This is a genomic window from Streptomyces sp. NPDC058279, assembly GCF_042881255.1.
Taxonomy (GTDB): domain Bacteria; phylum Actinomycetota; class Actinomycetes; order Streptomycetales; family Streptomycetaceae; genus Streptomyces.
The window spans coordinates 42,005-98,294 of record NZ_JBHVYA010000005.1 but is presented as its reverse complement, the minus strand read 5'-3'; the positions used below and the strand labels follow the sequence as shown (position 1 = coordinate 98,294).

General features: G+C 72.4%; 51 protein-coding genes (1 of these 51 only partly in view). 12 read left to right on the top strand and 39 right to left on the bottom strand.

Annotated features, from left to right (window positions below):
- From ACFVXJ_RS12335 to ggt, 15 genes are all read right to left on the bottom strand, one after another.
- Window positions 1–58: the 5' end (the start) of a hydroxyacid-oxoacid transhydrogenase gene (locus ACFVXJ_RS12335; protein ID WP_389661656.1), read on the bottom strand. Its footprint begins 1,253 nt before the window's first position; 58 of the gene's 1,311 nt are visible here — the first part of the coding sequence; its start codon is at window positions 56–58; its stop codon lies off the left edge, out of view.
- 212 nt (window positions 59–270) lie between these two features.
- Window positions 271–1,509: an ATP-grasp domain-containing protein gene (locus ACFVXJ_RS12330; protein ID WP_389661655.1), complete on the bottom strand. Its 1,239-nt coding sequence runs from the start codon at window positions 1,507–1,509 to the stop codon at window positions 271–273.
- Window positions 1,510–1,546: 37 nt separating this feature from the next.
- Window positions 1,547–2,911, bottom strand: coding sequence for an MDR family MFS transporter (locus tag ACFVXJ_RS12325; RefSeq protein ID WP_389661654.1), 1,365 nt, complete (start codon window positions 2,909–2,911; stop codon window positions 1,547–1,549).
- Window positions 2,912–2,990: 79 nt separating this feature from the next.
- Window positions 2,991–4,097 carry a M14 family metallopeptidase gene (locus ACFVXJ_RS12320; RefSeq protein ID WP_389661653.1) on the bottom strand — a complete coding sequence of 369 codons (1,107 nt, stop codon included), beginning with the start codon at window positions 4,095–4,097 and terminating at the stop codon, window positions 2,991–2,993.
- Between the two features lie 99 nt (window positions 4,098–4,196).
- Window positions 4,197–4,964, bottom strand: a complete 768-nt coding sequence (locus tag ACFVXJ_RS12315) for a hypothetical protein (RefSeq protein WP_389661652.1) — start codon at window positions 4,962–4,964, stop codon at window positions 4,197–4,199.
- Between the two features lie 12 nt (window positions 4,965–4,976).
- Complete coding sequence (locus ACFVXJ_RS12310; RefSeq protein ID WP_389661651.1) at window positions 4,977–5,705, bottom strand: hypothetical protein; 729 nt, start codon at window positions 5,703–5,705, stop codon at window positions 4,977–4,979.
- 22 nt (window positions 5,706–5,727) lie between these two features.
- Window positions 5,728–6,816, bottom strand: coding sequence for a hypothetical protein (locus ACFVXJ_RS12305; protein WP_389661650.1), 1,089 nt, complete (start codon window positions 6,814–6,816; stop codon window positions 5,728–5,730).
- Between the two features lie 182 nt (window positions 6,817–6,998).
- Window positions 6,999–8,096: a hypothetical protein gene (locus tag ACFVXJ_RS12300; RefSeq protein WP_389661649.1), complete on the bottom strand. Its 1,098-nt coding sequence runs from the start codon at window positions 8,094–8,096 to the stop codon at window positions 6,999–7,001.
- Between the two features lie 193 nt (window positions 8,097–8,289).
- The gene (locus ACFVXJ_RS12295; protein WP_389661648.1) at window positions 8,290–9,291 is read right to left on the bottom strand and encodes a TIGR03842 family LLM class F420-dependent oxidoreductase; all 1,002 of its coding nucleotides are present in this window, start codon (window positions 9,289–9,291) and stop codon (window positions 8,290–8,292) included.
- A gap of 9 nt (window positions 9,292–9,300) precedes the next feature.
- The gene (hydA, locus tag ACFVXJ_RS12290; protein ID WP_389661647.1) at window positions 9,301–10,701 is read right to left on the bottom strand and encodes a dihydropyrimidinase; all 1,401 of its coding nucleotides are present in this window, start codon (window positions 10,699–10,701) and stop codon (window positions 9,301–9,303) included.
- A gap of 14 nt (window positions 10,702–10,715) precedes the next feature.
- On the bottom strand, window positions 10,716–12,014 hold the full coding sequence (locus ACFVXJ_RS12285) for an aspartate aminotransferase family protein (RefSeq protein ID WP_389661646.1): 1,299 nt from the start codon (window positions 12,012–12,014) through the stop codon (window positions 10,716–10,718).
- Window positions 12,011–12,853, bottom strand: a complete 843-nt coding sequence (locus ACFVXJ_RS12280) for a nitrilase-related carbon-nitrogen hydrolase (RefSeq protein ID WP_389661645.1) — start codon at window positions 12,851–12,853, stop codon at window positions 12,011–12,013. Before ACFVXJ_RS12280 ends, ACFVXJ_RS12285 begins: the two co-directional genes overlap by 4 nt.
- 167 nt (window positions 12,854–13,020) lie before the next feature.
- Entirely contained in the window at window positions 13,021–14,691 is a 1,671-nt protein-coding gene (locus ACFVXJ_RS12275; RefSeq protein WP_389661644.1) for a hypothetical protein, read from the bottom strand.
- Between the two features lie 45 nt (window positions 14,692–14,736).
- Window positions 14,737–15,117, bottom strand: coding sequence for a PPOX class F420-dependent oxidoreductase (locus ACFVXJ_RS12270; protein ID WP_389661643.1), 381 nt, complete (start codon window positions 15,115–15,117; stop codon window positions 14,737–14,739).
- Between the two features lie 28 nt (window positions 15,118–15,145).
- Window positions 15,146–16,948, bottom strand: coding sequence for a gamma-glutamyltransferase (gene ggt / locus ACFVXJ_RS12265; protein ID WP_389661642.1), 1,803 nt, complete (start codon window positions 16,946–16,948; stop codon window positions 15,146–15,148).
- A gap of 113 nt (window positions 16,949–17,061) precedes the next feature.
- Between ggt and ACFVXJ_RS12260 the strand changes: the two genes are divergently transcribed.
- Window positions 17,062–17,787: a hypothetical protein gene (locus tag ACFVXJ_RS12260; RefSeq protein ID WP_389661641.1), complete on the top strand. Its 726-nt coding sequence runs from the start codon at window positions 17,062–17,064 to the stop codon at window positions 17,785–17,787.
- Here the strand turns inward: ACFVXJ_RS12260 and ACFVXJ_RS12255 are convergent.
- Together ACFVXJ_RS12255 and murJ are read right to left on the bottom strand one after the other, a co-directional pair.
- Window positions 17,747–19,021: a cytochrome P450 gene (locus tag ACFVXJ_RS12255; protein WP_389661640.1), complete on the bottom strand. Its 1,275-nt coding sequence runs from the start codon at window positions 19,019–19,021 to the stop codon at window positions 17,747–17,749. The genes ACFVXJ_RS12260 and ACFVXJ_RS12255 overlap by 41 nt on opposite strands.
- A 45-nt stretch (window positions 19,022–19,066) precedes the next feature.
- Complete coding sequence (murJ, locus tag ACFVXJ_RS12250) at window positions 19,067–20,770, bottom strand: murein biosynthesis integral membrane protein MurJ (protein WP_389661639.1); 1,704 nt, start codon at window positions 20,768–20,770, stop codon at window positions 19,067–19,069.
- 194 nt (window positions 20,771–20,964) lie between these two features.
- On the opposite strand from murJ, the gene ACFVXJ_RS12245 reads away from it, so the two are divergent.
- Window positions 20,965–22,569 carry a CocE/NonD family hydrolase gene (locus ACFVXJ_RS12245; protein WP_389661638.1) on the top strand — a complete coding sequence of 535 codons (1,605 nt, stop codon included), beginning with the start codon at window positions 20,965–20,967 and terminating at the stop codon, window positions 22,567–22,569.
- Window positions 22,570–22,606: 37 nt separating this feature from the next.
- On the opposite strand, the gene ACFVXJ_RS12240 is transcribed toward ACFVXJ_RS12245, so the two are convergent.
- The 12 genes from ACFVXJ_RS12240 to ACFVXJ_RS12185 form a co-directional block, all read right to left on the bottom strand.
- A complete protein-coding gene (locus ACFVXJ_RS12240; RefSeq protein ID WP_389661637.1) occupies window positions 22,607–23,494 on the bottom strand; it encodes an amino acid ABC transporter permease in 888 nt (295 codons plus the stop codon).
- Window positions 23,491–24,135, bottom strand: coding sequence for an amino acid ABC transporter permease (locus ACFVXJ_RS12235; protein WP_389661636.1), 645 nt, complete (start codon window positions 24,133–24,135; stop codon window positions 23,491–23,493). Before ACFVXJ_RS12235 ends, ACFVXJ_RS12240 begins: the two co-directional genes overlap by 4 nt.
- Before the next feature lie 17 nt (window positions 24,136–24,152).
- Window positions 24,153–25,073, bottom strand: a complete 921-nt coding sequence (locus tag ACFVXJ_RS12230; RefSeq protein WP_389661635.1) for a glutamate ABC transporter substrate-binding protein — start codon at window positions 25,071–25,073, stop codon at window positions 24,153–24,155.
- 11 nt (window positions 25,074–25,084) lie between these two features.
- On the bottom strand, window positions 25,085–25,828 hold the full coding sequence (locus ACFVXJ_RS12225) for an amino acid ABC transporter ATP-binding protein (RefSeq protein WP_389661634.1): 744 nt from the start codon (window positions 25,826–25,828) through the stop codon (window positions 25,085–25,087).
- Window positions 25,829–25,933: 105 nt separating this feature from the next.
- Window positions 25,934–26,374, bottom strand: coding sequence for a DUF6278 family protein (locus ACFVXJ_RS12220; protein ID WP_389661633.1), 441 nt, complete (start codon window positions 26,372–26,374; stop codon window positions 25,934–25,936).
- Window positions 26,375–26,444: 70 nt separating this feature from the next.
- A complete protein-coding gene (locus ACFVXJ_RS12215; protein WP_389661632.1) occupies window positions 26,445–27,224 on the bottom strand; it encodes an exodeoxyribonuclease III in 780 nt (259 codons plus the stop codon).
- 30 nt (window positions 27,225–27,254) lie between these two features.
- The gene (locus ACFVXJ_RS12210) at window positions 27,255–27,887 is read right to left on the bottom strand and encodes an MBL fold metallo-hydrolase (RefSeq protein WP_389661631.1); all 633 of its coding nucleotides are present in this window, start codon (window positions 27,885–27,887) and stop codon (window positions 27,255–27,257) included.
- 48 nt (window positions 27,888–27,935) lie between these two features.
- Complete coding sequence (locus ACFVXJ_RS12205) at window positions 27,936–28,529, bottom strand: hypothetical protein (protein WP_389661630.1); 594 nt, start codon at window positions 28,527–28,529, stop codon at window positions 27,936–27,938.
- Window positions 28,526–29,698, bottom strand: a complete 1,173-nt coding sequence (locus tag ACFVXJ_RS12200) for an ROK family glucokinase (RefSeq protein ID WP_389661629.1) — start codon at window positions 29,696–29,698, stop codon at window positions 28,526–28,528. The genes ACFVXJ_RS12205 and ACFVXJ_RS12200 overlap by 4 nt, the downstream gene beginning before the upstream one ends.
- Window positions 29,695–30,564: an ATP-binding cassette domain-containing protein gene (locus ACFVXJ_RS12195; protein WP_389661628.1), complete on the bottom strand. Its 870-nt coding sequence runs from the start codon at window positions 30,562–30,564 to the stop codon at window positions 29,695–29,697. The genes ACFVXJ_RS12200 and ACFVXJ_RS12195 overlap by 4 nt, the downstream gene beginning before the upstream one ends.
- Window positions 30,534–31,565, bottom strand: a complete 1,032-nt coding sequence (locus ACFVXJ_RS12190; RefSeq protein ID WP_389661627.1) for an ABC transporter permease — start codon at window positions 31,563–31,565, stop codon at window positions 30,534–30,536. The genes ACFVXJ_RS12195 and ACFVXJ_RS12190 overlap by 31 nt, the downstream gene beginning before the upstream one ends.
- Window positions 31,562–32,551 (bottom strand): sugar ABC transporter substrate-binding protein, encoded by a 990-nt coding sequence (locus ACFVXJ_RS12185; RefSeq protein WP_389661626.1) that lies wholly within the window; start codon window positions 32,549–32,551, stop codon window positions 31,562–31,564. Before ACFVXJ_RS12185 ends, ACFVXJ_RS12190 begins: the two co-directional genes overlap by 4 nt.
- Window positions 32,552–32,776: 225 nt before the next feature.
- Here ACFVXJ_RS12185 and ACFVXJ_RS12180 point away from each other — a divergent pair, with 225 nt between their 5' ends.
- The gene (locus tag ACFVXJ_RS12180; protein WP_389661625.1) at window positions 32,777–33,781 is read left to right on the top strand and encodes a Gfo/Idh/MocA family oxidoreductase; all 1,005 of its coding nucleotides are present in this window, start codon (window positions 32,777–32,779) and stop codon (window positions 33,779–33,781) included.
- A 127-nt stretch (window positions 33,782–33,908) separates the two neighbouring features.
- On the opposite strand, the gene ACFVXJ_RS12175 is transcribed toward ACFVXJ_RS12180, so the two are convergent.
- Both ACFVXJ_RS12175 and ACFVXJ_RS12170 read right to left on the bottom strand, forming a co-directional pair.
- Entirely contained in the window at window positions 33,909–34,823 is a 915-nt protein-coding gene (locus ACFVXJ_RS12175) for a DMT family transporter (RefSeq protein WP_389661624.1), read from the bottom strand.
- A 119-nt stretch (window positions 34,824–34,942) separates the two neighbouring features.
- Entirely contained in the window at window positions 34,943–35,560 is a 618-nt protein-coding gene (locus ACFVXJ_RS12170; RefSeq protein ID WP_389661623.1) for a dihydrofolate reductase family protein, read from the bottom strand.
- A 180-nt stretch (window positions 35,561–35,740) separates the two neighbouring features.
- On the opposite strand from ACFVXJ_RS12170, the gene ACFVXJ_RS12165 reads away from it, so the two are divergent.
- Window positions 35,741–36,472 (top strand): SDR family oxidoreductase, encoded by a 732-nt coding sequence (locus tag ACFVXJ_RS12165; protein WP_389661622.1) that lies wholly within the window; start codon window positions 35,741–35,743, stop codon window positions 36,470–36,472.
- Between the two features lie 97 nt (window positions 36,473–36,569).
- Here ACFVXJ_RS12165 and alc read toward each other — a convergent pair whose 3' ends face one another.
- Both alc and allB read right to left on the bottom strand, forming a co-directional pair.
- On the bottom strand, window positions 36,570–37,685 hold the full coding sequence (gene alc / locus ACFVXJ_RS12160) for an allantoicase (RefSeq protein WP_389661621.1): 1,116 nt from the start codon (window positions 37,683–37,685) through the stop codon (window positions 36,570–36,572).
- 2 nt (window positions 37,686–37,687) lie between these two features.
- Complete coding sequence (allB, locus tag ACFVXJ_RS12155; RefSeq protein ID WP_389661620.1) at window positions 37,688–39,028, bottom strand: allantoinase AllB; 1,341 nt, start codon at window positions 39,026–39,028, stop codon at window positions 37,688–37,690.
- Between the two features lie 328 nt (window positions 39,029–39,356).
- Between allB and ACFVXJ_RS12150 the strand changes: the two genes are divergently transcribed.
- Window positions 39,357–40,160, top strand: coding sequence for an IclR family transcriptional regulator (locus ACFVXJ_RS12150; RefSeq protein ID WP_389661619.1), 804 nt, complete (start codon window positions 39,357–39,359; stop codon window positions 40,158–40,160).
- Window positions 40,161–40,259: 99 nt separating this feature from the next.
- Here ACFVXJ_RS12150 and ACFVXJ_RS12145 read toward each other — a convergent pair whose 3' ends face one another.
- Both ACFVXJ_RS12145 and ACFVXJ_RS12140 read right to left on the bottom strand, forming a co-directional pair.
- A complete protein-coding gene (locus tag ACFVXJ_RS12145) occupies window positions 40,260–40,943 on the bottom strand; it encodes an ABC transporter ATP-binding protein (protein ID WP_389661618.1) in 684 nt (227 codons plus the stop codon).
- Window positions 40,940–42,025, bottom strand: coding sequence for an ABC transporter permease (locus ACFVXJ_RS12140; protein ID WP_389661617.1), 1,086 nt, complete (start codon window positions 42,023–42,025; stop codon window positions 40,940–40,942). The genes ACFVXJ_RS12145 and ACFVXJ_RS12140 overlap by 4 nt, the downstream gene beginning before the upstream one ends.
- Before the next feature lie 134 nt (window positions 42,026–42,159).
- Here ACFVXJ_RS12140 and ACFVXJ_RS12135 point away from each other — a divergent pair, with 134 nt between their 5' ends.
- Together ACFVXJ_RS12135 and ACFVXJ_RS12130 are read left to right on the top strand one after the other, a co-directional pair.
- The gene (locus tag ACFVXJ_RS12135) at window positions 42,160–43,368 is read left to right on the top strand and encodes a histidine kinase (protein WP_389661616.1); all 1,209 of its coding nucleotides are present in this window, start codon (window positions 42,160–42,162) and stop codon (window positions 43,366–43,368) included.
- Window positions 43,368–43,997, top strand: coding sequence for a response regulator transcription factor (locus ACFVXJ_RS12130; RefSeq protein ID WP_361308104.1), 630 nt, complete (start codon window positions 43,368–43,370; stop codon window positions 43,995–43,997). Before ACFVXJ_RS12135 ends, ACFVXJ_RS12130 begins: the two co-directional genes overlap by 1 nt.
- 3 nt (window positions 43,998–44,000) lie before the next feature.
- On the opposite strand, the gene ACFVXJ_RS12125 is transcribed toward ACFVXJ_RS12130, so the two are convergent.
- Complete coding sequence (locus ACFVXJ_RS12125) at window positions 44,001–45,488, bottom strand: PLP-dependent aminotransferase family protein (RefSeq protein ID WP_389661615.1); 1,488 nt, start codon at window positions 45,486–45,488, stop codon at window positions 44,001–44,003.
- Window positions 45,489–45,578: 90 nt separating this feature from the next.
- On the opposite strand from ACFVXJ_RS12125, the gene ACFVXJ_RS12120 reads away from it, so the two are divergent.
- From ACFVXJ_RS12120 to ACFVXJ_RS12105, 4 genes are all read left to right on the top strand, one after another.
- Entirely contained in the window at window positions 45,579–45,872 is a 294-nt protein-coding gene (locus tag ACFVXJ_RS12120) for a hypothetical protein (RefSeq protein ID WP_389661614.1), read from the top strand.
- A complete protein-coding gene (locus tag ACFVXJ_RS12115; RefSeq protein ID WP_389661613.1) occupies window positions 45,791–46,450 on the top strand; it encodes an NTP transferase domain-containing protein in 660 nt (219 codons plus the stop codon). The genes ACFVXJ_RS12120 and ACFVXJ_RS12115 overlap by 82 nt, the downstream gene beginning before the upstream one ends.
- A 263-nt stretch (window positions 46,451–46,713) precedes the next feature.
- The gene (aceB, locus tag ACFVXJ_RS12110; protein WP_389661612.1) at window positions 46,714–48,342 is read left to right on the top strand and encodes a malate synthase A; all 1,629 of its coding nucleotides are present in this window, start codon (window positions 46,714–46,716) and stop codon (window positions 48,340–48,342) included.
- 200 nt (window positions 48,343–48,542) lie between these two features.
- Window positions 48,543–49,823 (top strand): GDSL-type esterase/lipase family protein, encoded by a 1,281-nt coding sequence (locus tag ACFVXJ_RS12105; protein WP_389661611.1) that lies wholly within the window; start codon window positions 48,543–48,545, stop codon window positions 49,821–49,823.
- A gap of 119 nt (window positions 49,824–49,942) precedes the next feature.
- Here the strand turns inward: ACFVXJ_RS12105 and ACFVXJ_RS12100 are convergent, their stop codons facing one another.
- On the bottom strand, window positions 49,943–51,064 hold the full coding sequence (locus ACFVXJ_RS12100; protein ID WP_389661610.1) for a saccharopine dehydrogenase: 1,122 nt from the start codon (window positions 51,062–51,064) through the stop codon (window positions 49,943–49,945).
- Window positions 51,065–51,186: 122 nt separating this feature from the next.
- Entirely contained in the window at window positions 51,187–53,166 is a 1,980-nt protein-coding gene (locus ACFVXJ_RS12095) for an ATP-binding protein (protein ID WP_389661609.1), read from the bottom strand.
- A 128-nt stretch (window positions 53,167–53,294) separates the two neighbouring features.
- On the opposite strand from ACFVXJ_RS12095, the gene ACFVXJ_RS12090 reads away from it, so the two are divergent.
- On the top strand, window positions 53,295–54,377 hold the full coding sequence (locus ACFVXJ_RS12090) for an Lrp/AsnC family transcriptional regulator (protein WP_389661608.1): 1,083 nt from the start codon (window positions 53,295–53,297) through the stop codon (window positions 54,375–54,377).
- A gap of 90 nt (window positions 54,378–54,467) precedes the next feature.
- Here ACFVXJ_RS12090 and ACFVXJ_RS12085 read toward each other — a convergent pair whose 3' ends face one another.
- On the bottom strand, window positions 54,468–55,859 hold the full coding sequence (locus ACFVXJ_RS12085; protein ID WP_389661607.1) for a nucleobase:cation symporter-2 family protein: 1,392 nt from the start codon (window positions 55,857–55,859) through the stop codon (window positions 54,468–54,470).
- Between the last annotated feature and the right edge of the window lie 431 nt (window positions 55,860–56,290).

Below are 56,290 nucleotides of genomic sequence, written 5' to 3'. Positions count from 1 at the left end.
AGCCGATGATTCTTTCCTGCTCGGGCGAATTCTCACCGACCCACGCAACCGGCTCCACCGTCTACCTCTCCCTCTCGATCGACCGACCCTCTTGATCATCCGGCAACGTTACTTTGCATATGCGTAGCGAATTTGATCGGGTGAAGGTCACACTAGTCGGGCGATTTCGCCCTCACCATAGGACTCCCGTCCCATACGGAAAAGGACGGGGTGTCCGAATCGCCACCCCGTCCCCGTCTCGTTTTCCATCCCGCCCGGGCCGCCCCACACTCAGGCGGATGTCACGACGAGGCGTGCCTCGATCTCCTTTACGCGGGCCGTGTCCGCGTCAACGGATTCCTGACTCGGGCCGCCGAGAATCACCCAGCCCAGACTGGTGAACAGGTCCTCCGTGCACGGCACCCGCTCGCCGTCGCGGTAGGGCAGGCCCAGCCGGTGGAAGGTGGGCAGTTCACGGACCGCGTCCAGGACCCCGACGTTGCGCAGGATCCCCTCGCGCGGGCTGGACAGCCACACCACGCGCACGGGCCGCACGATCTCGTACCCGGGGGTGAACGTACCGTCCAGGTGGTGGCGGACCGTGCGGTCGATCTGGCAGTCCCCGGTGGCCAGCCGCGCCGACCACTGCAGACAGCTTCCGGCCAGCCGCGCCGCCGTCTCGATCAGCCGCGGCCCGTCGGCCGTCAGCATGACCTCGGTGTGCGTACAGCCGTTGCGGACGCCCACCGCCTCGGCCACCTGCCGGGTGTACTCGCCCAGCAGCGTCGCGATCGGGTCCTGGGGGGCCAGGTAGTCGACCGCGTCGTAGATGCCGATCCGGTCGTTCTTGGCCGACTTGCTGTAACGGCTGACGGAGACCAGACCGAAGTTCCCGTCGACGGAGTACGTGTCGACGATGTACTCCGTCCCCTCCGCGAACTCCTGTACCAGCACGGTGTCGTTGCGGATGTCGAACCGGTTGACCGAGCCGAGGAGACGGTCGAAGTAGGGTCGCCAGTCCTCCCCCGCACCGACCTTGTGCACGTCGTCCGTCCCGCCGCTGCGCCGGGGCTTGAGCACCAGCGGCCGGCCGTCGAGCCCGCTGTCCCGGATCCACGCGGCGACTTCGTCCGGGTCGGCGGTGGCGATCTGGCGCAGGTGCGGGATGCCGGCGGCCGCGACCGCCGCACCCATGGGCCATTTGTCCCGGCGGGCCTCGGACAGGTCGAACACGTTGCCCGTGCCCGGCATCAGTTCCTCGATCAGCGCGTCGACCAGCATCACCGCGGACTCGTTGCCCGGGACGATCGCGACCGGGTCGTAGCCCTTCACCGTCCGGACCAGCTCCTGGAAGTCCCCGTCGTGGTGGTGCGTCCGGAAGAAGGCGTCCGGATTCCACGTCCGCCGGTAGGAGTTCAGCGGACCCGGCGTACTCAGTACGGCCACCGGTTCGACGTCTCGTGCGCGGAAGGCGTTCGCGTACTCGGCCGCGCCGGAGTACGGGTCGACGAGGATCGCGTAGCGGGGCATTGGTTTCCTCCAAAGTAGTGCGGGGGCGCCGCGTGCCTCACGTGGCGACGGTGGTCTCGGCGCCGAGGTCCTCGGCGGACCCCCCGCCGCTGTCCGGACCCGTTCGCGGCGGCGTGCGGTCGGCGGCGCCGGCGGGGCGCACGCCCAGCCAGGCCGCGCCCACCGCGAGCAGGCCGAGGGCCCCGCACCCGAGCCACAGGCCGTCTCCGAACCGGTTCCAGAGCATGACGCCGAGGAACGGACCCACCGCGGTACCGAGTCCGTACAGGGAGTTCGACGCGCCCAGGTAGCGGCCGCGCAGCTCCGGCGGGCCGGCCTGGGCCGGGTAGGCGAAGAAGAGGGTCGGATAGCCCACGATCTCGCCGAGCGACCAGACGAGGGTCGCGATCACCAGCGCCGTGATGCCCCAGGGCAGTGCGTACAGGCTCATCCCGATGCCGGTGAGGGCCACCCCGGCGATCACCGCGATCCTGGCCGGCCAGCGCTGCACCACCTTGGCGATCAGCAGCTCGCAGGTGATGACGAGGGCGCCGTTGAGCGCGACCATCGCCGCGTACACGCCGGTGTTCAGCCCGAGGTGCTTGACCGTCAGCGGGAGGGTCGACACGTACTGGATGTAGATCACGGAGCTCACGAACATCGCGAGCAGGAACAACAGGTAGCGGCCGTCCGTCAGCACCGCGCGGTAGCTCGGTTTGCGGCCCGGGGCGCCGGCTCCCGGGGCGTCCGTCGTGCCCCCGTGCCCGGCCGCCTCAGCCGACCGGTCGCGGGGCAGCGTCACCCCGGCCACCGTCGCGAAGACCAGGATCGCCGCGGCCTCGCCCCAGAACAGGAAGTCCCACGACACCTGGACCAGGGCCGCGCCCAGCAGCGGGGCCGCCGTCGTGCCGAGGTTGATCGCCAGCCGGACCATGGCGAAGATCATGACTTGGCGTTCGGCGGGGATGAGCTGGCTGATCATGCTGGTGGACGCGGGACGGTACGCCTGGCTCAGCGCGCCGCCGACACCGATGATCGCCAGGATCGCCGGATAGCTGTCCAGGTAGAGGACCGCGGGGAGCAGCACCGCCGAGCTGACCAGGGTCGACATGATGGTCAGCCGGGGACCGACCCGGTCGGACATCCAGCCGCCGGTCAGCACGCCCAGTACGGTCCCCGCGCCGTAGACGCCGAGGGCGAGACCGGCCTCGGTGGCGGAGAACCCGCGCTGCGTCATGTACAGGACCATGAAGATCTGGATGAACCCGCCGAGTCTGTTCACCGCGGTGCCGACGAGCAGGGACTTCACCGCTGTCGGTGACTCCCGCCAGACCGTCTTGACGCCGACGTGCACGGGTTTCGCCTCCGGCCCCGGCTCCGGCTCGGTCTCGTCCACCGCGGGGGGAGAATCGCTGCTTGCCATGGGAATCACTCTGCGGCGGGGCGGGCGGGCGCGACAGTGGCCGGACTGACGTCCGTCCATGAATTCCTGCCACGTACCCTCACCAGGCGTCTCCCGGCTTCGCGTCGGCGAGTCCGGCGAGCGCCTGGCCGAAGACCTCGCGTGCCCGTCGGGTGACCTGCCCGCGCCACGTCGCGTCGTCCGCCGGGCAGAACGCCGCGCGCATGAGTTGCTTGAGCTCGGAGCGGACCGCTTCGGCGGGGGCGTGGTGCCGGTGCAGCCAGGCGTCCGCGCACAGCGCGACCAGCACTTCCGGGCCCGGCCGGGTGCCGAACTCCAGGGTGATGGCGGTCAGCCGCCCGGTGGGCCCCAGGCCGTCGGCGACCGCGCTCGCGGTGTTGCCCACGATGGGCGTGGATGAGGAGGTGCCCAGCTCGGAGGCGGTGAGCGCGTCCCCGTACCAGCGCCGGGCGCGCTGGTACGCGTCGGCGTCCCGGCCGCCGCGGAAGATGGGCTCGCCGACCCCGCGCTCACCGAGCCCGGTGTGCAGGTCGATGTAGGCGACGTGCGCGGCGCCGGCGATCTGCCCGGCGACGACGGCTTCGAACACCCGACGGGACCAGGTGGGCCGCGAGCCGCCGTAGAACAGGCCGTCGGCGTGCCGGTACTGGCCCCGGGTCACGGCCTCCTGGAGGGTCTCGGGGCCGAGCCGGTCGCGAAGGGCCGTCAGGTTCGCCACCGACTCGTGCGGGGAGAAGGCGGCGGGCTCGGCCGGCACCAGGGTGGCGTGGACGGCGTCGTAGGCGTCGTTGTGCGGCGGGGCCTCGTGGTCGACGAAGTTCCGGTTGAGGTCGACCTCGTCCTCGTTGACGCGGCGCAGGTACGCGAAGCCGTACGGATTGAGGGCGTGGACGAGCAGCACACCGGTCCCCGGCCCGGCCGCCCGCGCCAGCCCCTCGCGAAGCAGGATCCCGGTCTGGCAGGCGGAGCCGCAGAAGCCCTCGACGCCGTGCGTCCCGGAGACGGTCACCAGCAGCTTCCCGGGGGCGGCCGGGCCGACGTAGGCGGTGTCGACACAGAGGGCACCGCCGTCGGGCCCGCGGTGGCCGGGCAGGGTGTACGTCTTCAGCCGGGCGCCGGCCGCTTCGGCGGCACGCAGGAAGTCGGCGCGGGCCCGCGCGTAGTCGGCGGGAAAGGCGTCTGTCATGGCGGTCTCGCGTTCCTGGAGTGCCGATACGGGGTACGGGCTGCCGAGCCGCGGGGAGCGGGCAGCGCGCGGCGGGTGAGGGGCGGCGCCCGGCGGGGCTCAGCCGCGCCCGGAGGGCAGCGGCAGGCCCAGGGCCGTGAGGATCGCGTGCGCCCCGTCCCGCGTCGGGACGTGCAGCAGGCACAGCACCCGGTCGCCCGGGGCCGCGTGCCGCTCGAAGTACGCGTTCGCCTCGGGCACGTAGCTGGTGGGTCGTTCCCGGTAGAGATCGCGCGGCCGGCCGATGCCCCGGATGACGCCTCGGGCGGCGTCGAAGGGGGCGCCGGGCGCGAGCACCGCGGCGACCTCGGCCGCGAGCGCCGCCTGACTTCCGTCCTCGCCGGCCAGGTCCGGGTACATGTCGATGTCCGGGTGCCCGCCGAACGCCGACATCGCGCAGTGCACCACGGGGTTGTACGTCTTGAGCGCGATCACCTCGGGGAACGGGCGTCCCTCGGCCAGCAGCCGGGCGAAGTGGACCGACCAACTCTGCCCGAAGACCGGGCCGTTGCGGTACGCGTCGCCGACGAACTGGATCATGACGTGCAGGCAGGAGCGCCCCGAGGGGATCTCCGCCCAGTGGGAGGTCAGCAGGGAGACGACGCGATCGCGTTCCCGATCCACGCCCACGACGATGTAGTCGGCCTCGGTCAACATGTCACGGCGGAACGTGAACAGCTGACGGGCCTGCAGGCCGGGCATCGTCTCCACCAGGCCGTCCACGATCCACTTCTCGGTCTCGCCCGGCAGTTCCCGGCCGGGCGGCAGGGCCGTCACCTCGACTCCCCGCCGCCCCTCCCGCCGTGCGGCCCCGTCGTCGTCCGGCACGGACGTCCCCGCTCAGACGTCGGCCGAGGTGGGCAGCGGGATCTGGTCCTCCGTACGGCCGAGCACGGTGAGCTGGTGCAGCTCGACGAAGTACAGCTTCCAGAGCCAGTACACGTGGTCGAGGTGCTCGACCACCTTCTGCTCGTCCGCGTCCGTGGTGACCAGGGTGGACATCACCCGCCACACGAAGTCGTCGTGGTCGTCGTCGAGGTCGGTGTTGACGTGGGCGCGTGCACCCTTGACGTTCTCCCGGCCGAGGACGCTCTCCAGGTTGTCCAGCCATTCGGGCTGGGTGCGCGTGGTCACGTACTCCACGAAGTAGACGCTGGTGATCAGCGCGAGCGGGCTGTCCTCGAACTCCATGCCGTACTGGAGGTATCCGGTGAGCAGCTTGGTGGAGAGCATCGGCTCGGTGGAGTAGATCTGGTCCTTGGTGACGCCGACCTTGGCGAGGTCCGCGGCGAACAGCCGATCGTGCAGCATCTCGTCGTCGGTGTAGTGGGCCCACGCCTTGGCCTGCACCGGGTCGACCTTGGTGAAGTACTTGATGGCCAGCGCGTCGATGGTCCGCTTGCGGCGCAGCCGCAGGATGGTTTCGATGTTGTGGCGCTTGTAGTAGTCCAGGTTGAGCTCGGCGGCGTTCTTCTGGTGTTGGGCGAAGGGCACCGTCTCGTAGAAGTCCTTGATGAAGGTGTCGAGGATCGCGTCGACCCGCTTGCGCAGTTCGGGGTTGACCGTCATGGCTTGCTTCCCTCCTGTGGGGTCAGTGGCAGCCGCAACTCGCGCTGGACACGCGCCGCATCCGGCCGCGGCGTGCCGCTTTGCGGGCACCGAGTACGGCGGTTCCGTCCGATGTGAGCAGCGAACTGCGGGGACAAAGGAAGGCCAGGGCGAAGCGGGTGGCCGGGGTGATCCCCAGCCCGAGGTTGACCACGCCGGCCGTGGCTCCGTACACCTCGTTGGGTCCGCAGTTCGCCGGGATGACCTCTGTGGTGGTGTTGATCCCGAAGCCGAGTTCCCAGATGACGCGGTAACGCGGATCGTCGGTGAGGAGCCTGTCCAGCTCCGCGGCGGCCGGCGCGGCCCCCGGGGTCTGCGGGGTGACGCCCTCGATGCTCCCGGCGGTGACGTGGAGCGTCACGGGGTGCGAGACGAGGGGGGCGAGCGCTTCGAACAGCCGCTGCTGCTCGGGTCCGTCGGCGGGGTCCGCGTGCCGGTGGACGATGGGCAGGCCGCGCAGCGTCAGGTCCCCGTGGAGGCCGAGCAGTCGGGCGTCCGGCCGGAAGGTGGTGATCTCCGCGGCGGTCACGCTCAGTTTGCCGGACGGGAAGATCTGTTGGTCGCCGGGCTCCAGCACGCCGGCCTGCTGGTTCCAGACGCAGTCGCCGACCGTGTGGTCGAACTCGGCTTCCGTGCCGGAGGCGTCGTCGACGATCGTCAGCCGGTCGCTGTCGCCGACGAGGTCGAAGAACTCCTCCGCCACCGCCGCCTGTCGGGCGATGTCGGTCGAGGCCGCCGAACGCAGGAAGGTGCGGATGTGCTCGTCGGTGAGCGGGGTCGATCCGGCGGGCAGCACGGCCAGCTTGCGGGCTCCCAGCTCCTCCGGTGTCGGCGAGTCGAGGAAACGGCCCGGGCAGACGGCCAGGACGTGCGCGTCAGACGGGACCTTGTCGGCGATCAGGGCGCCCAGGCGTGTCCCGCGCGGCAGGGTCAGCCGGTCCACGCGGGCGTACCCGTCGCCGGGGAGCACCGAGACGGGCTCGCCGCCGTCCTCGCCCGTGATCAGACAGAACGTCTCGACGGGCTCGCCGAATTGACCGAAGTCGGTTGTGGTGGGATCCAGCGGTGACACGGGCGCACTCCCTGGTGAAACTGGTGCAACTGGTGACAGACGACGAGAACCCCGTGGCGGGGCATTCGCGTGCCCCGCCACGGGTCGGTACTCAGCCCAGGAGCGTGCCCAGGTAGTTGCGGTTCTTCTGCACCTTGATCTTCTTCATGACAGTCACCTCCTGTTGAATGGATTTCTTGTGTTCACCCCGTACGGTCCGACGGTCGAAGCCGCTGCTCCGCGGTGACGACCCTCTCCACCGTGGGGTGGTCCGGGTGGCCGATCAGCGCCAGTCCAGTGCTCGTGAGGACGCGCGTGTCGGGCGAGATGATGTCCAGGTGGTATTGCGTGTACGGGGTGAGCCCGAGGCCGTAGTGGAGGCAGCCTTCCGTGCCGCCGTACACCTCGTTCATGGCGTGGTTGCCGGGCAGGATGTCGAGGGAGGTGTTGAGGGCGTGGCCGATCTCCCACACGATCCGGTAGCGGGAGTCCACCGCGAACATCTGCTCCAGCATGTCCACGGCCGGTGCGGCCCCGGCGTCCAGCGCCTCCAGCCGCGTGATCCTGCCGTCCTCGACCGTGGCCTTGATGGCGTGGTCACGCATGGTCCAGAGCCGTGCGTGGATCCGGGCCTGGTCGGCCCGCGAGAAGGACGGGGTGCCGTTGTGCAGGATCGGGTAGCCGCGCAGCGTGATCTCGCCTTCCAGCGGGAGTTTGAGGGCCTCGTCGAACTCCCTGATCTCCACCGGCAGTACGCTGATCTCGCCCGACGGCACGATCTGCTGGTCGCCCCAATCGAGCGGGCCGGCCTGCTGGTTCCACACGAGACCGTCGCGGAGGTGGTCGAGCACGGCGCGGGTGCCGTGGACGGGGTCGGCGTACACGAGGTGCTCGGCCTCTTCGGCGAGTTCGAAGAACGTGTCGCAGAAGGCCGCCTGGTCGACCGACGAGGTGCGCTCCATGACACCGAGGAAGTGCCGGATCTCGTCGAGGGTGGTGGGCGTCGAGTTGCAGGCCATGCCCATGATCTTCCGCTGCCCCACCAGTTCGGGATCCGGGGAGGCGAAGAACCGGTGGGGTGAGACGACCAGGATGTGGGCGGGCTCCGGGATGCGCTTTTCGAGGAGGTCCTCGAACCGGTCGCCCTGGCCCATCGGAATGGTGAGGTAATTCTTGTACGCGGCGGATTCCACTATCTCGAACCGGTCCACCAGCTCGGGGTTCGTGACCAGACAGAACGTGCTTCCGGTGGCCTCGCCGAATTGGCTGAAGCGCCCGGGATCTATGGAAATCCGTGTCATGATCACTCCCGTCATGGCCTGTGCGACTTTCCCTCGCCGTGGTCACCACTGTGGCTTTCGGGAGCTACCGCGCGCCATAGGACCTTTGTCCCTGGGAAATTCGCCGACCCCGGGCGTCTCGTGTCTCCGGGAACATGAAAGGACGGTCCGCGGGGCGCCGCCCCGCGGACCGTCCTGATCCCCGAACGGATCGTCAGCTGTTGAGCACCGGAATGATGTGCTCTCCGTACGTGTCGATGACGTGCTCCCTGGCGTCGTGCATGGCGTAGACGGCGAACTGGTCGACGCCCAGGGCGCGCAGGGCGCGGAGTTTTTCGATGTGGGCCTCGACGGGGCCCAGCAGGCAGAAGCGGTCGACGATCTCGTCCGGGACGAAGTCGGTGGACGGGTTGCCGGCGCGGCCGTGGTGGCTGTAGTCGTAGCCCTCGCGGGACTTGATGTACTCGGTGAGGGCGTCCGGGACCATCGAGGAGTGTTCGCCGTAGCGGGAGACCAGGTCCGCGACGTGGTTGCCGACCATGCCGCCGAACCAGCGGCACTGGTCGCGGGCGTGGGCCAGGTCGTCGCCGACGTACGCGGGCGCCGCCACGCAGATGGTGATCGCGTCCGGGTCGCGTCCCGCCCGGGCGGCGGCCTCCCGGACCGCCTTGACCATCCACTCGGTGAGGTAGGGGTCTGCGAGCTGAAGGATGAAGCCGTCGGCCTTCTCGCCGGCCAGGGCCAGGGCCTTCGGCCCGTACGCGGCCATCCAGACGGGGAGCTTCCCGTCGCGGATCCACGGGATGCGGATGGGGTTGCCGTCCACCTCGGCCTCACGGCCCTCCGCGAGGTCGCGGATCACCTCGATGGCCTCCCCCAGCCGGGCCAGGGTGTTGGGCTTGCGCCCCGCGACCCGCATCGCGGAGTCGCCGCGCCCGATCCCGCACACCGTGCGGTTGCCGTACATGTCGTTGAGGGTGGCGAAGGTGGAGGCGGTCACCTCCCAGGTCCGGGTGCCCGGGTTGGTGACCATCGGGCCCACGTGGAGCTTCTGCGTGTTGGCGAGGATCTGGCTGTAGATGACGAACGGCTCCTGCCACAGCACGGCGGAGTCGAAGGTCCAGCCGTAGCGGAAGCCGCCCCGTTCGGCCCGTTTCATCAGGCTGATGACCTGGGAGGCGGGCGGGTCTGTTTGCAGGACGAGGCCGAAGTCCATCACGGCTCCTTACAGGTACTGGCAGGTCGAGCGGGGGACGAAGGCCCCGTGACCGGCCCGGCCGGTGTACTCCCGCCGGTCGATGACGAGTTCGCCGCGCGAGAGGACCGTGTCGACGCGTCCGGTGATCCGCTTGCCCTCGTACGCCGAGTAGTCCACGTTCATGTGGTGCGTCTCGGCGGAGATGACCTGCTCGGCCTGCGGATCGTAGAGGACGATGTCGGCGTCGGAGCCCGGCGCGATGGTGCCCTTCTGGGGGTAGAGGCCGAACATCCGGGCCGGGGTCGCGCAGGCGATCTCGATCCAGCGGCGGCGGGTGATGTGCCCGTCGAGGACGGCCTGGTGGAGGAGGTCCATCCGGTTCTCCACACCGGGCAGCCCGTTGGGGATCTTCGAGAAGTCACCGCGGCCGAGCTCCTTCTGGCCCCGGAAGCAGAACGGGCAGTGGTCCGTGGAGACCACCTGGAGGTCGTTGGTCCGCAGACCCCGCCACAGCGCCGCCTGGTGCTCGCGCGGGCGCAGCGGGGTGGAGCAGACGTACTTGGCGCCCTGGAAGTCGGGCTCCGCGAGGTTGTCGGTGGACAGGAACAGGTACTGCGGGCAGGTCTCCCCGAAGACGGGCAGGCCCTTGTCGCGGGCCGCGGCGAGTTCGGCGACCGCCTCCTCCGCCGAGACGTGGACGACGTACAGCGGGGAGCCGGCCACCCGGGCGAGCTGGATGGCGCGGTGGGTGGCCTCGGCTTCGAGGAGCACCTTGCGGACCTCGCCGTGGTGGCGGGGGTCCGTCTCACCGCGCGCCAGCGCCTGTTCGACGAGCACGTCGATCGCGATGCCGTTCTCCGCGTGCATCATGATCAGCCCGCCGTTCCCGGAGGCCCGCTGCATCGCGCGCAGGATCTGCCCGTCGTCGCTGTAGAAGACGCCCGGGTAGGCCATGAACAGCTTGAAGGAGGTGACGCCCTCGCCGACGAGGTGGTCCATCTCCTTCAGGGTGCCCTCGTTGACGTCGGAGAGGATCATGTGGAAGGCGTAGTCGATCGCGCACCGGCCGTCGGCCTTGTCGTACCAGGTGTCGAGCCCGGCGCGCAGCGAGCGGCCCACGCTCTGCACGGCGAAGTCGACGATGGTGGTGGTGCCGCCCCACGCGGCCGCCCGGGTGCCCGTCTCGAAGGTGTCCGAGGCGGCGGTGCCGCCGAAGGGCAGCTCCATGTGGGTATGGGCGTCGACACCGCCGGGAATGACGTACTTCCCGCTCGCGTCGATCGTGGTGTCCGCCGTCCAGGCGTCGGCGACCTGCGAACCGTGGGCCGCGAGGGCGACGACCCGGCCGTTCTCGATCAGGACGTCCGCGTGCAGTTCGTCGGCGGCCGTGACGACGAGTCCGCCGCGGATCAGGGTGCGGGTGCTCATGTACGTGTCCCTCGCTACTGGTCCAGGCCGCGCAGGGCCTGTTCGAGGATCTCGGCGCCCTCTTCCGCCTCCGCGACGGTGAGGGAGAGCGGCGGCGCGATGCGCAGCACGCTGGTGTTGTACCCGCCGCCCTTGCCGAGCAGCAGGCCTCCGGCGCGGGCGGCCTCCAGCACGGCGGCGGCCGCTTCGGGGTCGGCCCGGTCGGTGCCGGGCTCCGTCAGCTCCAGGGCGGCCATCAGGCCCCGGCCGCGTACCTCCCGTACCGCGGGCACGCCGGCGGTGATGGCCCGCAGCCGCTCCAGGAGCAGGCCGCCGACGCGGCGGGCGTTGCCCTGGAGGTCGTGCTCCAGCAGGTAGCCGAGGTTCGCGACGCCGGCCGCCATGGTGACCGGCGAGCCGCCGAAGGTGGAGATGGAGTTCGAGTCGAGGCAGTTCATCACCTCGGAGCGGGCCACCACCCCGCCGATGGACATGCCGTTGCCGATGCCCTTGGCGAAGGTGAGGATGTCCGGCGGGCCGTTCTGGGCGTGGGCCTGCCAGCCCCAGAAGTGCTCGCCGGTGCGACCCCAGCCGGTCTGCACCTCGTCGCTGATCCAGAGGATGCCGTGCCGGTCCAGGACCTCGCGGAACTCGCCGTAGAGGCCGTCGGGCGGGGAGGTGAACCCGCCGACGCCCTGGATGGGTTCGGCGATGAGCGCGGCCACCCCGCCGCGGGCCTGGCCCAGTACGTCTTCGAGGTCGGCGACGGCCGCCGCGGTGAAGTCGGCGTCGCCGAGGTGGGCGAAGGGGCCTCGGGTGCGGACCGCGCCGTGGACGTAGTAGGTCTGGAGCGGCGAGAGGCTGGTCGGGGACCAGCCGCGGTTGCCGGTGATGGAGACGGTGGAGAACGACCGGCCGTGATAGCTGTTGCGCATCGCCAGGATCTGGTTGGAGCGGCGGTACGTCGTCGCGAGCAGCAGGGCGGTGTCGTTGGCCTCGGTGCCGGAGGTGGTGAAGAAGACCCGGGCGTCGGGGATGCCGGAGAGCGCGGCGACCCGCTCGGCCAGCTCGACCATCGGCCGGTTCAGGTACAGGGTGGAGGAGTGGATGATCCGCCCGGCCTGTTCGGAGACGGCCTTGGTGACCTCGGGCAGGGCGTGGGCGGTCATCGTGGTGAGGATGCCGCCGAAGAAGTCCAGGTAGCGGTTGCCGTCGGCGTCCCAGACGTGGCGGCCCTCGCCGTGGGTGAGCTCGATGGGCCGCTCGTAGTAGAGGGTGAGCCAGTCCGGCAGGACGGAGTGGTGGCGACTGTGCAGGGGGATCGGGTTGCTCACGGCTGTACGAGTCCTCCGTAGGCGTCGGGGCGGCGGTCGCGGTAGAAGGCCCACTGGTCGCGGACTTCCTTGATCAGGTCGAAGTCGAGGTCGCGGACGAGGAGTTGCTCCTCCTTGTCGCTCGCGGGCTCTCCGACGAACTGGCCGCGGGGATCGACGAAGTAGCTGCTGCCGTAGAAGTCGTTGTCCCCGTACTCCTCCTGGCCGATGCGGTTGATGGCCGCGATGAAGTACTCGTTCGCGACAGCCGCGGCGGGCTGTTCCAACTGCCAGAGGTAGGCGGAGAGGCCGCGGTGGGTGGCGGACGGGTTGTAGACCAACTGGGCCCCGGCGAGACCGAGTTGGCGCCATCCCTCGGGGAAGTGCCGGTCGTAGCAGATGTAGACCCCGACCCGGCCGACCGCGGTGTCGAAGACGGGCCAGCCGAGGTTGCCCGGCCGGAAGTAGTACTTCTCCCAGAAGCCCTTGACCTGCGGGATGTGGTGCTTGCGGTACTTGCCGAGGTAACTGCCGTCGGCGTCGATGACGGCGGCGGTGTTGTAGTAGAAGCCCTCGGACTCCAGCTCGAAGACCGGGACGACGATCACCATGCCGGTCTCGCGGGCCAGGTCCCGCATCCTGCTGACGGTGGGGCCGTCGGGGACGGCCTCGGCCCAGCGGTAGTGCTCGGGGTCCTGGACCTGACAGAAGTAGGGGGCGTTGAAGACCTCCTGGAAGCCGATGATCTTCGCGCCCTCGGCGGCGGCCCGGCGGGCGTGTTCCTCGTGCTTGGCGATCATCGACTCGGTGTCTCCGGTCCAGGTGGCCTGGACCAGCGCGGCGCGGACGACTTGGGCCATGAGCTGCCTCCTCGCGACGGGACGCCGACTTCTACGCACGTAGACGGTGTCCGTAGGGACTAGAACGTAGGCCCCGTCACAGCGTGGGGCAAGAGCGCCGTGCGCTGTTGGAGTAGTCGATCACGTTAGGTCGATACGTGATCGTTTGTGATCAGGAGGCGGGCGGTTCAGGGCAGCGGGATCCCCGCGACGCGAAGGGCGTGGGACAGGTCCCGGTGTTTGCCCCCGGCGAGCGCGGAGGCCGCGCGGAGCAGGCGCGGGGCGAACCAGTGCGGGTCCCGTCGGGCCAGGCCGGCGGCCTCCTCGGCGGTGCGCAGCCGGACGAAGGCGGCGAGCAGCGCGTCGGCCTCCCGGTCGCGCCCGGCGGCGCCCAGGAGGAGGGCCGCCTCGGCGATCTCGGCGGTGGGGCGGGCGGCGCCCTGCCGCAGCAACGCGTCGCAGTCGCCGTGCCGCCCGGCCTCCCCGAGGGCGGCCGCGGCGGCGGCCAGCCGGTCGGGCGGGAGCGAGGCCACCTCCCACAGCAGGGTCGCCCAGTCCGCGCCGAGCCCGGCGCGGCCCAGCTCGGCGGCGAACTCCGGCAGCAGCGGGGCGGGCCACCCGGCGGCCTCGCAGAGCAGCGCGTGCGCCTCTCCCCCGCGCCCTTGGGCCCGCAGCCCGACAAGCCGGGCGACGGTCCGGGGCACCTCCGGCGCCGGGTCGGCGGCCCCGCCCCGGCCCGGACCCGCCGCGCCCGAACCCGCCGCGGGGTCCGAGGCCGTCGGGTCGGCGCCGGGGTGCTCGGGCGGGCCGGCCTCCGGGGGCGCGTCGGCGGGGACGAGGTGGGCGAAGCGGGCGCCACGGGGCGACGTCCCGGGCGCCCGGGGCGCCGCGTCCGGCAGCGACGGCGGCGCTTCCCCGGCCGGCGCCCCCGCGTACCGGGCACCCCCGGCGCGGCGCCCACCGCGCAGCCACCGCCCCTCGGCGCGCCCGACCGGCTCCTCGACCGGCTCCCCCACCGGCTCCCCGACCGGCTCCTCGGCCCTCGGCGCCGCCACCCGGGCCCCGCCGGACGGCCCGGCCGGCGCGTCCCCGGAGCGGGGCCCCGGCACCCCCGGCCGAGCCGGCGCGGAGTCGTACCCGGGCACCGGCACCTCGCGCGGCGGCCGCGTCCCGGCCCCGCCCATCGGCTCCGCCGGCCATGGCTCGGCCGCGTGCGTCACGGGCTCGCCCGTCGGGCCGTCGCGCCGGGGCTCCGCCGGCCCCGAGGGCGCGTCCGGCCACTGCGACACCGAGGCGGTCCCAGGGCCGCCCTCCGGCCGGAACTCCGGCGGCCGGGCCACGGGCCCTGGCGTCGGGGCCGCACGCCGGGGCGGTTCCACCGGCAGCGCCGAGAGGCGGCTCGTCAGGTCCTGGTGGCGGGCCGCCGCGCGGGCCGTGTCGTCCCGCAGCCACGACAGCTCCGCCGCGAGCGCGTCCGTCTCCGCCGCGTCCCGGGCCCCGGCCAGCCGCTCCGTGAGCCTCTCCAGGGCCGCCTCCGCCGCCGCCCGCTGCTCGGCGGCCCCGACCAGCAGCTCGCGCAGCTCCCGGGCACCACCCGGCGACCGGTCCCACGCCGCGGCGGCCGCGTCCCGCAGCCGGGCCGCGTACTCCACCTCACCCGGCCCGGCCGCCGCGTCCAGCAGCAGCGACGCCAGTACGTCCCAGGGCGGGATCGCGGCGCCGTCCAGACAGGCCCGCATCCCCTCGGGGTCCCGCCGCAGGAACTCCCCGTACCAACCCGATCCGGGATCCAGTCGGCGCGTCAACCCGCGTAAGTATTCCGCGAGTCGTCCGATCAGCAACGAAGTCGCCGTGTCCATGCCCGCATTGGACCGCACGGGTGTTACGGGCGGGCTACGGGAGTCTCAAAGCTTGACGGCGATGCCGGTGTGCGGCCGCTTGCCGCGCCGCACCAGCGCGGCCGGCAGGTCCACCACCCGGAACTGCCAGCCGTACTTGCGCGACATCAGCGAGCGGACCCGCCGCAGCCCCGTCTCGTCCAGCAGCCGCGCCTGCCCCTCGACCGCGACCGCGCCCTGCGGCACGCGCCCGCGCACGTCACAGACGGACACGGTGACCCGCCCGTTGTTGCGGATCCGCTTGACCTTCCACGAATCGCTGCGCGTCCACACGTACAGCTCGCCCCCGTCGGCCACCGCCCACACGGGGGTGGCGACGGGGGTGCCGTCCTTGCGGAAGGTGGTCAGACTGACGTACTTGCCCCGGCCGAGCTCCTCAACGGTCATGCCCCGACCCTAAGGCGCCGGCGGGCCGCTACGGACGCCCGTGCGGGTATACGACCATCGCCGAGCCCCCGCCCCGGCGGCTGGGCTCGGCCGCCGCCAGCCAGCGGCCGTCCGGGAGCCGCTGGACCCCGGTGGCGGCGCCGATCTCCGGGTTCTGCCGGAAGGTGTGGCCGAGAGCCTCCAGTTGCGCCCGGACCGGGCTGTTCCACAGGCCCGGTTCCAACTCGGTGGCACTCTGGTTGCGCTGGCTGGCGCGCGGCGCGGCGATGGCGTCCTCCAGCGGCAGGCCCCGGTCCAGGTGACCGAGCAGCGTCTGGAGCACGGTGGTGATGATGGTGGCGCCGCCCGGGGAACCCACGGCGAGGACCGGCTTCCCGTCCCGCAGGACGATGGTCGGCGCGATGGACGAGCGCGGGCGCTTTCCGGGGCCGGGCAGGTTCGGGTCCGGGACGCCGGGGGCGGCGGGCGCGAAGGAGAAGTCGGTCAGTTCGTTGTTGAGCAGGAAACCGCGGCCCGGGACGGTGATGGCGCTGCCGCCGGTGGATTCGATGGTCAGGGTGTAGGACACCACGTTGCCCCAGCGGTCGGCGACCGTCAGGTGGGTGGTGTTCTCGCCCTCGTACGTGGTGGGCGCGGCCTCGCCGGAGCCGCCGCACGCCACCGGGTGGCGCGGGTCGCCGGGGGCCAGCGGGCTGGTCAGGGCCCGGTCCGGCGTGATCAGGCAGGCGCGGCTGTCGGCGTACCGCTGGGAGAGCAGCTCGCGGGTGGGGACCTGCTCGGCGGCCGGGTCACCGACCCAGCGGCCCCGGTCGGCGAAGGAGATCCGGGACGCCTCGATGTAGCGGTGCAGGTACTGCGTCTCGGAGAGGCCGCGCAGGTCGGTGCCCTCCAGGATGTTCAGCGCCTCGCCGACGGTGGTTCCCCCGGAGGAGGAGGGGGCAATGCCGTAGACGTCGAGGCCCCGGTAGCGCACCTGGGTGGGGGCCTGGCGTTTGGTCGCGTAGGCCCCGAGGTCCCCGGTGGTCAGGTCGCCGGGGCGGACGGTGCGGGTGGCGGTCGGGCTCACGGGGGGCTTGCGGACCGTGCGGACGATGTCCTCGGCGAGCGGGCCCCGGTAGACGGCGCCGACACCCTTGCGGCCGAGTTCGGCGTATGTGGCGGCCAGGTCGGGGTTCTTGAAGGTCGAGCCGACCACCGGCAGCGCCCCGCCGGGCAGGAACAGCTTCGCGGTGTCCGGGAAGTCCTTGAAGCGGTCCTGGTTGAGTTCGGTCTGGGCCCGGAAGGTGGCGTCGACGGTGAAGCCGTCCCGGGCCAGCTTCTCGGCGGGTTTCAAAAGCTGCCCGAGCGGCCGGGTGCCCCAGGCGTCGAGCGCGCTCTTCCAGGTCGCCGGGGTGCCCGGGACGCCGACGCCCCGGCCGCTGGTCTGGCCCTCGGCGAAGGGGATGGGGACGCCGTTCTCCTGGAACAGGGTGGCGGTCGCGGTGGCCGGGGCGGTCTCGCGGCCGTCGATGGTCTCCACCCGGTGGGAGGCGGCGTCGTAGTGGACGAAGTAGCCGCCCCCGCCGATCCCGGCGGAGTACGGCTCGGTGACCCCGAGCGCGGCGGCGGTGGCGACCGCCGCGTCCACCGCGTTGCCGCCCGCGCGGAGCACCGCGATACCGGCCGCCGAGGCGTCGGCGTCGACGCTGGCGACGGCCCCGCCGTAACCGACGGCGACCGGGACCTTCGCGGGGCCGCCGGCCGCCGCCGAGGGTGGCGCGGCGGCTCCGGTGGACACCAGCGCCCCGGCGAGGGCGACGAGCGCGAACTGACGTGCGGCGGGACGACGCATCCGTACCTCCAGTCGACGGCCCGTCAGATCCCCTGTGCCGGGCCCGGTCCGGCACTGTAGCCGCACCGGACCCCCCACGTCAGGATTGCCCGGGGCGGGTTAACATCCGCGCCATGAACGACGACGTGCGCAACATCGTGCTCGGAGTGGTGGCCACCGCCATCAGCGGCGGCTTCGGCTGGTTCTCCCGGACGTACCTGTGGCGGCGCGCGTTGCGTCGCAAGCAGGCGTTCTTCGGGCTGCCCACCGGTTCGGACTGCGTGTTCGTGGTCAACCGGCAGATGGGCGGCACGGAGGGGTCGGTGCACCGCAACGACGCCTTCGCGCTGCTGGAGATATCCGCCCTCATCAAGGACTGCGCGGCGAACCTGCGGATCGTCTCCCACGACTCGGCCCGCCAAGGCTTCGGGGAGCGGGCCGAGTTCTGTGTGGGCGGCCCCGTCTCCAACGTCCGGACGGCCGCGCACCTGGCGTCCATGCTGCCGGGGGTGCGGGTGGACGTCTCCACCGAGCCGGGCCCCGACCGGGGGGTGATCCGGGTCGGCGAGGAGACGTTCCGGTGGGAGAGGGGCCAGGTGGACCACGTGCTGTTGGCCCGGTTGACGACCGGGCCGGGGACCCGGCCGGTGTTCCTGATCTCCGGTCAGACCGCGATCAGCAACCAGGCGGGCGCCCGGTACCTGGCGCGCCACCACCAGGTCTTGGCGCGGAAGTACGGCAACGACTCCTTCTGCGTGGTGCTGAAGGTGATCAACTCGGAGGCCTACGGCCCGGACGTGGTCGAGTTGGCGGCCGACGTCACGCGCGTGGCGCGGACACCCGCAGCGGCAGTCGCGTGATCCCGTTGATGAAGTTGGACACCAACCGGCGTGGCGGACCGGCCGGTTCGGGAGCGGGCATGAGGTCGCGCCACTCCTCGTAGAAGGTCCGCAGCTGGAGCCGGGCGAAGTGGGCGCCGAGGCAGACGTGCGGGCCGTCGCCGAAGGAGACGTGCGGATTGGGCGCCCGGCCGAGGTCGAGGCGGTCGGGGGCGGCGAAGACGCGCTCGTCGTGGTTGGCGGAGGCGTGGAAGACCACCACCTTGTCCCCGGCGCGGATCGGCTGCCCGGCGAGTACGGTGTCGACGGCCGCGGTGCGACGGAAGCTGAGCACCGGCGGGTGGACCCGCAGGAGTTCCTCCACCGCGCGCTCCGCGGGCACGTCGCCCCGGGCCAGTCGCCGGTAGGCGTCCGGGGAGCCGGCCAGGGCGAGCAGGCCGCCGGGAGCGGCGGCGCGTACGGTGTCGTTGCCGGCGACGGTCAGCAGGAAGAAGAACATCTCCAGCTCGCCGGGGGCCAGTCCGGCCTCGGCGAGGGCCGTCATCACGTCGTCGCCCGGACGGGCCCTCTTGTGCGCGGCCAGCTCGCGGGCGTAGTCGAACATCTCGCCGAGCAGCGCCGGCGATCGGGGATCGAGCGGTGTCCCGTCGGGGCCGAGCGGCGGCGCGGGCACGTCTTCGGGGTCCTGGTAGCCGATGACGCGTACGGTCCACTCCAGCAGCAGTCCCCGGTCGGCGGCGGGGACGCCCAGCAGGTCGGTCAGGTTGAGCAGGGCGTACTCGTCGGTGACGGTGGTGACGAGGTCGGCGGCGCCGTCCACGGCCCCGTCGCGGGCGGCGCGCAGCAGCGTACGGGCGCGTTCGCGGACCCGGGCGGCGAAGGCGTCGACGCGGGCGGGGGTGAAGGCGCGGGCGACGAGCCGGCGCAGCCTCCCGTGCTGGGGCACGTCCTGGTTGAGCATGGTGCGCCGCACGAACGGCAGGTCGGCCGGGTCGGGGTCGCGGATCTGGGTGGCGCCCAGCCAGGAGGAGTACGTGGTGTGCTCGCGCAGGACCCGTACGGTGTCGGCGTGTCGGGTGACGGCCCAGAACCCGGGGCCGGCGGGCCAGCCGAGCACCTCCGGTTCGGGTTGCCACGCCACCGGGTGCCGCTCGCGCAGGAGCCGGTAGCGCTCGTGCGGGATGCCCGCGGCGTACAGGCGGGGGTCGAAGACGTCGGGGACGTGATCGGCGCCGCGCGCGGGTGCGTCGGTCATGGGGCCACGGTGGCGCCCTCGGTCCCCTCCCCGCAAGGGGCGCGGTCAGCCGCCCGGCAGTCTGCGGCGCAGGGACGCCGTCAGGTCGGTGATCTCCGTCAGGCGCAGCGGCTTGGCCAGGAGGAGGACGACGAGGACGAGCACCGCGGTCCCGGCGCCGGTGGCGGCGAACCGGCCGGCCGCCTCGCAGGAGCGGGCGGCGGCGTATCCGGCGGCCGCCGCGGGCAGGCAGGCCGCCAGCAGCCGCAGGTGGGTGCCCACGGCCGTGGCGCCGGGCCCGGTACGGCCCGGGGTGCGGGGGCCGAGCCGTCGGGCGAGGGCGAAGGCGGTGACCGCGGCGCCCGCGGTGAAGGCGACCGAGGAGGCGGCGGCCATGCCGGTCACCACCCAGCGCAGGGGCAGCACTTCGTAGGCGGCGTAGGAGAGACCCGCGTTGAGGGCGACGATGACGAGGTTCAGGAGGAAGGGGGTGCGGGTGTCGGAGAGCGCGTAGAAGCCGCGCGAGAGCACGTACTGGGCGCAGAAGGCGATCAGGCCGGGTGCGAAGGCGACCAGTATCCCCGCCATCACCTCGGCGTCGGCCGCCTTGACCTCGCCGTACCGGAAGACGCAGGCCGTGAGCCAGGGCGCGAGGGCCGCGAACAGGGCGGCGGCGGGCACGATGAGCGCGGCGCCGGTGCGCAGGGCGTAGGACACGTCGCGGCGGACGGCGCCGAGGTCGTCCGAGGAGGCGGCGGCGCTCATCCGGGGCATCAGGGCGGTGATCAGGGAGACGGTGACGATGCCCTGCGGGACGATCCACAGTTGGTAGGCGTTGGTGTAGGCGACGTAGCCCACGCCGCCGTCGATCCCCGCCCGGTCGGCGAGTTTCCCGGCGGTGGTGGAGAGCCGGGTCACGACCCAGTAGGCGAACTGGTTGCTGAGCACCAGCAGGACCAGCCAGCCGGCGTTGCGCAGGGGGCGGGCGAGGCCGCTGCCGCGCCAGTCGAACCGCGGGCGCCAACGGAAGCCGGCGGAGCGCAGGGACGGGATCAGGGCGAGGGCCTGGAGGACGATGCCCGCGGTGGTGCCGATGCCGAACAGTCGGGTCTCGGCGGAGGTGAAGCCCGTGCCTCCGCCGTGCGAGAGGGCGAGGAAGAGCCCGAACACGGCGATGACCACGAGGTTGTTGAGGACCGGGGTCCACATCATCGCCCCGAACCTGCCGCGGGCGTTGAGGACTTGTCCGAGCAGGGTGAAGAGGCCGTAGAAGAATATCTGCGGGAGGCAGAACCGGGCCAGGGCCACGGTGGTGTCCACCTCGGCCGGGGTGTACTCCGCGGGCGTGTACGCCGAGACGATCACCGGTGCGGCCAGGACGGCCGCGGTGGTCAGCGCGAGGAGCGCGACGGTGCAGGCGGTGAGCAGCCGGTCGGTGTACGCGGCGCCGGCGTCCGGATGTTCCCGGGCGGCCCGGACCAGCTCGGGCACGAAGACGGCGTTGAGCGCGCCCCCGATCAGCAGCATGTAGATGATGTTGGGGACGGTGTTGGCGACGGCGTAGCCGTCGCCGCGCACCTGGGTGCCGAGGGCCGCGAGGACGACGGCGGAGCGGACGAAGCCGGTGGCGCGGGAGACGATCGAGCCGGCCGCCATCAACGCGCCGCTGCGCTGTACCGAGGTGCCGCGCGGCGAGGTGTCGTGGGCCGTGGCGTCGTGGGCCGTGGCGTCGGTGTGTTCGGCGGCCGGCGCCGCCCCGGGGGCCGTCACCGGCCGCTCGTGTCGGTGTACCGGTCCATCTGGGGTTCCCCGCTCCGTAGTCGATCGGGAACGAGGTTAACCCGGGCCCGCTGTTGACACGAAGTCAATCGTTACCCGTACGTAACTTACTCACGGGTTACCTACGGTAAGCCGCTCCCGTTACCGTCGGCACACTTTGTCACCGGCGCACGCGAGGAGCATCGATGCCCCGCACCACCAGCACCGCAGCAGCCGTGGCGGCCCTGCTGGCCGCAGCCGCCCTGGGCCTGGCCCCCCACCAGGCCCAGGCGGCGGCCATGGACGCAGCCACCACCCACGCCTCCGACACCTCGTCCGCTTCCACGTCGGAACCGCGCTTCCACGACATCCCGGGCTCGGGCGGGATCACCCTCAAGGGCAACGTCTTCACCCCGGCCGGCGCCCAGAGCGGCCGGAGCTACCCGCTGATCGTGCTGCCCACCAGCTGGGGCCTGCCGCAGATCGAATACATCGCCCAGGCCAGACAACTGGCCGACTCCGGGTATGTCGTGGTCAGTTACACCTCCCGCGGCTTCTGGCTCTCCGGCGGCCGGATCGAGGTCGCGGGGCCGCCCGACGTCGCCGACGTCTCCGCCGTCATCGACTGGGCCCTGGCGAACACCCCGGCCGACGCGCAGCACATCGGCCTGGGCGGGGTCTCGTACGGGGCCGGCATCAGCCTGCTCGCCTCCGCCCACGACCCCCGGATCAAGGCGGTGGTCGCGCTCAGCGGCTGGGCCGACATCATCGACTCCATCTACTCCGGCCGCACCCAGCACCTCCAGGCCGCCGCCCTCCTCGGCGGCGCCGGTTACCTCACCGGCCGCCCCGGACCCGAACTCCAGGGCATCCTCGGCGACTTCCTCGGCTCGCGGCTGGACCGCGAGCCACAGATGATCGAGTGGGGCAAGGCCCGCTCGGCGGCCTACCAGGTCGACCGGATCAACGCGAACGGCCCGGCCGTGATGATGGGCAACGCCTGGGGCGACACCATCTTCCCGCCCAACCAGTACGCGGACTTCTTCGAGAAGCTGACCGGCCCCAAGCGCCTGGAGTTCCGCCCGGGCGACCACGCCACCGCCGAGGCCACCGGTCTGCTCGGCCTGCCCAACGACACCTGGACCAACGCCCACCGCTGGTTCGACCGTTACCTCAAGGGCGAGCGCAACGGCGTCGACTCCGAGGCGCCCGTACAGATCAAGCCCCGCTCCGACAGCGGCTACGAGGGCTACGCCGACTGGAAGTCGGTCGGCTCCGGCGGCTCCGAGAAGCTCGCCCTCTCCGACAGCGAGCACGTGTGGGCGAACGTCGACTCCGGCGCCGACGGCGGGATCGTCTTCCTCTCCAGCGTCCTCGACCAGCTCGCCCAGGCGCCCCCGGTCGCCTCCATCCCGCTCCTCCCCCGCGCCTTCGCCGCCGTCTGGCAGTCCCAGCGCTACGACGCCGACCGGCGCGTGCGCGGCACCGTGAAGCTGCACACCACGGTCACCCCCACCGCCGGGGACGGCACCTTCGTCGCGTACCTGTACGACGTGGGCCCGCTGGGCGTCGGCAAGCTGGTCACCAACGCCCCCTACACCTTCCACGGGAAGACCCCCGGCCAGGCGTTCGGGGTGGACCTGGACCTCTTCTCCACCGCGTACGACATGCCCGCCGGGCACCGGCTCGCCGTCGTCGTCGACACCGTGGACCCGCTCTACATCGAACACAACCCGGCCGGCGCGCAGCTGACCTTCTCCTCACCGCGCACCGATCCCTCGTACGTCTCGGTGCCGCTGCGCGAGCAGTGATCCACGGCTGCTGCCGGCCGGGCCGGTTCCGGGGGGGTTACCGGAGCGGCGTGCCCGGCAGCAGCGTGCCCGGGTCGGCCGGGGCCACGTCGACCGCCTCGGTCTTCGGGCTGCGGCTCTCTCGGCCGGCCACCCAGGTGGCGAACCAGGACAGCAGCATGCACATCCCGATGTACACCGGTGCGATGACCATCACCACCGGGATGAAGGGCAGGTCGTAGTCCAGGTTCGAGGCGATCAGCTTCCCGGCGTGCAGGAACTCCTCGTAGGTGATCAGGAAGCCGAGCGAGGTGTCCTTCAGGGCCACCACCAACTGGCTGATGATCGCCGGCAACATCGCCCGCACCGCCTGCGGCGCTAGCACGTAGCCCATCACCTGCGTCTTGCGCATGCCGAGGGCGTACGCGGCCTCCCGCTGGCCCCGCTCCACCGCGTTGATCCCCGTGCGGAACACCTCGGCCAGCACCGAGCCGTTGTAGAAGGTCAGCCCGGCCACCAGAGCGGGAAGGGGCTGCGCCTTGAGGGCGACGAAGATGAAGAAGATCATCACGAGGACGGGCATGGCCCGGAAGAACTCCACGAACACGGTGGCCGACCAGCGCACCGGGCGGTGCACGGAGAGCCGTCCGGTGGCGAGCACGGCGCCCAGCGCGAGCGAGAGCACCGCGGCGTAGCCGAATGCCTTGAGGGTGTTGCCGAGGCCGGTGAGCAGCAGGTCCTGGATGCCCTCGTACTCGAAAGGCGTCCACTTGGCGGCCGTGAACTGGTGGGTGTCGAACAGCAGGTAGACGATCCAGCCGAGCAGGGCCAGGATCAGCGCCGTCGAGACCAGCCCGTACAGCAGGTGCCGGCGGCGGGCCCGCGGGCCGGGGATGTCGTAGAGGGCGGTGGACTGCGTGTCCCCGTGCAGCGCGTGCGCGGTCATCGGGCGACTCCCCAGCGCTTCTCCAGCACGTTGAACAGCGCGCTGATGGACAGGGTGATGATCAGGTAGCCGACGGCGATCCAGACGAAGGTCCAGACGATGTTGTAGCCCAACTCGTTGAGGGTCTTGTAGGTGCCCAGCAGCTCGGTGACGCTGAACGCGCCGGCGATGGCGGAGTTCTTGGCGAGGGCGATCAGGGTGGAACCGATCGGCGGGATGACGGAACGGAACGCCTGGGGCAACACCACACCGCCCAGGGTCTGGGCGAAGGACATCCCGAGGCTGCGGGCCGCCTCGCCCTGGCCCTTGGGCACGGTGTTGATGCCCGAGCGCAGCACCTCGCAGATGAAGGCGGAGGTGTAGCAGCCGAGCGCGAGTACGGCGAACACCTGGAAGGGCAGGACCAGCCCGAAGCGGGGCAGACCCAGCAGGACGGCGAAGAACAGCAGGGTGAGGGGGGTGTTGCGCAGCACGGTGACCCAGACCGTGCCGAGGACGCGCAGGGAGCCGATGGGGGCGACCCGGAAGGAGGCCATCACGAATCCGAGCGCGAGGGCGAGGAGGGAGGCGTAGACGGTGAGTTGCAGGGTCCCGAGGAACCCCTGTAGGTAGATCTGGAAGTTCTGGGTCAGTACGTACATGGCGGTGCGCTCTCCCCTCAGCCCGCCGGGTAGCGGTCGATGGCGGGTGGTCGGGGGGCCGGGACGCCGGAGAGGCCGAGGGTGGCCCCGTACGCCTTCTTCCAGTTCCCGTTCCGCTCGTTGCGCGCGAGGGCGTCGTCGAGGGCGAAGCGCAGCGCGTTGTCGGAGCGCGGGACTCCGATGCCGTAGGGCTCTTCGGAGAAGGGCTTGCCGACGACCTTGAGTTCCTCGGGGACCTTGGCGGCGTAGCCGAGGAGGATCGAGTCGTCGGTGGAGACGGCGTCGACCTGGTAGGTGAGCAGGTTGTCGACGCACACCGAGTACGTGTCGTAGGCGACGAGCCGCGCCTCGGGGTACTCGCGCTGGAGGCGCTGGTAGGGGGTGGAGCCGGCGGCGGAGCAGACCTTCTTGCCCGCGAGGTCGCCGGGGCCCTTGATGGCCTTCTCCTTCTTGCGGACGAGGAGCGACTGGCCGGCCATGAAGTAGGGGCCGGCGAAGCCGACCTGCTTCTTGCGGTTGGCGTTGATGGTGTAGGTGCCGACGTAGAAGTCGATCTGGCCGTTCTGGAGGGCGGTCTCGCGGTTGGCGGAGGCGATGGTCTTGAACTCGATGGTCTTGGGGTCGAAGCCGAGGGAGGCCGACATCATCTTGGCGATCTCGATGTCGAATCCGGAGTAGCGACCGCTGGAGGGGTCCTTCTCCCCGAGGTACGGCTGGTCCTCCTTGGCTCCGACGACGAGGTGGCCGCGGCGCCGGGCGTCCTCCCAGGTGGGCGAATCGGGCAGGGTGAAGCCGGTGGCGACCCGGTAGACGGGCAGGGTCCCCGGTGGCGGTCCCTTCACCGGGGGGCTGCCGGACTTGCCGCAACCGGCGGCGGCGCCGAGCAGGGCGAGCAGGAGCAGGCAGGCGGGCAGGCGGGAGCCGATGAGGCGTTTCACGGGCCGCCCCCTCAGTGCTTGAGGATCTTGGAGAGGAAATCGCGGGCCCGGTCGCTCTCGGGGGCGGTGAAGAACGCCTCCGGGGTCCGGTCTTCGATGATCTTCCCGTCGGCCATGAACACGACCCGGTTGGCCGCGGAGCGGGCGAAGCCCATCTCGTGGGTCACCACGACCATCGTCATGCCCTCGGCGGCGAGCCGACGCATGACCTCCAGCACCTCGTTGATCATCTCGGGGTCGAGCGCGGAGGTGGGCTCGTCGAAGAGGAGGGCCTTCGGGCTCATCGCGAGGGCGCGGGCGATCGCGACCCGCTGCTGCTGGCCGCCGGAGAGCCGGGCGGGGTACTTGTCGGCCTGGTCGGCGAGGCCCACCCGCTCCAGCAGTTCGCGCGAGCGTTTGTCCGCCTCCTCCCGCTTGCGCTTCCTGACCTTGATCTGCGCGAGGGACACGTTGGCGAGGACGGTCTTGTGGGCGAAGAGGTTGAAGGACTGGAAGACCATGCCGACCTCGGCCCGCAGCCGGGCGAGGTCCTTGCCCTCGGCGGGCAGCGGATGCCCGTCGAGGGCGATCGTGCCCGACTCGATGGTCTCCAGCCGGTTGACGACCCGGCAGAGCGTCGACTTCCCGGAGCCGGAGGGGCCGATGACGACCACCACCTCCCCGCGGCCGACGGTGAGGTTGATGTCCCGGAGGACGTGCAGTTCCCCGTAGTACTTGTTGACGTCCCGCAGCTCGATCAACGGATCGACGGCCATACGCTGCCCTGCCCACTTGTCGGTGTCGAGGTCAGCGCAAACTATCCAGCCGCGGAAGGGCACTTCGCCTCGACACGCCTAAAGCTGACATAAAGGGCTCCGAGATCAGCCCTCCGATGCCTCGGCGTACGCCTGGGACAGCTCCGGCGATCCCGTCACGGCCCAGGACACGCCCGACTCGACGACGTTCAGCTCCCGGCCGGAGGCGAGCCGGATCACGGGCTGGCCGTTCGGCCACACCTGCCAGCGGGCCTCCGGGATGGTCCGGACGATCAGGGTCCCGAGGTAGAAACCGGCGTCGTTGCCCAGCCACGGCACGGCCTCCGGGTCCCGCCGCCACCGGGGCATCAGCTGGTCCAGCGCCTCCAACGACGCCGGGGTCCCGTCGAGTTCGAGCCCGGCGGACCTCGCCTGGGCGCGCAGCAGCTGGCACTCCGAGAACAGCTCGGCGACGCCCTCGGGATCGTCCGCGAGGGCGGCGGCGAGTCCCGCACCCTGTTCCGTTTCGCGCCGGCCGCGCCAGTTGGCCAGGAAAGGGATGTTCATGCCGACCAGCCTCGCACCGCCGCCCCCGCCTGGCCACAGGGCGCGCAGGACCGGAAATTCCGGCCGCCGGTCAGAGCTCCAGGTCGACGACGACCGGGGCGTGGTCCGAGGCGCCCTTGCCCTTGCGCTCCTCGCGGTCGACGTAGGCGTCCTTGACGGCCTTCGTGAAGGGTTCGTTGCCGTAGACCAGGTCGATGCGCATGCCGCGGTTCTTGGGGAAGGCGAGCTGGCGGTAGTCCCAGTACGTGTACGGCCGGTCGTACTTGAGCGGTCGGGGCACCACGTCGGAGAGCCCGGCGGCCCGCAACGCCTCCAGGGCGGCCCGCTCGGCGGGGGTGACATGGGTCATGCCCTCGAACAGGGCCGGGTCGAACACGTCGTCGTCGGTCGGCGCCACGTTGTAGTCGCCGAGGACGGCGAACGGGCGCGGGCCCGCCGCGTCTTCCGCGACGGCCGCCGCGAGGGCGCGGAACCAGTCCAGCTTGTAGCCGTAGTGGTCGTGGGCGACCTCACGGCCGTTCGGCACGTACACCGACCACACCCGCACGCCGTCACAGGTCGCGGAGATCGCGCGGGGCTCCTCGACGCCCTCGTAGGCGGGGCCGTCGGGCAGACCCACCACCACCTCGTCCAGCCCGACCCGGGAGATCACCGCGACGCCGTTCCACCGGCCGGTGGCGTTGACCACGGCCTTGTAGCCCAGCTCGCGCAGCTCGTCGTGCGGGAACTGCTCCGCGGAGCACTTGGTCTCCTGGACGCAGAGGACATCCGTCCCGGAGCTCTCCAACCAGGCCAGCAGGCGCGGCAGCCGGGCGGTGATCGAGTTGACGTTGTATGTGGCGATACGCATGCCGACCAACCTACCGCCCGGCACCGACAGTCACAGGTCGGTGGCGTCCCCGGCGCCGAGCCGCCCGTGGTCGGTGCCGCCGAGGGCGCCCAGCAGGCCGTCGTAGACGGGCCGGGCCAGGTCGGCGAGGTAGGCGTCGTGGATGTCGAGGGCCCGGCGGGGCTTCACCTCGCGCAGGTAGTCGATCACCTCGCCGATCTTGTTCCAGGGCGCGTGCACCGGGAGCATCAGGGTCTCGACGGGCACCCCGGGCACGGTCAGCGCGTCCCCCGGGTGGAACAGGGAACCGTCCACGAGGTAGCCGACATTGGTGACCCGGGGCAGGTCCGGGTGGATCTCGGCGTGCAGTTCGCCGTGCACCCGGACGTCGAACCCGGCGGCTTCGAAGGCGTCACCGTGTCCGACGGTGTGCACCCGGCCCGGGTAGGCGCCGGCCAGCTTCTCCGCGACGCTGCGCAGGGTCCACAGGCCGGCCTCCGGGTTCGCGTCGAGCGCGGCGCGCAGCCGGCCCTCCTCGAAGTGGTCGGGGTGCTCGTGGGTGACCAGCAGGACGTCCGCCCCCAGCCCCGCGTCGGGCTCGCTGAAGGCGCCCGGGTCGATGACGAGCACGCGCCCGTCCTTCTCCAGCTGGACGCACGAGTGCAGGCGCTTGGTGAGTCTCATGATCCCAGGCTATCGCCCGACGGCCCGCCGCCCCGGCCGCGGACCGGGCTACGGGACGGCGGTGGAGACGACGTACACCCGCGGGTTCCCGGGCTTGGTGAAGTCGACCGTGACGTCCCGGGTGGGGCGGGGGTCCTTGGCGTCGAGGGTGATCCCGTACCAGGTGTGCTTGGGGCTCCAGCTCCAGCCGGCCACGCGGGCGTCGCGCTCCGAGATGGACACGCCGGGTGTCAGCTTGTCCTTGCTGGTGCCGATGTCGGCGAGGAAGGTGTCGAGCTCCTGCGGGGTCAGCGAGAACTGGGTGTAGAGCCGGCTGGTGTGCCAGTTGTTGGTCTCCAGGTAGCCGACGAGCGAGGCCATCATGGGGATCGGGACCTCGTAGATGCTGCGCTGCACCGCGGACGGCCAGGCCGTGCGCACCTTGGCGGCGCCGACCGTGGCGGCCTTGTCCCGGCCGCTCTCGCGGCTCTGGTGGGCGGAGATCGCGAGGTAGCCCGCGGGGACCCCGACGAGCAGCAGGATGATGATGGCGGTGATCCAGCGGCGCCGGACCACGTGCCGGCGGTCCTCGACCGGGTGCGCGGACGCGCCGCCCTCGTCGGGGGCGGCGGCCTGGCGGGGCAGCAGCGGTGGTGGGTTCACGACGTGGGGTCCTGCTTCTCGGGGTCCGTGGGACCGGTGATGTCGCGCAGGCCCAGCCGCGCGTAGCGCTCGTACCGCTCGACGCGCCGGCGCGTGGCGCGGCGGAAGCGGCGGGCGACGAGCCGGGCGAGGTCGGCGGCGCCGACCATGCCCGCCTCGGGGCCGAGCTGGGCCTTGGCGATCCGGGCCTCGGGGCGGTAGCCGCGGCCGGTGAGGTGGCGCCGGAAGGCGTCGCGGGCGGGGCCGATCAGCAGGTCGTCGGCGGCGCTGACGCCGCCGCCGATGACGAAGCAGGACGGGTCGAGCGCGGCGGCGAGGTTGGCGATGCCGACGCCCAGCCACTGGCCGATGTCCTGGAGGAGCTCGACGCACATCGCGTCGCCGTCCCGGGCCAGCTCGGTGATGAGCGGCCCGGTGATCTCCTGGACGTTGCCGCCGACCTTCGCGATGATGTTGTACGCGACCGGGGAGTCGGCCGCCGCCAGCTCGCGGGCCTCGCGGACCAGGGCGTTGCCGGAGCTGTACTGCTCCCAGCAGCCGCGGTTGCCGCAGGGGCAGCGGTGGCCGCCGGGTACGACCTGCATGTGGCCGAACTCGCCGGCCACCCCGTAGCGGCCGCGCTTGACCTGACCGCCTTCGAGGATGGCGCCGCCGATGCCGGTGCCCAGCGTGATCATGACGAGGTGGTCCTCGCCGCGGCCGGCGCCGAAGCGCCACTCGGCCCAGGCCGCGGTGTTGGCATCGTTGTCGACCATGACCGGGACGGCGAGCCGGGACTGGAGCGCGTCGCGCAGCGGCTCGTCGCGCCAGGCCAGGTGCGGGGCGAAGAGCACGCGGGAGCGGTCCGCGTCGACCCAGCCGGCCGCGCCGATGCCCACGGCGTGCACGTCGTGCCGGTCGGAGAGGTCCAGCACCAGTTCGACGATGGTGTCCTCGACGACCTTGGGGCTCTTGGACTTGTCCGGGGTCTCCGCGCGGATCTTCTCCAGGATGACGCCGTCGGCGTCCACGACGCCGGCCATCACCTTCGTGCCGCCGATGTCGATGCCGACGGTCGGGACGCGCGGGGCGGTCAGCAGCGACCGGCGCTCACGGGTCCCGACGGTCCGCAGGACGGTGCCCCGCGCCGACCCCCGGTGGGTGAGCGTGAAGTCCCGGTACGTGCTCATCGAGTCGTGTCGTCCCTCGGGGTGCGGGTGGTGCCGGACGTGTGGTCTGGGCCTGATTCTGCCACCCGCTCCAGTTCGTGGCTCAGCTCGTCCAGCTCGGAGCCGCCCGCCATCTGCCGGGTGAGCTCGTCCAGCGTGATCGAGTCGCGGGTGTGGCTGCCCGCCATGGCGCCTCGTTTGAGGAGCACGAAACGGTCCCCGACGAGGTGGGCGTGGTGCGGGTTGTGGGTGATCAGGACCACGCCGAGGCCCGCGTCGCGGGCCGCGGCGACGTACTTGAGGACGACGCCGGACTGCTTGACGCCGAGCGCCGCGGTGGGCTCGTCCAGGACGAGGACCTTCGCCCCGAAGTACACGGCCCGGGCGATGGCCACGCACTGGCGCTCGCCGCCGGACAGGGTGCCGATCGGCTGGTCCACGTCCCGCAGGTCGATGCCCATGCGCAGCAGCTCCGCGCGGGTGGTCTCGCGCATGAGGTCCACGTCGAGGCGGCGGAAGGGGCCGCGGCCGCGGGTGGGCTCGGAGCCGAGGAAGAAGTTCCGCCAGACCGGCATCAGCGGGACGACGGCGAGGTCCTGGTAGACGGTGGCGATGCCGCGGTCGAGGGCGGCGCGCGGGTTGGCGAGTACGGTCTCCTCGCCCTCGATCTCGAAGCTGCCCGCGTCGTGCCGGTGCAGCCCGGCGATGATCTTGATCAGGGTGGACTTGCCGGCGCCGTTGTCGCCGAGGACACAGGTGATCTCGCCGGCGGACACCTCCAGGGAGACGCCCTGGAGGGCCCGGATGTTGCCGTAGAACTTGCTGACGTCGGTCAGCTTCACGAGAGCGGCCACGGTCACTTCGCCTCCGCCCGCTTGCGGACCCATGCGTTGAGCAGCGTCGCGAGCAGCAGCATCGCGCCGAGGAAGAACTTGAACCAGTCGGGGTTCCACTGGGCGTAGACGATGCCGTTGCTGGTCATCCCGAAGATGAAGGCGCCGACGGCCGATCCGATGGCGGAGCCGTAGCCGCCGGTCATCAGACAGCCGCCGATGACGGCCGCGATGATGTAGAGGAACTCGTTGCCGACGCCTTCGCCCGACTGGACGACGTCGAAGGAGAAGAGGATGTGCTGCCCGGAGATCCAGGCGCACAGGGCGACCCCCATGTAGAGGCCGATGCGCGTCTTGACGACCGGGACGCCGGTGGCGCGGGCCGCGTCCGCCCCGCCGCCGACCGCGAAGATCCAGTTGCCGGCGCGGGTGCGCAGCAGGATCCAGGTGGCCAGCGCGACCAGGGCCAGCCACCACATGATGGTGACCTTCAAGGTGACCGAGCCGACGTTCCACTGGGAGGCGAACAGCGCCCGGGCGGAGGAGAAGCCCTCCATGTCGGCGATGGTCTTGGTGGAGACCGAGCCGCTGATCAGTTTGGTGAAGCCGAGGTTCAGGCCGGTCAGCATCAGGAACGTGCCCAGCGTGATGATGAAGCTGGGCAGTTTGGTGCGGGTCAGCATGAACCCGTTGAAGAAGCCGATCGCCAGGGTGACCAGCAGGGACACCAGGACGCCGACCCAGACGTTGGCGGTCATCTGGTAGCTGAACATCGAGCTGATCAGCGCCGAGGTGGTGACCATGACGCCGGCGGACAGGTCGAACTCGCCGCCGATCATCAGCAGCGCGACCGGCACGGCCATGATCCCGATGGTGGAGGCCGAGTAGAGGATCGTGCTCAGGCTGGAGGCGCGCAGGAAGCTGTCGGCGGCGAAGGAGAAGAAGACGAAGACGGCGGCGGCGCCGACGACCGCGCCCAGCTCGGGGCGGCCGAGGAGGCGGCGCACCAGGGAGGTGGGCGCGAGCCGTTCGTCGGCGAGGGCCGGTGCGCTCATCGGGTGCCCCGCTTGATGTACTGCTCCAGCTTGGCCGCCTCGGCGCCGGTGACGATCTGCGGGCCGGTGAGCACGGGGCGTCCGCCGCCGAGCACGTCGGCGTTATAGCGGCTCAGCCACAGCAGGTCGACGGCCTCGTACCCCTGGAGGTAGGGCTGCTGGTCGACGGCGAAGCCGAGGGCGCCGGACTTCAGGTCGCGGGCCACGGACTCGTTGAGGTCGAAGGTGTCCACCTCGGCCTTGCTGCCCGCCGCGTCCTTGGCCTTGATCGCGGTGGGGGCGAAGGGGGCGCCGAGGGTGACGATGGAGTCGACGGACGGGTCAGCCTGGAGCTTGGCCTGGATGGCCGCCTGCACGGAGGGCATGTTGGTGCCCTCGACGTACAGGTTCTCCATGACCCCGCCGGACTCGCCGAATGCCTTCTTCGCACCGGCGCAGCGCTGCTCGTGGCCGACGTTGCCCTGCTCGTGCAGGACGCAGACGGCCTTCTTCTTGCCGCGCTTGGTCAGCTCGGTGCCGACGGCCTCGCCGGCGATCTGCTCGTCCTGGCCGATGTGGGTGAGGGCCCCGTACTCGGCGGACTGGGCGGAGCCGGAGTTGACGGTCACCACCGGGATGCCGGCCTTGACGGCCTTGGCGATGACGTCCTTGAGGGCCTCGGGCTTGGCGAGGCTGACGATGATGCCGTCCGCCTTCTGGTCGATGGCGTTCTGCACGAACTGGGCCTGCTGCTGGGCCTGGTCGTCGTGGGCGTAGACGAAGTTGATGTTGTCCTTCGCCGCGGCCTCCTTGGCGCCCTTCTGGACGATGTCCCAGAAGGTGTCGCCGTCGCCCGCGTGGGTGATCATGGCGAAGGTCCAGCGCGGGGTGTTCACGGCGGGCCGGCCCGCCTGGGCGCTCTTGGCCCGCTCCTCGGCGCGCTTGCCGCCCGTACTGCTGCAACCCGCGAGGGAGGCGCCCAGTACCGCCGCGAGCACGGCGCCCACGACGCGCACCCCTGTCCGAACCCTAGCCACGTCGCCGCGCCTTTCCCTTGTCGTGCGTCTCGTCGAACGCATCGTCGTGCATCTCGTCGCCGTCACAGCCGATCGTTGTCAAAGCGGTCCATTCCGGTTCCAGCCGCCCAGTATCCGCCACAGTGGACCTTGGGAGCCCATCGGGGCACTCTCGGGCAGATTGACAGGTCCCCGGTACGGGGTCAGGTTGAGTGCATGCGCATCGGGATCATCGGGACGGGCCGGATCGGCTCGTTCCACGCGGCGGTCCTGGCCGGCCGGCCGGACGCCGGCTCGCTGCTGTTGGCCGACGCCGTCCCCGAGCGGGCCGCGCGGCTCGCGGACCGGCTCGGGGCCACCGCCGCGCCGAGCGTGGACCAGGTCTTCAGCTGGGGGGTGGACGCCCTCGTCGTGGCCTGCGCGACCGAGGGGCACGCGGAGCTCGTCGTCCGGGCGGCGCGCGGCGGTCTGCCGGTGTTCTGCGAGAAGCCCCTCGCCCCGGACCTGGAGCGGACGCTGGCGGTGCTGCGCGAGGTCGGCGCGGTGGCCGGCGTGCTGCAGGTGGGCTTCATGCGCCGGTTCGACGCGGGGTACGCCGCCGCGCGGGCACTCGTACGCTCGGGCGCGCTGGGGCGGCTGCACACCGTACGGACGACCACGGCCGATCCCGCGCCGCCGCCGGCCGGGTACCTGCCCACCTCCGGGGGTCTGTACCGGGACTGCCTGGTGCACGACTTCGACATGGTCCGCTGGGTGACCGGGCGCGAGGTGGCCGAGGTGTACGCGGCGGGGTCCGACACCGGCCACCCGGCGTTCCGGGAGGCGGGCGACGTGCACACCGGCGCGGCCCTGCTCACCCTGGACGACGGCACCCTCGTCAGCAGCACCGGCACCCGGTGCAACGGCGCCGGGTACGACGTGCGCATGGAGCTGGCCGGGGAGCTGGACCAGGTGTCCACCGGACTGGACGACCGCACGCCCATCGCCTCGACCGAGCCGCACGGGCCGCCCCCGGCGAGCAAGCCGTGGACCGGCTTCCTGGAGCGGTTCGCCCCGGCCTACGAGGCGGAGCTGGCGGCCTTCGTGCGGCTGGTGCGCGGCGAGGGCCCCAACCCGTGCGACGGCGGGGAGGCGCTCGCGGCGTTCCGGATCGCGGAGGCGTGCGAGCGCTCGCGCCGGGAGCGGCGCCCGGTGCGGCTGGAAGAACTGCCCGACCTGTGACCGGGTGAGGGCCTGCCGGGCCGTGTCGTGGCCGGCGACCGGCCAGACCTCTCGGTGGTCCGGGATCGGCATGGGGTCACCCTAGACCGGCAGTTGACCTCGGGTGGGGCGGCTTTCGGCCATTCGATCAGGCCGCGGCGCGCCGGCCCCAGGCCGTGCCGGCGAGGACCAGCACGGCGCCCGCGAGACCGGCGGTCCCGGGGCGGTCGCCGCCGAGGGCGATGCCGGCGGCGGCCGCCCACAGGGGCTCGGTGCCGAGCAGCAGGCTGACGCGGGAGGGGGAGGTGGCGCGTACGGCCCACATCTGCACGAAGAAGGCGAACAGGGTGCACAGCACGGACAGGAAGACGAGTCCGGCCCATGCGGCGGGACCGAAGCCGGCGGCGGCCTCCCACGGGCTCGCGCCGGTGCCCGGCAGCGCGGCCAGGACCGCGAAGACCGCGACGGCGCTCGTCAGTTGCACGGTGGTGAGGGACAGCGAGTCGGCGCCCCGCACGGCCTTGATCCGGGCCATCAGCAGGACGTGCGCGGTCCTCGCGAGGGCGGCGCCGAGGATGAGCAGGTCGCCGGCGCCGGGCGCGGTGAACCCGGCGCCCTGGGTCAGCAGCACCACCCCGGCGACCGACAGGGCCGCGGCGCCGAGGAAGCCGCGGGAGGGGCGCCTGCGGCGGACGGCGGCCTCCGCGAGCGGGGTGAAGATCATGGTCAGGCTGATGATCAGCCCGGCGTTGGTGGCGGAGGTGTGGACGACCCCGTAGGTCTCCAGCAGGAAGATCCCGCCCAGTACGAGCCCCAGGGCGCCCGCGCCGCGCGCCTGCGCCCCGGTGAGGGCCCGCAGCCGCCGCCGACCGGCGAGGGCCAGGACCGGCAGCACGAGCGCGAACCGCAGCACGAGCACGGCGACGACGGTGTGCGGGACGGTGATCCCCTTCGCCGCGAGGTAGCTGCCGCCCCAGACGACGGCCACGAGCAGCACCGGCAGGTCGGTGAGCCAGGCCCGGCGGGGTGCGGTGGCGGGAACGGGGGCGGCGAGCGTGGACACGGGGTCTCCTGCGGCGGGAGGCGGGCGGAGACTTCGGCGGCTCCCACGGGACGCCGCTCACCGTACCGGAGTGGATCACGACCGGGCGATGGGTTTGCGCGGCCGGGGGTGCCGTCCGGTCAGTCCGCGAAGGAGCCGAAGCTCGCCCGGCCGGTCGGCCGGTAGGTGTGGAGGGCGATGCCGTTGGCGGTGGTGCGGTGGTCGGTGAGGGCGAAGGAGGTGGGGAGGCCGCCCGTCGGGAACAGCCGGCGGCCCGCGCCGAGGAACACCGGGAACACCAGCAGGTTGAGCTCGTCCACCAGGTCGCGGGCGAGCAGCCACTGCGCCAGCCGGCCGCTGCCGTGCACTTGGAACTCCCCGTCCAACTTGTCCTTGATCCGTACCACCTCGGCCTGGAGGTGTTCACCGTCGATGACGGTGGTGTGCTCCCACGCCGGGTCGCGCAAGGTCGTGGAGGCGACGTATTTCGGCAGGTGGTTGAGCCTGCTCGCGACCGGGTCCGCCGGGTCGTCGTGGTGCGGCCAGTGGCTCGCGAAGATCTCGTAGGTGCGCCGTCCGAGGAGGAACGCCTCGACCCGGTCGAAGATCTCCGTCACGAAGCCGCCCATGCCCTCGTCGGCGAAGGGCACGAGCCAGCCGCCGTAGCGGAAGCCGTCGCTGGGGTCCTCGTCGGGCGCTCCCGGGGCCTGCGTCACTCCGTCGAGGGTGAGGAAGGTGGTCAGGGTCAGCTTGCCCATGGCTCGGCGCTCCTTGCTCCGTCCGGTCAGGTCGTCACCGTTCAGACTCCCCGGCGGCGCGGGACTCACCGGCGCGGCGCGCGCGAACGCGGGGTCCGATTTCCGCCGGCCTCCGACCCCACGCCGTCATTTCATTGAAACCGCAACGAGTTGGGACGCACGACCTACGGAAGGACACACATGAACGGCACTGTGGCTCTTGTGACGGGCGGCAGCCGGGGCATCGGGGCGGCCACGGCCCTGCGCCTGGCCGAGGACGGCATGGACGTCGCCGTCACCTACGTCCGGGACGCCGAGGCGGCCGCGGCCGTCGTCGGCCGGATCGAGGCCCTCGGCCGCCGCGCCCTGGCGGTACGGGCCGACGCGGGGGACGCCGCGCGGGCGGCCGGCGCGGTGGAGGAGACCGTACGGCACCTCGGCCGGATCGACGTCCTGGTCAACAACGCGGGGGTCGGGGTGCTCGGGCCGCTGGACACGCTCGGCGTCGCCGAGGTCGACCGGCTCCTCGCGGTGAACGTACGGGGCGTCTTCCTCGCTTCCCAGGCCGCGGCCGCGCGGATGGGGACCGGCGGCCGGATCATCACGATCGGCAGCTGTATGGCGCAACGGGTCCCCGGCCCCGGCGGCACCCTGTACGCGATGGGCAAGGCCGCGCTGATCGGCCTGAACAAGGCGCTGGCGCGGGAACTCGGCGGACGCGGGATCACCGCCAACCTCGTCCACCCGGGTCCGGTGGACACCGACATGAACCCGGCCGACGGACCCTACGCGGGCCCCCAGGCCGCGATGACGGCGTTGGGGCGCTTCGGTACGGCGCGGGAGGTGGCGGCCACGGTGTCGTTCCTCGCGGGCGGGGACGCCGGGTACGTCACGGGAGCGGAGTTCTCGGTGGACGGCGGCCACGCCGCGTAGCCCCCGGCGGGGGCCGCACACGCCGATGGGGCGCACCGGCGGCGCGCCCCATCGGAGCGTGACGCCCCGGGGGTGTCGGCCCCCGGGTACGTCGTCGTCAGCCGCCGAGTTCCCGGTGGCGGGCGGCGTGCGCGGCCGCGCCGGCCTCCGTCAGCGAACCGAACAGGCGCAGGCGGGAGAAACCGCCGTCCGGGAAGATGTCGATGCGGACGTGCGTGCCGACCGCCGGGGTGTCCAGCACGAAGCGGTGGTTGGTGTCGGGCTGCAGGCGGGTGCGCGGCAGGAACTCCGTCCACTCGCCCTCCTCGCCGGACTTGACGGACAGCGAGGCCCAGCCGGCCGAGTTGCCCTTGAGGTAGGCGGTGTCGATCTCGACGGCGCGGATCTCGGAGTCGGCGACCAGCTGGTAGCGGATCCAGTCGTTGCCGTTGTCCCGCCGGCGGGCGGTCTCCCAGCCGTCGTCCATCTTGCGGGAGCGGCCCGGGTTGATGGTGTTGGTCGGCGGGGAGTAGAAGCGGTTGGACGCGTCCTCGACCGAGCCGCCGTTCTCCAGGGCGACGACGTCGAACGTACCGAGCGCGGCGAGCCACTTGGGGTCCGGGCGGACCTCTCCGTAGACGCGCAGCCGGGCCACGCCGCCGTCCGGGTGCTGGTTCAGGCGCAGGTGCGTGAAGCGCTGCTCGACATCGACCTCGAAGCCGTTGGCCGCGTGGCCGCCGACCGGGGTGCGCTCGACCAGGGTCGTCCATTTGACGTCGTCGGAGAGCAGCTCCTCCGCGGTCGGGGAGCCCTCGACGGCGGTGGCCTGTACGGAGACGGCCTGCGGCATGTTGCCGCGGAAGTGGGCGGTGTCGACCACGATGCCGCGGATGACGCCGGGGGCGCCGAGGCGGATCAGGGCGTAGTCGTGGTCCTCGGCGGTCGGCCAGGGGTGCTCGGCCGAGACGCCGCGGCGGCGGCGGGTCTCCCAGCCGTCCATGACCTTGCCCTTGTGCCCGAAGTGCTCGGGGTCGAAGTGCGCGGGCTCCTCGATGAGCAGGTTCTCGCGCTCGGCGAAGAACTCGTCGTTGGCGGCGATGACACCGGCGCCGAGCGCACGCGCCGCGAGGTTCGCGTACTGGGTGAACGGGAAGTCCGCGGTGCGGTAGTCCGCGTACGGGTCGCCGCCTCCGTACGGGTTCGCGTTACCGGTGAACGAGGGAATCGCCGTCACAGTCAGTTCTGCCTTTCGAGAAGTCGGCCCGTGGGCTCGGTCGGGGTGCCGTGGTCGGCGATCTGCGTGCCGCGCAGCCAGGTGGACTTCACGACGCCGTGCAGGGTCTTGCCCGCGTACGCCGTGACCTGGTTGCGGTGGTGCAGGTGGGCCGGGTCCACGGTGAAGGTCTCTTCGGGGGCCAGGACCGCGAAGTCGGCGTCGCGGCCGGCCTCGATGGCGCCCTTGGCGGCCAGTCCGGCCAGGGCGGCCGGCGCGGTGGACATCCAGCGCACGACCTCTTCGAGGGTGCGGCCGCGCTTCCTCGCCTCGGTCCAGATCGCCGGGAGGCCCAGCTGGAGGGAGGAGATGCCGCCCCACGCGGTGGCGAAGTCACCGGTCTTGAGGTCGGCGGTGGAGGGGGAGTGGTCGGAGACGACGCAGTCGATGGTGCCGTCGGCGAGCGCGTCCCACAGCAGGTCCTGGTTGGCGGCCTCGCGGATGGGCGGGCAGCACTTGAACTCGCTGGCGCCGTCGGGCACTTCCTCCGCGGTGAGGGTGAGGTAGTGCGGGCAGGACTCGACGGTGATCCGTACGCCCTCGGCCTTGGCGGCGGCGATCACCGGCAGCGCGTCGGAGGAGGACAGGTGCAGGACGTGGACGCGCGCGTTCAGCCGCCGCGCCTGGGCGATGAGGTTCTCGATCGCGGTGTTCTCGGCGTCGCGCGGACGGGAGGCGAGGAAGTCCGCGTACTTGGGGCCGCTCTTCTGCGGCGCGGACTCCAGGTGGTGCGGGTCCTCGGCGTGCACGATCATCAGGCCGCCGAAGCCGGTGATCTCGGCGAGGGAGGTGGCCAGCTGTTCCTGGTCGAGCTGCGGGAACTCGTCCACGCCGGAGGGCGACAGGAAGCACTTGAAGCCGTACACGCCGGCGCCGTGCAGCGGGCGCAGGTCCTTGACGTTGTCGGGCAGCGCGCCGCCCCAGAAGCCGACGTCGACGTGCGCCTTGCTGCGGGCGACGTCCTGCTTGATCCGCAGGTGGTCGACGGTGGTGGTCGGCGGCAGGGAGTTCAGCGGCATGTCGAGGATCGTGGTGACGCCGCCGGCCGCGGCGGCGCGGGTGGCCGTCCAGAAGCCCTCCCACTCGGTGCGGCCCGGGTCGTTCACGTGGACGTGGGTGTCCACCAGGCCGGGGAGCAGGACGTCGTCGCCGAAGTCCTCCAGACGGGCACCGGCCGGTACTTCGGCCTCGTGCGGCAGTACGGCGACGATCTTCCCGGCGGCGACGGCTACCGAAGCGGCGCGCGTCCCCTCGGGGGTGATGACGCGAGTCGAGCGCAGTACCAGTTCCACGTCGTCGGACACGCCGGAACCTCCCCATCTACTTCCACAGAGCGAAATTCAACGTTCTGTTGACGGAGTCTTCACCGCGATCCGAAGCCAGTCAAGAGCCTCCGGACGGACCGCCGACATGCCCGCGAGCCACTTGGACGTTTCCACAAGATGGAATTAAGATTTCACTATACAGAATGTAGCTATCACCACCCCGAGGCGCCAGGTACCTTCGGGGCACCCTCCGTCTCCAGGACAAACCGCCTCTGACCGGCGGGGAAGGCGTCGCCCGACTCTAGGGCCGACGCCGACCGACCGGTAGGCTGCTTCCTTGCCTGCCAGCACCGAAAGGACCGCGCCCGTGCCGACGTCCAGCGCCAGCACCACCGACGCTTCCGCCAAGCCCACCGCCGGCGGCGGTGGCGTCCAGTCCCTGGAGCGCGCCTTCGACCTGCTCGAACGCATGGCCGACGCGGGGGGCGAGGTCGGGCTCAGTGAGCTCTCCGCCGCCAGCGGACTGCCGCTGCCGACCATCCACCGCCTCATGCGCACCCTCGTCGCCTGCGGATACGTCCGCCAGCAGCCCAACCGGCGCTACTCCCTCGGCCCCCGACTGATCCGCCTCGGCGAGTCGGCCGCCCGATTGCTCGGCACCTGGGCCCGCCCCTACCTGGCGCGCCTGGTCGAGGAGACCGGTGAGACGGCCAACATGGCCCTGTTGGACGGGGACGAGATCGTCTACGTCGCCCAAGTGCCCTCCAAGCACTCCATGCGCATGTTCACCGAGGTCGGCCGCCGGGTGCTGCCGCACTCCACCGGCGTGGGCAAGGCGCTGCTCGCCTACACCCCCGCCGACGAGGTCCGCGCCCTGCTGGCGCGCACCGGGATGCCCGCCGCGACCGAGAAGACCATCACCACGCCCGAGGGCTTCCTGGACGCCCTGGAGCAGGTGCGCAAGGCCGGCTACGCGGTCGACGACAACGAGCAGGAGATAGGGGTCCGCTGCCTCGCGGTGTCGGTGCCGAACTCGCCGACCGCCGCGGCGATCTCCATCTCGGGTCCCGCGGGCCGGGTGACGGAGGCCGTGGCCGAGTCCTTCGTGCCGATCCTGCAGGGCGTCGCGACCGAGCTGTCGGTGGCCCTGCAGAGCCAGAGCCCGGCGTAGGCCCGCACGCCCCGTAAGCCCGTACGTCCCGTAAGCCCGGTACGCACGACGGCCCCGGCCCCGCCCGAAAAGGCGGGTGGCCGGGGCTTTCGCGTCCGCTCAGCCGGTCGGGACCGACTGGGTGAGGCGGCCGTCCGCCATCCGCGCCGTGCGGTCCATCCGCTCCAGGTGGGCGTGGTCGTGGGTGACCAGCACGGTGGCCGTGGAGCGCTCGCGGGTCAGGGTGACCAGCAGGTCGAGCACCGCCGCGCCGCGCTCGTGGTCCAGCGCGCTGGTGGGCTCGTCGACCAGCAGCACGGCGGGTTCGTTCATCAGCGCGCGGGCGATGTTCACGCGCTGGCGCTGGCCTCCGGAGAGCTGGTGCGGGCGCTTGTCGGCCTTGTCGGCCAGGCCCACCGCGTCCAGCAGCTCCAGCGCGCGCCCGCGCAGCCGCCGGACGGGGCGACCGGACAGGTGGGCCATCACCTGGAGTTGCTCGACGGCGGTCAGGGACGCGGGCAGGTTGGGCTGCTGGAACACGATCCCGATCGCCTCGCGGCGCAGCCTCGACTTCTCGGCCGCGCCCAGGTCGGCGGTGTCCCGCCCCGCGACGACCACCCGCCCGGAGTCGGGGGTGACGAGGGTCGCGGCGACGGCGAGCAGGCTGGACTTGCCGGAACCGGAGGGCCCGATCACGGCGGTGAGGGTGCCGCCGGGGACCTCCAGACAGACGCCGTCCAGCGCGGTGAGCCGACTGTCGCCGTCGGGGTAGGTGAGGGTGACGTCATGGAGGTGCAGGGTCATCGGGCGCTCCCGAGGGCGGTCAGCGGGTCGACGGCGGTGATCCGCCGGATGGACAGGGCCGCGCCCAGCGCGCCGAGGACGATCATGACCACGGCGGGGACGAGGACGGTGGCCGCGTCGAGTACGAAGGGCACCGCGCCACCGCTGATCAGCGCGCCGAACCCGGCCGCGAGCGCGGTGCCGAGCCCGGTGCCCAGGCCCAGCATCACCACCGCCTGACCGAGGGCGTCGCGGAGCAGGTAACCGGTGGAGGCCCCCAGCGCTTTGAGGACCGCGATGTCGCCGCCGCGCTGGATCGTCCACACCGTGAAGAAGGCCCCTATGACGAGCGCCGAGATGGCGAAGAGGAAGCCGCGCATCAGCTGGAGCGAGCCGTTCTCGGAGGAGTAGGAACCGATGGCGCCCAAGGCGGCGTCGACCGTCTCCGTCTTGGTCCCGGCGGCCTCGTCGCCGGCGCCGAGGTCGGCGCCCGGGGCGTCCAGGGCGACGACGGTGGCGACGACGCCGCCGACCGCGCCCGGGTTCCCGACGCGTTGCCAGTCCCCCAGGTCCGCCCAGACCACGGGCGTGTGGCTGAACGCGGTGGTGCCGGACACCGCGGCCACGGTCAGGTCGAGCGGGCCGACCCTCAGCCGGGTTCCGGGCTTCAGGCCGCCGAGTTCCTCGGCGGCCTTCTCGGTGAGGACCACCCGCCCCGGGGCCAGGCCGGAGCCGCGTGGCGCGAGCCGGCCGACCGGGTCGACGCCGAAGAGGGACACGGCGGCGGTGCGCCCGCCGGAGACCGCGTTGGTCGTACGGATGGCCAGGGGCTCCGCCGCGCGGACCCCCGGCCGGGCCCGCCAGGTCCGCCAGGCGCTCTCCGGCACCTGCGAGTCGGTGAAGGACACCTGCCGGTCGCCGGCGGGCGCGGCGAAGGACAGGTGGGTGGCGGGCAGTGCGGTGACGGCCGAGATGTTCTCCCGGGCCAGTCCGGCGGTGAGTCCGGACAACAGGCCGACCAACAGCGTGATCAGCAGGACGACCGCCCCCATCAGGGCGAAGCGGCCCTTGGCGAACCGTAGATCTCTCCATGCGACGAACATGGTCCCCACCCTGCTGTCGGCGGCGGTCCCGGGGCATCGCGCGGCGGTTCGGTTCCCGGTATCGAAGGACGGAGCCGGACATCGAACTTTCGGTTGACCGGGCGCCGTCGGGCCGCGCTTACGCTGGTCAGGCCATGCCTGTACTTCCCCGCTCCCCCGCCTCCCGTCAGCTGACGCCCGTGTCGCGCGTCCTGCGGCTGTGCCTGCACGCGCTGTTCTTCGGGCTGCTCGCCCTGGCCGCCGGGCGGGCCGTCACGGACGGCGCGACCCGCGCCGGGTGGGTGGTGGCCGTCTGCGCGTTGCTCGCCGCGCTCTACGCGGGCGGGGCGCTGACGCCCGCGGTGCACCGGTCGCCGCGGGCCGGCGCGGTGTGGCTGGGGGCGCTGGGCTGCGCCTGGGCGGCGCTGCTCGTGGTCTCCGCCGACGGGCTGTGGATCGCCTTCCCGCTGTACTTCCTGGAGCTGCACCTGCTTCGGCTGCGCTGGGGGATCGCGGCCGTCGCGGTGACGGCGTGCGCGGCCATCGGCGGCTTCCTCGGGCACAGCGGCACGGCGGACGGCCCGGTGGTGACGCCGGGGGCGTTCCTCGGTCCGCTGCTGGGCGGCGCCGTGGCGGTGGCGACCGTACTGGGCTACCAGGCGCTGTACCGCGAGAGCGAGCGCCGGCGGCGGCTGATCGAGGAACTCATGGCGACGCGGGCCGAACTGGCCGACGCCGAGCGGAGCGCGGGCATCCTGGCCGAGCGGGAACGGCTCGCCCGGGAGATCCACGACACCCTGGCGCAGGGGCTGTCGTCCATCCAGTTGCTGCTGCGGGCCGCCGAGCGGTCGCTCCCCGAGGACGCGGCGGCGCTGGAGCACATCGGCCGGGCCCGGGAGGCCGCCCAGGAGAACCTCGCCGAGGCGCGCCGGTTCGTACGCGCCCTGACCCCGCCGGATCTGGAGCACGGGTCGCTCGCCGCGGCGCTGGAGCGGCTGTGCTCGGCGGCGCCCGGGCCTCGGGTGCGGTTCTCGCTCAGCGGCGCGTCCCGGGCGCTGCCCACCCCGTACGAGGTGGCGCTGCTGCGGATCGCCCAGTCGGCGCTGGCCAATGTGGTGCGGCACGCGCGGGCCGGGCGCGCCGAGATCACCCTCACCTTCATGGACGCCTCGGTCACCTTGGACGTCGTCGACGACGGTCATGGCTTCGATGTCGACTCGGCGCCCTCGGGCGAGGGCGGCTTCGGCCTGCCGGCGATGCGCTCGCGGGCCGAGACGCTGGGCGGGCTGTTCACCGTGGAGTCCGCCCCGGGCCAGGGCACCGCCGTGGCCGTCACCCTGCCGCTGCCCCTGGAGGCACCCTGATGACGATCCGGCTGTTGCTGGCCGACGACCACCCGGTGGTGCGGGCCGGGCTGCGGGCCGTGCTGGAGGCCGAGCCGGACTTCGCGGTGGCGGCGGAGGCGGCGACGGCGGAGCGGGCGGTGGAGCTGGCCGCCTCGGCCGAGGTCGACGTGGTGCTGATGGACCTCCAGTTCGGGTCCGGGATGCACGGCGCGGCGGCGACGGCCCTGATCACGGCGCGCCCGGCGGCCCCGAGGGTGCTGGTGCTGACCACGTACGACACGGACGCGGACATCCTGGCGGCGGTGGAGGCCGGCGCCTCGGGCTACCTGCTGAAGGACGCACCGCCGGAGGAACTGGCGGCGGCGGTCCGCACGGCGGCGGCCGGCCAGTCGGCGCTGGCCCCGGCGGTGGCGCTCCGGCTGATGGACCGGATGCGGACGCCCGCCGAGGCGTTGACGAAGCGGGAGCTGGAGGTGCTCCAACTGGTCGCGGACGGGCTGTCGAACCAGCAGATCTCGAAGCGGCTGTTCCTCAGCCAGGCCACGGTCAAGTCCCACCTGGTCCACGTGTACGCGAAGCTCGGCGTCGACTCCCGCACGGCGGCGGTGGCGGCGGCCGCCGGCCGCCGGCTGATCCGCACCCGGTAGGCCCTACGCGACCCAGTGGGGGCGCTGCACCGCCGGGGTGAGCGGGACGCCGTCGTGGAAGGCGGCCGCGAGGCGGCGTACGGCCTCTTCCAGCCGGTCGACGGGGAGGGTGTACGGAATCCGCAGCCGGTGTTCGAAGGTGCCGGGGTCCACCCCGAAGCGGGCTCCCCGCCCGATGTGGACACCGGCGGCGGCGGCCCGCTCGGACAGCGCGGAGCTGACCGGCTCGCCGAGGTCCACCCAGAGGGAGAGCCCGCCCGGCGGCAGTCGCCACGACCACTCGGGGGTGTGCCGCCGGAGCGCGCGCACCAGGGCCTCGCGCCGTACGCGCAGCTCCGCGAGCCGGTCGGGCAGCGCCCGGTCCAGCCTTTCCAGCAGCGGGAGCGCGACGAGCTGGTCCAGTACGGAACCGGTCATGTCGGCCGCAACCCGGACCGTGGTCAGCTCGGTGATCATCTTGGCGGTGGCGCGGATCCAGCCGACCCGCAGTCCGCCCCAGTACGTCTTGCTGAGCGAGCCGATGGTCATGACGTGGTCGGCTCCCCCGGGCGGTGCCAGGGACGCCAGCGGCGCGGGGGGCGGTACGTCGAGCGCGATGTCGGCGATGGTCTCGTCCACCACCAGCCAGGTGCCGGTCCGTCGGGTGGCCGACAGCAGGCGCAGCCGCTGGTCCGGCGGCATCAGGGCGCCGGTGGGGTTGTGGAAGTCCGGGATCACGTAGGCCAGTCGCGGGACGGTCTGGCGCAGGGTGGATTCGGCGATCTCCATGTCCCAGCCCGTGTCGGAGACCGCGATCGACCCGGTGCGCACCCGGGCATGGCGGAGCGCGTCCAGGGCGTTGGCGTAGGTGGGGCTCTCGGTGACGACCCGGTCCCCGGCCCGGCAGAGCAGGCTCACCACCAGCGCGAAAGCCTGCTGGGCGCCGGCGGTCACCAGGATCTGTTCCGGGCGGGTCGGCAGCCCGCGCCGGGTGAACCGGTCGGCCACGGCCGTTCGCAGGGCGGGCAGTCCGAACGGGTGGTAGCCGGGGGTGCGCGCGGCCTCGGGGAGCCTGGACGCGGCCCAGGCCAGTGCCTCGGTCAGGGCTCCTTCGGGGGCGCTCATGGCGGCGATGGCGAGGTCCGTGCCGGGGTCGTCGTCGGGCCGGTAGCCACCGGCGCCGAGGAGCGTGGGGGCGCCGACGGGGCGGTGTCCGTCGGGGAGGTCGGTCCAGGTGCCCGAGCCGCGGCGGCTGTGGGCGTAGCCGCTCTCGCGGAGCAGATCGTAGGCGCCGGTGACGGTGGCCCGGCCGGCGCCGACCGCTTCGGCCAATTCGCGTTCGGCGGGCAGCCGCACGTGCAGGGCGATCCGGCCGTCCAGGATCAGGGTCCGCACGGCGTCGGCGAGCGCGCGGTAGCCGGGCCGGGCAAGAACCCCCGGCGGGAGGAGCGCCGCCAACTGGCGGCTGCCGATGGTCCTGTCCGCGGTCTGGACGATTCGCCCGTTCGCCATGCCAACCTCCCCTGATTGGCTCTGCCTGCCAGGCCAATCGAGGGACCACACTCGCCGTATTGGCCCCCGATTGGCAAGGAGACGCCGGTCATGTCGACCCCCCGTGACGCCTGGATGCTGACCGATCGTGACGAGCGCGCCCTCGCGGCCGCCGCCGAGCAGCGGATCTCGGAGCCCCTGCGACTCGCGGCGGTGGCTTCCGCACTGCGCGCGCTGGGCCGGTTCCTGCTGAGCCGGTTCGGCCGGGACGGGTTCGGGCCGGGCCGCCCGCGCGGGTCCGCGCAGGGGCGAGAATCGCTGACATGCCAGCCGACACCGCACACTCCGACCGGTCCGGCGCCGACCGGCCCGGCGCCGACCCTCCCGGCGCCGACCGCCCGGTGATCGCCGGCCTGCTGCTCGCGGCGGGCGGCGGGCGTCGCCTGGGCGGCCGGCCCAAGGCCCTGCTGCCCTACCGCGGCCGCCCGCTCGTCGAGAACGCGGTGCGGGTGCTGTGGGAGGCGGGCTGCGACCCGGTGCACGTGGTGCTCGGCGCGTCGGCGGCGGAGGTCCGTGAGCGCGCCGACCTGGCGGGCTGCGTCGTGGTGGAGAACCCCGACTGGGCGGCGGGCATGGGTTCCTCGCTGGGGCTGGGCCTGCGCTCGCTGGCCGGCACGGGTGCCACCGCCGCCCTGGTGTCGCTGGTGGACCAGCCGGGGATCGGGGCGCGGGCGGTGGCCCGCGTCCTGGCCGCGTACCGCTCCCCCACCAGCCTGGTGGCCGCGTCCTACGACGGCGAGCGCGGCCATCCGGTGCTGTTCGGGTCCGCCCGCTGGAGCGACATCGAGGAGACGGCGACCGGCGATCAGGGCGCGCGGGTGCACCTGCGGGAGCACGCGGCCGACCTCACGCTGGTGGAGTGCGCGGACATCGCCGAGGCGTTCGACATCGACACCCCGCCCGACCTGGCGCGGCTGGGGTGAGGCCGGCTTGTGCGCCGGGTGACCGACATGGCACTGAGGGCCACCGATCGGCCGAATATGTCGACCAGGAGAATCTCGACATCAACAAACCATTGAACTTCCACCATGAGGAAATTACTATCCACTGGTCAGAAGCGCCCTGAACCCACAGACGGCGCCCGCGACCGTATTCCGGAACTCTCCACACCCGACGACACTGCGTGCCGTCTCGCGCGAGCATTCCCCCGCGGCCGCCAGGCACCGCCGCTGAAGGAGTGACAGATATGTCCGCACCAGCGCCGTCCCCGCTGGCCATCGTCGACGCCGAGCCCCTGCCCCGGCAGGACGAGGTCCTCACCGAAGCGGCCCTGGCCTTCGTGGCCGAGCTGCACCGGCGGTTCGCCCCCCGCCGCGCCGAGCTACTCGCCCGGCGCGCCGAACGGCGCTCCGAGATCGCCCGCACCTCCAGCCTCGACTTCCTCCCGGACACCGCACAGGTCCGCGAGGGCGACTGGAAGGTGGCGCCCGCGCCGGCCGCGCTGAACGACCGCCGCGTGGAGATCACCGGTCCGACGGACCGCAAGATGACCATCAACGCCCTGAACTCGGGCGCCAAGGTCTGGCTCGCCGACTTCGAGGACGCCTCGGCTCCCACCTGGGAGAACGTCGTCCTCGGCCAGCTCAACCTGATCGACGCCTACGAGCGGCGGATCGACTTCACCGACCCGCGCACGGGCAAGTCGTACGCCCTGAAGCCGGCCGACCGGCTCGCCACCGTCGTGATGCGACCGCGCGGCTGGCACCTGGAGGAGCGTCACCTCACCATCGACGGCGCCCCGGCCTCCGGCTCGCTCGTGGACTTCGGCCTGTACTTCTTCCACAACGCACAGCGCCTGATCGACCTCGGCAAGGGCCCGTACTTCTACCTGCCGAAGACGGAGTCGCACCTGGAGGCGCGCCTCTGGAACGACATCTTCGTCTTCGCCCAGGACTACGTCGGCATCCCGCAGGGCACCGTCCGCGCGACCGTCCTGATCGAGACCATCACCGCCGCGTACGAGATGGAGGAGATCCTCTACGAGCTGCGCGACCACGCGGCGGGCCTGAACGCGGGGCGCTGGGACTACCTCTTCTCGATCGTGAAGAACTTCCGCGACGGCGGCGAGAAGTTCGTCCTGCCGGACCGCAACGCGGTGACGATGACCGCCCCGTTCATGCGGGCGTACACCGAACTCCTCGTCCGCACCTGCCACAAGCGCGGCGCGCACGCGATCGGCGGCATGGCGGCCTTCATCCCGTCCCGCAAGGACGCGGAGGTCAACCGGGTCGCGTTCGAGAAGGTGCGGGCCGACAAGGACCGCGAGGCGGCCGACGGCTTCGACGGCTCCTGGGTCGCCCACCCCGACCTCGTCCCGATCGCGATGGCCTCCTTCGACGCGGTGCTCGGCGAGAAGCCGAACCAGAAGGACCGGCTGCGCGAGGACGTCTCGGTGGCCCCGGGCGACCTGATCGCGATCGACTCCCTGGACGCGAAGCCGACGTACGAGGGCCTCCACAACGCGGTCCAGGTGGGCATCCGTTACATCGAGGCATGGCTGCGGGGTCTCGGCGCCGTCGGCATCTTCGGCCTGATGGAGGACGCCGCCACCGCCGAGATCTCGCGCTCGCAGATCTGGCAGTGGATCAACGCGGGCGTGGTGTTCGAGCACGACGGCGCGCTGGTGCCGGCCACGGCCGAGCTGACCCGTGAGCTCGCCGCCGAGGAACTGGCCGCGATTCGCGCCGAGGTCGGCGAAGACGCCTTCGCCGCCGGCAAGTGGCAGCAGGCCCACGACCTCCTGCTCCAGGTCGCCCTCGACGCCGACTACGCGGACTTCCTCACCCTCCCGGCGTACGAGCAGCTCCTCGGCTGACCTCCCCGCACTTCGGCTGAAACGCACAGCAGCCGAACGCACCGACTCCGCCCCCGTCGCCCCAACGCGCCGGGGGCGGAGCCGTGTTCGGCTCGCGGTGGACTCACGGCGGACTCGATTCCCGACCGACTGGTCGGTCGTTACGCCATCGTAATCTGCGTGTACCTAGCGGTAACATCCGGCCGCGTGTCACCTTTCCGATGCCACCGGCGCCGGCGGTAACCCCCACTTCCCAGCCATGCGACGCCAGTTGTCCTGGCCTTCGCATGGCCGACCGCAGGAGTTCCGCAGTGATCGGATTCCGCAACGTCAGCAAGGACCGGACCCGCCGTCGCGTGCGACGACTGGCCGGTGTCGGGATGGCCCTGCCGCTCGCCGTCACGGCGCTGGTGGGCGGCGGCGCCGGCCCGGCCGCGGCGAGTCCCGGCAACGGGCCCACCGCGATCGTGTCCATGGGCGACAGCTACATCTCGGGCGAGGCCGGCCGCTGGAAGGGCAACAGCCTGACCGGCAGCGGCAGTCGCACCGGCACCGACCGGGCCTGGGTCGGCGGCAGCACGTACGACCCGTCGAAGGTATACGGGGCCACGGCCGGCGGATGCGACCGCTCGGACGCGGCCGAGGTGTTGAGCGCGGGCGCGGTGGCCTCCGTCGCCGTGAACCTGGCCTGCTCCGGGGCCGTCTCGGACAACGTGTTCCGGGCCTCCAACGGCGGCGTCCCCTTCAAGGGCGAGGCGCCGCAGGCGGATCAACTGGCGGCGGTGGCCGCCACCGACGACGTCAAGGTGATCGCGCTGTCCATCGGCGGCAACGACCTCGGCTTCGCCGACATCATCAAGGAGTGCGCCTACGACTTCGTCCTCTGGAACTCCTACTGCTACGACGACCAGCAGGCGGGCGTGGACCAGAGGATCGACGGGGTCATGGCCAAGGTCGGCAAGTCGGTCGACGAGATCCGGGCCGTGATGCGCGGCGCCGGATACGCGGACTCCTCCTACCGGATCGTGCTCCAGTCCTACCCGTCGCCGATCCCGCGCGGCGCGGAGAACCGGTACACCCAGAGCGACTGGAGTCGACTCGACACCGGCGGCTGCCCCTTCTGGAACCGGGACTCCGACTGGGCCCGGGACTCGCTCGTGCCGCAGCTCGCGAACGGCATCAAGGCGGTCGCCGCGGCCAAGGGCGTGCAGTTCCTGGACCTGCGGGACATGATGCAGGGGCGCGAGGTGTGCGCCAAGGCCAGCAAGCAGGTGACCGCGACCTCGGCGGCTTCGGCGAAGACGAGCGAGTGGGCGCGCTGGATCGACAACAACGCGTCGCAGGGTTTGGTTCAGGAGTCCATGCACCCGAACTACTTCGGTCAGCTGGCCGTCGGGCGCTGTCTCGCGCTGGCGGTGGCCCAGCCCGCGAACGCGTCGTCGGGCTGCAAGAACACGCCCGGCGGGGACCAGAGCGGCATGTACCTGAGCCCGGCCTCCTGAACCGCCCCGGGCCCCCGACCGCCGCCTGACCGCTCCCGGCCCCCTGGCCCACGCTCCGACCCTGCCCGACCGGCCGCGGTGCCCCGTCCCGGCGGTCGCCCGCCCCGGCGGTCCGCCCGTCACGGCATGGGCGTGCCCGTCCGTCGGCTCCGCCGATCGGCGGAACGGCCGACTCCCGCCACCGCCCGGGTGAAGGCCGCCCGGCAGCGCGACCAGTCCGGGTCCGGGGTCCCCGTCCCCAGGGCCAGCAGCTTGGGGAGGAGGTCCGCCGAGAAGGAGCGGGCCGCCTCCGCGGGGACCAGGGACGGCAGGTTGTCGATGGCGATCACGTCCAGCGGACGCGGGCCGGCGCGCAGCCGGCGGACCGGGACCGCCCAGTCCGTGAGCCGGTCGTAGACGGGCAGCAGGTGCAGCGGGGAGCCGGTGTCACAGGTGATGTCGGCGATCACCGTGAGCCGCCGTTCCCGGTCGGGGTCGAGGTCGGCGGGGGTGAGGAACGGTGGTACCGGGCGTGTGGTGAGCACCGCGTTGACCAGGATGTCGTGGCCGAGCAGGGCCGACCGGTCCAGCCGGACGGTGTCGCCCCGGTCCCAGCGGGTCACCCGTACCCGGGCGGTCGCCAGGGCGTCCGCGGCGCCCCGGGCGCTGCGGCCGTGGCCCCCGATGACCAGGGCCCGCAGCTCCCTCGGCTCCCGGTCTCCGGTCGGGGCGGTGTACGAGTCCCGTAATCGCGCGTCGAGTTCCTCGCGCGCGAGGGGCACCAGCGGGGCGGCGAGCCGGCCCCGGGCATGCAGGACGGCCAGGGCGGCGCCCGCGTACCCGGCCCAGTAACCGAAGGCCGCGAGCCTGCGCCCGTGCTCGTCGGCCAGGTACTCCAGGTCGAACAGGGTCCCGCCGCCCGCCGCGAACCTCCGCAGCAGCGCGCGGGCCTGCGTCTGACCCTTGTAGGCGTGCCCGAAGTACACGTGCCGGTGCCGTAAACGCTCCGGCGTGGGCGGGAGTTCCTTCAGGCCCAGGACGAACGCGGAGCCGGGCGCGGCGGTGGCCCAGGCGCCGGCGGGCGCGGTCGCACAGCCGGCGTCCGCGTAGTCGGTGAGCGGGAAGACCCGGTGGGCGGATTCCTCCACGGTGATCCGTACGCCCTTCCGGACGAGGTGTTCGGCGTCATGCGGGGTGAGGGGGGCGCGGCGTTCGGTGGGCCGTGTCTCGGTGCGCATCCACAACTGCGGTGACTCTGGCATCGGCGGTACCACCTGTCTGCTCAGGGACGCCCTCGGGGCGTCCGCGTGCACCATGTGACCGGGCCCCAAGGATCAGTTCGCCGCCCGCGTTCGGCAAGGAGTACGACAGCGCGAACGGGAGCTCACAGTTCGGGCAGCAGCGCACGCAGTCCCGTCCGTGCGCCCTGCGCGTACGCGGTCCGCAGCGCCTGCGGGGTCATCCGCTCGCGCACGGTCCGCAGGGCGCGCGGCGCGCGGGCGCCCGCCGGACGGGTACGGCCGACCGCCCCCAGCAGGAGCGCGGACCGTTCGTAGTCGCCCCGGGCCGACTCCAGTTCGGCCAGCAGCGCGGCCGAGAAGGACTGTCCCAGCCGGTCGTCCAGGGCGAGCTGGGTCTCCAGCGCCCGCAGCACTTCGGTACGGGCCCGTGCCGGGCGGCCCGCGGCCAGGGCGGCGACGGCCCGGGCGTACCGCTCCCAGGCGCGGGCCCACGGATCGGCGCCCGCGCCGGGACCGTCCCCCGCCTCCTCCCCCGTGGCCGGGTCCGGTGCGCCGGTGTGGGCGAGGGCCAGCGTCCGGGCGGCGCGCAACGCTCCCCGGCCGGGCCCGAAACCGGGCTCGGGAGGCAGGAGTTCCAGCGCTTCGCGGTACTCGGCGGCGGCGTCCTCGTACCGCTCCTGCCACAGTGCGACCGTGCCGCGCACGTGGGCGAGGTAGGCGAGGCAGGCGTCCTCGCCCTCTTGTACGGCGGTGCTCCACGCCTCCACGAGCAGCGGGTCGCGGGTGTCCGCCTCGCCGAAGCCCGCCACCAGCCAGGCCGCCAGCCACAGCGCCCGGGCCGGCCGGGGCGCCGGGTGCAGGGCCAGGGCCCGTTCCAGGTGGCGCCGGCCCTCCTCCGCCCGCCCGCAGGCCGTCCACAGGAACCACAGGTCGACGGCGATCTCCAGCGCGGCCCCGGGACCCGCGGCGGACAGCGGATTCATCGCGGTCCGCAGCTCCGCGAGCTCCCGCAGGGCCAGTTCGCGCGCCGCCGGCTGCGCCCCGCGTTGCCAGAGCCCGGCGGCCCGCCCGGCGATTCTGCGCGAGCGCGCATGGTGGCGCAGGGCGGTGGTGTGCCCGTCGCCGTCCGGGCTGTGTGCCAGGCGTCGGGCGGCGTACGCGCGCACCGCCAACGGGAGCCGGTAGCGGCCCGGCCGCTCGTCGTCGGCCAGCAGGGCGGGAGCCAGTCGGGCCAGCAGCCGGGCGGCGGAGTCCGGGGTGAGTTCCCCGAAACCGCAGACCTCGGCCACGGCGGCCGCGTCGAAGGGGCCGGCGAAGACGGAGAGGCGCTCCCACAGCAGCCGCTCGGCGGGTGGGGAGAGCCGCAGCGAGCGCTCGGCGTCGACCGGTGTGGACCGGCCCGCGCCGCCCGCGAGGAAGTTCAGGGGCTCCGTGGTCAGCCGACGCAGCGCCTGGAGCGGCGCGTACCGGTGCGCGCGCCCCGCCACGAGTTCCAGCGCGCCGGGGATGCCGTCGAGCGCCCGGCACAGGGCGGCGACCGCGGCGGCGTTGCGATCGGTCAGCTCGAAGAAGGGATCGGCGCCCCGGGCCCGCTCCTCGTACAGCCGCACGGCCGCCGACCCGGCGATCGCGGCCGGTGCGAGCGGGGCGGCCGGGTCCGGTGGCGCGGGCGGCAACGACAGGGGCGGTACGGCGAGTTCCGCCTCACCGGGGAGCGCGAGGCGGCGCTGGGAGGTGACCAACACGCGCAGCCGGGGCAGCCACCCGAGCAGGTTCTCCACCAGGCGGCCGGCGGCCTCCCCCAGTTGTTCGCACCCGTCGAGCACCAGCAGCACCTCCCGCCCCGCGAGCCCGTGGATCAGCCGGTGCTCCACCACCACCCGGCGGAAGCCCGGCAGCGCCGAGACGTCCACCCAGACGGTGTCGAGGCCGGTGGTCCCCGTCACGGTACGGACGGCGCGCACGGCGAGCCGGGTCTTGCCGATGCCCGCCGGTCCCGTGAGGGTGACCAGGCGCTCGGTGGCCAGCAGTGACGCGACGCGGGTCAGCTCCCGGCGACGGCCGACGAAGCTCGACAGCTCGACGGGCACCGCCTGACCCACGCCCGGTACGGGATCCCCCACACGTCCTCCCGCGCTGTGCCGAATGTGCGGCCGACCGGCTGATTCACCGATGGGGCGCACAAAGAGAGATGATCGGCCGAAAGCCCGGTTGACAAGCCGCTGACCGGGAGATCCGCCAGGGGGAGGATATGAATTCGGCCGTTTCCGCCGTGGACGACACCGACCGGGCGCTCGTCCACGCACTCCAGCTCGCACCCCGCGCGAGCTGGGAGCGACTGGCCCCGGTGCTCGGCACGCGCCCGGACACCCTCGCGCGCCGCTGGGAGCGGCTCACCGGCGCCGGAGAGGCATGGATCTCGGGTCTCGGCCTGCGTACGGGGACCAGCGCGCCCTGTATGGCGTGGGTGGAGGTGATGTGCGACGCGGGGGCCTCCCCGACCGTGGGCGCGACCCTGGTGGCCGATCCGCAGTCGCTGGGCCTGGAGCACACCACCGGCGGCCGGGACCTGCTGGCCTTCGTGGCCGTACCGGACGTCCCCGCGCTGTACCGGTACCTGTCCTTCCGGGTGCAGCGGATACCGGGCGTGGTCGGCACCCGCTCGTCGATGGTGACGGCGGTGCACTACGCCCCCGACCGGTGGCGGCTGGATCAGCTGACACCGGCGCAGATCGGCCTGCTGACCGGGCGCGGCCGGCGCTCCTCGGCCCCCGGCGCGGGGGTGGCGCCGCCGGTCACCGCCATGACGGAGGAAGACCGGCCGCTGGCCCTGGCGTTGGCCGCCGACGGGCGCCGCAGCGTGGCCTCCCTGGCCCGGGAGTGCGGGATGAGCGAGTCGACCGTACGGCGCCGGCTGGGTCGGCTGGAGGCGGGACAGAGCCTGCGCTACAGCTGCGCCATGGCGTCGGCGCTCTCGGGCTGGCCGGTGGCGGCGACGCTGTGGGCGGAGGTGCCGGAGTACGACGTGGGGGAATGCGCGGCGGTCGCGGCGGGGCTGCGCGAGACCCGGACCTGCATGTCCGTCAGCGGGCGTTGGAACGTCATGATCACGGCGCGGTTGCGCACGGTCGAAGGGCTGTCCCGCTACACCTCGGAGCTGTCCCGGCGGCTGCCGGGGATGCGGATCACCGACTCGGCGGTGGCGCTGCACGTGCGCAAGTCGGAGGCGCAGGTGCTGGACGAGCGGGGGCGGCGGACCCGGACGGTCCCGCCGGACATCTGGGCGGAGCCGGTCCCGCCCGCGGGGCCCGGGCGGGCGGGCCCGGGGATCTGATCCGGACCCGCCGTGGGCCCCTACGAGTGCGGCGGTACGGACGTCACCCCCGCAGTGGGTGACGTCCGTACCGCCCGGTGAGCGAGCGTGTCAGTGCACGAACACCGGTTCCGCCGCCGCCTCCGCGGCCGGATCCTTCTTGGCGCCGAGGTGGTTGAAGGCGAGGTTGAGCACGATGGCCACCACGCAGCCGGTGCTGATGCCCGAGTCGAGGACGACCAGCAGGTCCTTGGGGAAGGCGTGGTAGAAGCCGGGCGCCGCGATCGGGATCAGGCCGATGCCGACCGAGGCCGCCACGATCAGGGCGTTCTCGCCCTTCTCCATGGCCGCGCCCGCCAGCGTCTGGATGCCGCTGGCCGCGACCGAGCCGAACAGGACGATGCCGGCGCCGCCGAGGACGGGCAGCGGGACCACACCGATGATGGAGGCGGCCACCGGACAGAGCCCCAGCAGGATCAGGATGCCGCCGCCGGCCGCGACGACGAACCGGCTGCGCACCTTGGTCATCGCGACGAGCCCGATGTTCTGGGCGAAGGCACTGCACATGAAGCCGTTGAACAGCGGGCTGAGCGCGCTGCCGAGGGTGTCGGCGCGCAAGCCGCCCTCGATGGTCTTCGCGTCCGCCGGCCGTCCGACGATCTTGCCGAGGGCCAGGATGTCGGCGGTGGACTCCGTCATGCAGACGAGCATCACGATGCACATCGAGATGATGGCCGCGACCTGGAACTGCGGCGCGCCGAAGTGGAACGGCGTGGGGAAGCCGACGATGTCCGCGTTGCGGATGGCGTCGAAGTTGGTCATGTTCAGCGGGATGGCGACCAGTGTTCCGGCGACCAGGCCGAGCAGGATGGATATCTGCTGGAGGAACCCGCGCAGGAACTTGCGCATCAGCAGCACGATCACCAGGGTGAGGGCGGCCATGCCGATGTTCTTCATCGAGCCGTAGTCGCCGGCGGTCCGGTTGCCGCCCTGCGACCAGTTGAAGGCCACCGGGAGCAGCGAGACACCGATCAGGGTGATGACCGTGCCGGTGACCACGGGCGGGAAGAAGCGGACGAGCTTTCCGAAGTACGGCGCGGCGAGGAAGCCGACGAGTCCGGCGACGATGATCGCGCCGAAGATGACGGGGATGGCGTTGACGCCCTCGCCCTTGCCGATGGCGATCATCGGGGTCACTCCGGCGAAGGAGACGCCGTTGACGAAGGGGAGTTTGGCACCGATCTTCCAGACCCCGAGCGTCTGGAGGAGGGTGGCGAGGCCCGCGGTGAAGAGCGAGGCGCCCATCAGGAAGGCGGTCTCGGTGGCGGAGAGACCGACGGCGGGGCCGACGATCATCGGCGGGGCGACGACACCCGCGTACATGGCGGCGACGTGCTGTAGACCGCTCGTGAACATTTTCAGCGGAGGCAAGGTCTCGTCGACCGGGTGCTTCTCCTCCGGTACTGCGCCTGCGTCTTTGCGAAACCTGGGCGTTGCGGCCACGGCTTCCTCCGGTCGGTTAAACACGTCGGCAGGGACGTGGGTGTCAGGGAGTGCGAAAGCTGTGCGGGTCAAGCCTGTTCTCGGTGGTGCTGGTGCTGCGTGCTGCCCTGCCCGTGCAGATGCGGAAACGATTCGCCCGAGTCGTTCCCGCGCGGGAGGGTACGGCGGTGCTGTGGCGGAGGCGCAGTGGCGCAATGGGTTTCAGTGCGGTGCGGTGTCACGTTTCACCGCGCCGGGGAGCGCCGTCGGAATGTTCCTCGGGCGCTTCCCGGGGCGGCTGCCGCGGACCCCGCTCGGGTCCGCGGCCGCCGGGGGGGGGGCGGCCCCCCCCCCCCCCCCCCGGGGGGGGCCCCCCCCCGGGGGGGGGGGGGGGGGGGCCGGGGCGGGGCGGGGGGTGAGCCCCGGGGGGGGATGCGCCCCCGGCGCCGGGG

Coding starts and splice junctions, on each gene's coding strand:
- hydA (WP_389661647.1), bottom strand. CDS start 10,701: ATGAGCACCCGCACCCTGATCCGCGGCGGACTCGTCGTCACGGCCGCC.
- ACFVXJ_RS12145 (WP_389661618.1), bottom strand. CDS start 40,943: ATGACCCTGCACCTCCATGACGTCACCCTCACCTACCCCGACGGCGAC.
- ACFVXJ_RS12200 (WP_389661629.1), bottom strand. CDS start 29,698: ATGAGCACGTACCGGGACTTCACGCTCACCCACCGGGGGTCGGCGCGG.
- ACFVXJ_RS12215 (WP_389661632.1), bottom strand. CDS start 27,224: ATGCGTATCGCCACATACAACGTCAACTCGATCACCGCCCGGCTGCCG.
- ACFVXJ_RS12300 (WP_389661649.1), bottom strand. CDS start 8,096: ATGACACGGATTTCCATAGATCCCGGGCGCTTCAGCCAATTCGGCGAG.
- ACFVXJ_RS12255 (WP_389661640.1), bottom strand. CDS start 19,021: ATGACCGACGCACCCGCGCGCGGCGCCGATCACGTCCCCGACGTCTTC.
- ACFVXJ_RS12140 (WP_389661617.1), bottom strand. CDS start 42,025: ATGTTCGTCGCATGGAGAGATCTACGGTTCGCCAAGGGCCGCTTCGCC.
- ACFVXJ_RS12220 (WP_389661633.1), bottom strand. CDS start 26,374: ATGAACATCCCTTTCCTGGCCAACTGGCGCGGCCGGCGCGAAACGGAA.
- ACFVXJ_RS12100 (WP_389661610.1), bottom strand. CDS start 51,064: ATGCCAGAGTCACCGCAGTTGTGGATGCGCACCGAGACACGGCCCACC.
- ACFVXJ_RS12235 (WP_389661636.1), bottom strand. CDS start 24,135: ATGTACGTACTGACCCAGAACTTCCAGATCTACCTACAGGGGTTCCTC.
- ACFVXJ_RS12170 (WP_389661623.1), bottom strand. CDS start 35,560: ATGGGCAAGCTGACCCTGACCACCTTCCTCACCCTCGACGGAGTGACG.
- ACFVXJ_RS12270 (WP_389661643.1), bottom strand. CDS start 15,117: ATGACCGTTGAGGAGCTCGGCCGGGGCAAGTACGTCAGTCTGACCACC.
- ACFVXJ_RS12295 (WP_389661648.1), bottom strand. CDS start 9,291: ATGGACTTCGGCCTCGTCCTGCAAACAGACCCGCCCGCCTCCCAGGTC.
- ACFVXJ_RS12240 (WP_389661637.1), bottom strand. CDS start 23,494: ATGACCGCGCACGCGCTGCACGGGGACACGCAGTCCACCGCCCTCTAC.
- ACFVXJ_RS12120 (WP_389661614.1), top strand. CDS start 45,579: ATGTCGACCCCCCGTGACGCCTGGATGCTGACCGATCGTGACGAGCGC.
- ACFVXJ_RS12130 (WP_361308104.1), top strand. CDS start 43,368: ATGACGATCCGGCTGTTGCTGGCCGACGACCACCCGGTGGTGCGGGCC.
- ACFVXJ_RS12330 (WP_389661655.1), bottom strand. CDS start 1,509: ATGCCCCGCTACGCGATCCTCGTCGACCCGTACTCCGGCGCGGCCGAG.
- ggt (WP_389661642.1), bottom strand. CDS start 16,948: ATGCGTCGTCCCGCCGCACGTCAGTTCGCGCTCGTCGCCCTCGCCGGG.
- ACFVXJ_RS12245 (WP_389661638.1), top strand. CDS start 20,965: ATGCCCCGCACCACCAGCACCGCAGCAGCCGTGGCGGCCCTGCTGGCC.
- ACFVXJ_RS12275 (WP_389661644.1), bottom strand. CDS start 14,691: ATGGACACGGCGACTTCGTTGCTGATCGGACGACTCGCGGAATACTTA.
- ACFVXJ_RS12195 (WP_389661628.1), bottom strand. CDS start 30,564: ATGGGTCCGCAAGCGGGCGGAGGCGAAGTGACCGTGGCCGCTCTCGTG.
- ACFVXJ_RS12280 (WP_389661645.1), bottom strand. CDS start 12,853: ATGGCCCAAGTCGTCCGCGCCGCGCTGGTCCAGGCCACCTGGACCGGA.
- ACFVXJ_RS12210 (WP_389661631.1), bottom strand. CDS start 27,887: ATGAGACTCACCAAGCGCCTGCACTCGTGCGTCCAGCTGGAGAAGGAC.
- ACFVXJ_RS12165 (WP_389661622.1), top strand. CDS start 35,741: ATGAACGGCACTGTGGCTCTTGTGACGGGCGGCAGCCGGGGCATCGGG.
- aceB (WP_389661612.1), top strand. CDS start 46,714: ATGTCCGCACCAGCGCCGTCCCCGCTGGCCATCGTCGACGCCGAGCCC.
- ACFVXJ_RS12320 (WP_389661653.1), bottom strand. CDS start 4,097: ATGACAGACGCCTTTCCCGCCGACTACGCGCGGGCCCGCGCCGACTTC.
- ACFVXJ_RS12180 (WP_389661625.1), top strand. CDS start 32,777: ATGCGCATCGGGATCATCGGGACGGGCCGGATCGGCTCGTTCCACGCG.
- ACFVXJ_RS12310 (WP_389661651.1), bottom strand. CDS start 5,705: ATGACGGTCAACCCCGAACTGCGCAAGCGGGTCGACGCGATCCTCGAC.
- ACFVXJ_RS12125 (WP_389661615.1), bottom strand. CDS start 45,488: ATGGCGAACGGGCGAATCGTCCAGACCGCGGACAGGACCATCGGCAGC.
- ACFVXJ_RS12190 (WP_389661627.1), bottom strand. CDS start 31,565: ATGAGCGCACCGGCCCTCGCCGACGAACGGCTCGCGCCCACCTCCCTG.
- ACFVXJ_RS12260 (WP_389661641.1), top strand. CDS start 17,062: ATGAACGACGACGTGCGCAACATCGTGCTCGGAGTGGTGGCCACCGCC.
- ACFVXJ_RS12105 (WP_389661611.1), top strand. CDS start 48,543: ATGCCACCGGCGCCGGCGGTAACCCCCACTTCCCAGCCATGCGACGCC.
- ACFVXJ_RS12090 (WP_389661608.1), top strand. CDS start 53,295: ATGAATTCGGCCGTTTCCGCCGTGGACGACACCGACCGGGCGCTCGTC.
- ACFVXJ_RS12225 (WP_389661634.1), bottom strand. CDS start 25,828: ATGGCCGTCGATCCGTTGATCGAGCTGCGGGACGTCAACAAGTACTAC.
- ACFVXJ_RS12135 (WP_389661616.1), top strand. CDS start 42,160: ATGCCTGTACTTCCCCGCTCCCCCGCCTCCCGTCAGCTGACGCCCGTG.
- ACFVXJ_RS12115 (WP_389661613.1), top strand. CDS start 45,791: ATGCCAGCCGACACCGCACACTCCGACCGGTCCGGCGCCGACCGGCCC.
- ACFVXJ_RS12325 (WP_389661654.1), bottom strand. CDS start 2,911: ATGGCAAGCAGCGATTCTCCCCCCGCGGTGGACGAGACCGAGCCGGAG.